Raw genomic sequence first — 56,813 nt, forward strand, 5'->3', positions numbered from 1 at the left:
CGCGGAGAACGACTGCGGCGCCACCACCGCGAGGCCCACCCCGGTCACCCCGAAGGCGACCAGCCCGAGCACCTGGTTCGGGGCCAGCACGATCCACGCGAAGCCCAGCGTGGCGATCACACCGCCGGCCCTGACGATGGCGGCCGGCCCGAACCGCCTGACGGCGAGGTCGCCGCCGAGCCTGACGGCCAGCGTGGTCGCCTGGTAGGCGGCGTAGGCCAGCGGGATCACCCAGGCCTCGGCCGTCAGCACGTCCTGCATGTAGACGGTGTTGAAGTTGGAGACGGCCGCGTCGCCGACGTACAGGAAGGCCATGGCCAGGCAGAGCGGGATGATCGGCCGCCATGGGAAGCCGTCGAGGTGCACGGAGCCGGTCTCGGGCTTCTCCTCGGCCGGCGTGTAGAGAGAGCGGCCGAAGACCAGGGAGCCGGCCACGGCGAGCAGCATCGGCAGCGTCATGATGAGTTCGAGCGGGAGATGGGCCGCCGCCGCGGCCGACGCCCACAGCGCGCCGGCCATGCTGAGCGCGCTCCACACGCAGTGGAACCCGTTGAGCACGTGGAGGCCGTACCTGCGCTCGACCGCCACACCCTGCATGTTCATGCCCGCGTCCACCGCGCCCAGCGCCAGCGCGTACACCAGCAGCGCGGGCACGAGCAGCACCACCTGCGGCGCGAACCCGGTCAGCACCACGGCGGCGGCCACCGCCGGCTGCGCGATCCGCAGCAGCAGCCTGCTGCCGAACCGGGCGGCGAACGCCCCGGCTCCCACGCTGCCCACCCCGGCGAACACCGGCACGATGAGCAGCAGCAGCGTGAGCGAGCCCTCGTCGAGGTGGTGCTTGGTCTGCAGGTTCGCGATCTGGACGAGCAGCGTGGCGAGGGACAGCCCTTGTACGGCGAAGACGGCGTACGTGGCGATCCGGGCCTGGCGATCACGCAAGGACGGCACGGCGGCCTCCTGATCGGGGGGAATCAAACGTGAGGCGCGGTCAGGTTAGCCGCTGCCACAGGCCCTCCGCCAGCACCGGAAGGCAACGAGTGATCTCCGGCGGCGGCCCAGACGCCGAGCGCCAGCAGCGCCGCCACCTCACTGATCGCCAGCCCCCGCTCGACCAGCCCCAAGGGCATGACGCGATACCACGGCAGCCCCTCGGCGGCCCCGACGATCATCATCGTGCCGATGCCCGCCACCCACAGCACCGAGCAGACCCCGAACGCGAACGCCACGAGCGTCGCCCGCGACCGCTCCCGCCGCCAGGGCCTGGCGATGATCACCACCGCCAGCGGCAGGCAGAGGAAGGCGACGAAGCTGCCCACCCGGTGGATGCTGCCGCTCAGGCTGGGCCCGACCGACCAGTCGTGCTTCTCGAACCAGGCCGTCATCAGCAGCCCCACGCTCCAGCCCATGAGCGCGATCATGCCGAACACCCCGGCCAGCCTCTTGCGGGCCAGCGACACCCCGATGGCCGCGGAACCCACCGCGAGCAGGCCCACGCCGAGGCCGAAGATCCAGCCGCCGGGGCCCAGGCCGTGCTGGCTGATCGTCCGCCTGAACGGGTCCATCTCGTCGAAGCTCGCCAGCTCCAGGCCCAGGATCACCGCTATGCCCGCGCCTGCCACGCCGAGACCCCACCGCGCCGGTTGATGCACGCGCACACCCCACTTCGACCGGTCCCTTTGATCGGAACAACGGCCGTACCTGTAAGGGGATTCCTAAGAAAATCGTGAGAAACCACCCGCCGCACCTGGTGACCCGGCCATCCCCATCGCCACGCCGAAGTGAGCGAGAAGCTCACGAGAGAGGATTGCCGGACTACTCGCCGGAATCCATCGACACCTGTCCAATCGGGACGAGCAAACGGCGCGACCGCCAGATATCGTCAGAAGTGTGAACGAACGCGCGGGATCGTGGTTGCCGAAACTTCAGGAAGTCGGCGAGCGGCTGGCCGAGGAGTGGGTCTCCGCCCGCCGGCCGCAGGGGGCGGACGACGTACCCCAGCCGCACGAGCTGCGCGCGTCCGACGCCGACAGGGAACGCATCGCCCAGGTGCTCCAGGACGCGCACGCCGACGGGCGCCTCACGCTGGACGAGCTGGAGGAACGGCTCGGCGTGCTCTACGCCGCCCGTACGCTCGGCGAACTGGCCGCGCTCACCCGCGACCTGCTGCCCGCCGACCAGCAGCCGCTCAACCTGGACGGCCGGCCGGTCTCGGCGATCTTCAAGAAGGAGCAGCGCGGCGGGCGCTGGGTGGTGCCGGCCGAGCTCGGGGTGACGGCCATGTTCGGCACCACCAAGCTCGACTTCCGCGACGCGATCCTGCAGAACCGGCGGATCATCATCAACGCCACCCTCGTCTTCGGCGGGCTGGAGATCCACGTGCCCGAGGGGCTGGAAGTGATCAGGGTGGCCAAGGACAAGACGGTCCGCCTGACCAAGCAGCCCACCGGGCCGGAGGCACCGGTGGTGGAGGTGCGCACCACGAACTTCGCGGGCGAGGTCAAGGTCAAGGAGCCACCCCGCCGCAAGCGCCGCCGCTGAGAGCTCGGCGCCTGCCGTCGGCCGGCGTCGGCGACCCGAGCCGACCCGTCCGGACCTGCCGGTCCGGGTCAGCCGGCCGCGGTCAGCCGGCCGTGTCGAAGTTGATCGCGCTGTACGCCCGCAGCTTCCACAGCTGGTGCTCGCTCTCGATCTTGCGGATCGTGCCCGACCTGCCGCGCATCACCAGCGACTCGGTCACCGCCGAGCCGGCCCGGAACCGTACGCCCTGCATGAGCTCGCCGTGCGTGATGCCGGTGGCCGCGAAGAACACGTCGTCGGACTTGACCAGGTCGTTCGTGGTGAGCACCTGACCGAGATCGTGCCCGGCGTCGACCGCCCGGCCCCGCTCGGCGTCGTCGCGCGGCCACAGCTTGCCCTGGATGACGCCGCCCAGGCACTTGAGCGCGCACGCCGCCACGATGCCCTCGGGCGTGCCGCCGATGCCGAGCATCAGGTCGATGCCGGTGCCCGCGCGGGCCGCCATGATCGCGCCGGCCACGTCGCCGTCGGTGATGAACTTGATCCGCGCGCCCGTCTCCCTGATCTCCTTGACCAGCCGCTCGTGCCGGGGCCGGTCGAGCACGACCACGGTGACGTCGGAGGGCGAGCAGTGCTTGGCCCTGGCCACCGCGTTGACGTTGACCGACACGGGGGCCTCGATGTCGACCACGTCGGCCGCCTCGGGGCCGGTGACCAGCTTCTCCATGTAGAAGACCGCGGACGGGTCGTACATGGAGCCGCGCTCGCTCACCGCGATGACCGACACCGCGTCCGGCATGCCGAGCGCGGTCAGCCTGGTGCCGTCGATCGGGTCGACCGCCACGTCGCAGTCGGGGCCGCTGCCGTCGCCCACCTGCTCGCCGTTGAACAACATCGGCGCGTGATCCTTCTCGCCCTCGCCGATGACGACCACGCCGTTCATGGAGACCGTGCTGATCAGCTGCCGCATGGCGTTGACCGCGGCGCCGTCCGCGCCGTTCTTGTCGCCCCGGCCGACCCACCGGGCCGCCGCCATCGCCGCCGCCTCCGTGACGCGGACGAGCTCCAGCGCCAGGTTGCGGTCGGGGGCGCGCTCGCTCGTGGCGAGCGCCGCGGGCACGGAAGTCTGATCGGACATGTCGGTGGCCTCCTCGTCGGACGTCTACCTCGATCGTAGTTGCCGGTCTCTTCCCGGTCAGAGGGGGATAATCTGGCTCCGGAGAACGGATTTTGCGCCATACGCTGTGCGCGGCATGGATCTTGCCTCCAACATGGAGCCTGGCATCCCGCCGTGGAGGAGATCCCGAATGAGCGATGTGGAGAACGCGGTCGCCGCACCGCGCACGTCCGAGCGCGGCGCGGCCACGCGGAGCTCGCTGCTCGCCGCCGCCAGGGCGGTCTTCGTCTCCAAAGGGTTCGCCGAGGCCGGCGTGACGGACGTGGTGGCCAGGGCCGAGGCCAGCGTGGGCAGCCTCTACCACCACTTCTCCGGCAAGGCCGATCTCTACCTCACGCTGTGGGAGGAGTTCCAGGCCAGGCAGACGCAGCGGACCAAGCAGGCCGCCCGCGCGGCCAGGGCGGCCGGCGAGAGCGACCCGATGCGGGTGTTCGTCGGCGCCGCCCGCGCCTACCTCGACGGCTGCCTGGAGGAGAGGGAGCTGGCCGAGCTGTTCCTGCGCGGTGACGGGCCGCCCGGCTTCGAGGTGGTCATGCGCGACCGGATGCGCAAGTGGGCCCAGCTCAACGCGGCGCTGTTCGAGGACGACACCGCGCTCGTCCTGGTGCTCACCGGCGCGCTGGCCGCGGCCGTGCCCGAGGTGCTGCGCACGGGAGATCGCGACCTGGCCGAAGAGGTCCTCACCATCATCGGGCAGATCCGGCCGGCCGCTTCGGCGACCGCCGCCTCCAGCGGGTAGCCTCGGCGACTGTGCGACGGTTCACCCAAGGTTTCTACGGCTACGCGGTAGCCCTGTTCGTCTGTCTCGCGGGCGCGGGGTTGTTCCTGCTGGTCACCCCGCAGAGCCGGGAGGAGCACATCCCGCGGCTCGACTACTCCATCACCGTCGCCAACTTCGGCCACGCGGTCCCGTACGGCGTCTGGGCGCCCCAGGCGGATCCGGCGAACTGGGTGCCCAACAGCAACAGGATCGCCGACGGCGAGAACGGCGCGAAGGTCCTCTACCTGGGCTACGCCACGGCCGCGCGGCAGCACGCGATGTTCGCGCAGAGCGACGAGCGGCCCGCGGCCGGGTTCGCCAGCCGCATGGCCAACACCGACAAGGCCGCCGGCACCCAGCAGGTCGGGGGCGTCGCGTGGGAACGGCGCTTCAGGGAGGACAAGAACCAGCGCTCGCTGGTGCGCGTGCTGCCCGACGTGACGCTCGTCATCACCGGGACGGCCGACTGGACGGAGCTGGGCGAGCTGGCGGCCCGCCTCCAGCAACGGCCCCAGGGCTGAGCCTCTCCAGCGACGACCCCAGGATCGAGCCTCTCCAGCGACGGCCCGAGGGCTGAGTCTCTCCGGCAACGGCCCCGGAACTGAGCCGCGGGCTCGTCGCGGCCGTGGTTGTCGGCCGGTCCCTCTAGGGTGGTGACGTGGCAGACGAGAAGGCACCCTCATACGAGCAGGCCCGCGAGGAGCTGACCGAGGTGGTGCGCCGCCTCGAGACCGGCGGGCTCACCCTGGAGCAGTCGATCGAGCTCTGGGAGCGCGGCGAGAAGCTGGCGGCCGTCTGCGAGGAGTGGCTGCAGGGCGCCAGGGTCAAGCTGGCCGCCGCCATGGCCCGCCGCTCCGAGCCCACCCCCGCGGGCTCCGACGACGCCCCCTTCTAGGGGTTTCCAAGGCGCCCTGGCACAAGCGCCGGGCGGCTTCGCGTCAGATCGGCCGCGCGGACGACCTGACGTCTGACGAGGCCGTGCTCGTCGCACAGCTCGCGGGCCCGCTGTCTTGCGAGCCCGCCCCCTCCCACGGGCCCGCAAGGGGCGTCAGGCGTCCGTTCTGACCAGGGTCACCACAGGGATGCGGCGGGTGGTCTTCTTCTCGTAGTCGGCGAACTGGGGCGCCTGCTCAACCATTTTGGCGTAGAGGCGGTCGCGCTCCTCGCCCTCGGCGACCACGGCCTTCACCTCGAACGTCTCCGTCCCGATCTCCGCCGTCGCGGCGGGCGTGGCGCGAAGGTTGTGGTACCACGCGGGGTTGGTGTCGTCGCCCCCCTTGGAGGCGATGACGACGTAGCGGTCGCCGTCCTTCACGTACATCACCGGCGTGGTGACACGCCTGCCGCTCTTGGCCCCCGTGGTGGTGAGCAGCACCAGCGGCTTGCCCTCGAACATGCCGCCGACCCGGCCCTCGTTCTCGCGGAACTCCTTGATGATCTGCTGGTTGAACTCGTTGTAGTCGATGGTCACGCTTCGCTCCTCAACAATCGGAGAACTCTCCGGTTACAGCCTAATCGGAGAACTCTCCGTTTGTCACCGGTATGCTCGACCGCGTGTGCGGACGCCGACTCCTGCCCGTGGTCGGGCAACCCCAGCCCGAGCGGGCCGATGCCGCGCGCAACCGGCAGAAGATCATCGACGTGGCGACGCGGATGATCGCCGAGCGCGGGGCGGCGGGTCTCTCGCTCGACGAGGTCGCCCGCGTCGCGGGAGTCGGCGTGGGCACGGTCTACCGGCGCTTCGGCGACCGCGCGGGCCTGGTGCTGGCGCTGCTCGACGAGGGGGAGCGGCGCTTTCAGGAGTCCTTCTTCGCCGGGCCGCCGCCGCTCGGCCCCGGCGCGCCGGAGGGCGAGCGGATCGTCGCGTTTCTGCGGGCGCTGGTCGACCGGGTGGTGGCGCAGGAGGAGCTGTTTCTGCTGCTGGAGACGGGCAAGGCGAAGGGCTTCAGCACCCCGTACCAGATCTACCACGTCCACCTCACGGCGCTGCTGACGCGGGCGCGCCCGGAGGCCGACGCCGCGTACGTCGCCGACGCCCTGCTCGCGCCCGTCAACGCCTATCTGATCGCCTTCCAGCGGGAGGAACGCGGCATGACGGTCGAGCAGATCAAGTCAGGCGTGACTGCCGTGGCGCGGGCCGTGCTCCGTTAGGTCATCAGGCAGAGCAGGTTGCCCTCCGAGTCCCGGAACGCGGCCATCCTGATCTCCTTGTCGCGGGTGCCGAACGTCCCGTCGTCGGTGAAGACCAGGTGCGGCTCCTCGACGATCGCGACGTCGTGCGCGCGTAACCGGGCCACGTCGGCTTCGAGGTCGTCCGTGGCGAGGTAGAGCACGGCCGAGGGGGCGCTCTTCTCGATCAGCAGGCGTACGCCGTCGAGGTCGAAGAAGGCCAGCCCGGGCGGCCGGTAGGTGGCGATGTGCCGCAGGCCGAGCACGTCGCGGTAGAAGGCGGTGGCTCTGTCGAGGTCGTCGGCGTGCTGGGCGACCTGGGTGAGTCCTCTCATGCGCCGAACGTAGACCTCGCAGCCGTGACGCGCGCCCGCTTTGACCCGTCACGCGCGTCCACCTTCACCCGTCATGGGCGCCCGCTTTTACCCGTCACGCGCTCACGCGCCGACTCGTCAGGCACTCTCCGGCTGGTCGGGTGCTTCGCGGCCGGCCCGGCTCTTCGGGCTCTTGGCCCCGGACGGCGCTCTCCTGCTCGTCCCGCCCGCCCGGCTCTTCGGCGCGTCCTGCCCATCCGGTGCGTCCGGGTCTTCTGTCCGTACGGTCAGGCGGTCGTCGCTCAGCCGGATCGTCAGCAGCGTGCCAGGGGAGACGTCCTTGGCCAGGCGGACCACGTCGCCGGACGGGTGCTGCACGATGGCGTAACCGCGCTCCAGCGTGGCGGCGGGGGACAGGGCGACGAGGCGGGCGCGCAGATGGGTGAGGTCGTCGGCGGCGCGGTCGAGCGAGGACGACAACGAGCGCCTGGCCCGGTCGCGCAGCGCCTCGGCCTGCTCGGCCCGGCGTTCGAGCTCGCGTACGGGATCGGCCAGCGAGGGCCGCGAGCGCACGGACGTCAGCCAGGACATCTCCCGGTCGAGCCAGCCGCTCACCACCCTGCGGCCACGGTCGCGGAGCTGGCGCACCAGCGAAAGCTGCTCGCCCACGTCGGGCACGACCTTCTTGGCCGCGTCGGTGGGCGTGGAGGCCCGCACGTCGGCCACCAGGTCGAGCAGCGGGCTGTCCTGCTCGTGGCCGATCGCGCTCACCACGGGGGTGCGGCAGGCGGCCACGGCGCGCACCAGCGTCTCGTCGGAGAACGGGAGCAGGTCTTCGAGCGAGCCACCGCCCCTGGCGATGACGATCACCTCGATCGAGGAGTCGGCGTCGAGCTTGCGCAGCGCCTCCGTCACCTCGGCCACCGCGTACGGCCCCTGGACGGCCACTTCCTCGACCTTGAACCGCACCGCGGGCCAGCGCCTGCGCGAGTTTTCCAGCACGTCGCGCTCGGCCGCCGACTCACGCCCGCAGACGAGCCCGATCGTGCCCGGCAGGAACGGCAGCCGCCGCTTCCTGTCGGCGTTGAAGAGCCCCTCGGCGGCCAGCAGCTGCCTGAGCCGCTCCAGCCTGACCATCATCTCGCCCACGCCGACCGGGCGCATCTCCAGCGCGGTGAAGGCGAACGAGCCCCTGTTGACCCAGAAGTCGGGCTTGACGTGCAGCACCACCCTGGAGCCGTTGGCCGGTCGCGGCACGGTCGCCTCGTAGACGCCGCGCGGGGCGGTGACCCTGGCGGACACGTTGGCGACCGGGTCGCGCAGGGTCAGGAACACCGTGCCGCCACGGGTGCTCAGGTCGGTGATCTCACCTTCGACCCAGACCGTGCCGAGTCTGCCGATCCATCCGCCCACCATCTGCAGGACCGTGCGGATCGGCAGGGGAGACTCAGGCGTGGTCTTCGAGCTCATGGCGGAAGACTACGGGTTCGGTGCGACGTTATTCCCCGGCGCGCAGCTTGGCCAGGCGGTTCTCGAACATCTTGATCACCTCGGGCCGCGCGGCGTTGGACCGCTCGAACTCCAGGTAGGAGCTGATCTGCTCGGCGCTCTTGCCGCGCATCCTGGCCCGCAGGGAGGCCACGGTGAGGCCGGAGTAGCCGGGCAGCGGCTCGGTCAGGTCCACGGCCGCGGCGGCGACGGGCTCGGGGGCCCTGGCGGGCTCGGCGGTGGCCGCGGCGGGCTCCGGCGCGGCGGCCGGCTCGGGCGCCACCTCGGGAGCCTTGCTCGCGGCCTTCGGCTTGGCGGCCCTGGCCCTGGGCTTGGCGGCCTTCGGCTTGGCGGCGGGCTCCGGCTCGGCCACGGCGGGCTCGGCCACGGCGGCGGGCTCAGCCACGGCAGACTCGGCCACGGCGGGGTCGGCCACGGCCTTGGGCGCGGCGGGCGCGACCTCCGGCTCGGGCGCGGCGGTGGCGGCCGGCTCCTGGACGGGCTCGGGGGCCACGTCCGTCTTGGTGCCGGACTCCTTGGCGGCGGTCTCGGGCTCGGGGTCCGCGGGCGCGGGCTTGGCGACGGCTTCCGGCTTGGAGGTCGCCTCCGGCTTGGCGACGGGCTCCGGCTTGGCAGCGGTCTCGGGCTCGGAGACGGCTTCCGGCTTGGCGGCGGGCTCGGCGGCGGGCGCCGCCTCGGTCTTGGCCGCGGGGGAGAAGATGACCGGGTCCGGCTTCGTCTTGGCGACCCCGTTGGGCTCGGCCGCGGGGCGCGGGGCGAAGATGACCGGCTCCTTGCGCTCGGCCTTGCCCTCCTCGGCCTCGGCCGGCGCGGGGGCGACCTGCTGAGCGGCGGAGGGACGGGAGTCCTGCTCCTCCTCGCGCTCCTCCTTGGCGCCGATGCCCTTGATGGAGTTCTTCATCCGGTCCACGAGCAGCAGCGCCTGCCCGGCGGCGCTCAACGTGGTCTGGACGACGAGAAGCGGCAGGTCCTTGGCCTTCTCCTTGAGTTCGTCCTTGTTGGTAACGGTTTTAGCGATGTTGCGTATCACGTCGCTGAAGGACATGTACGTCTCCCTGGGAGGTCAGTGATGGACGGACAGTCTGGCAAATCGCGGGCAACCACGCACGCGCGGGCCAGAACGCCGCTCCACGTAGCATAGAAAGTATGGAGCCCCAGACCCCCACTTCCCGCCGAGTCCTCGTTGCCAAGCCACGGGGCTACTGCGCCGGAGTCGATCGAGCCGTGGTAGCGGTCGAGAAGGCTCTGGAGCAGTATGGTGCCCCGGTCTACGTACGCAAGCAGATCGTCCACAACACCCACGTCGTCAAGACGCTCGAGGCCAGGGGCGCCGTCTTCGTCGACGAGACCGAAGAGGTGCCCGAGGGCGAGATCGTCGTCTTCTCGGCCCACGGCGTCTCCCCGGTCGTCCACGAGGAGGCCAGGCAGCGCGGCCTGCGCACGATCGACGCCACGTGCCCGCTGGTCACGAAGGTGCACAACGAGGCCAAGCGGTTCGCCGCCCAGGACTACGACATCCTGCTGATCGGGCACGAGGGCCACGAGGAGGTCGAGGGCACCTCCGGCGAGGCGCCCGAGCACATCCAGCTCGTCGACGGGCTCGACGCGGTCGGCAAGGTGGAGGTGAAGGACCCGAGCAAGCTGGTGTGGCTGTCGCAGACCACGCTCTCGGTCGACGAGACCACCGAGACCGTCGCCCGGCTCAAGGAGCGCTTCCCCACGCTCATCGACCCGCCCAGCGATGACATCTGCTACGCCACCCAGAACCGCCAGGTGGCGGTCAAGGAGATCGCGGCCGAGTCCGAGCTGGTCATCGTGGTCGGCTCCGACAACTCCTCCAACTCCAAGCGGCTGGTCGAGGTGGCCAAGGACTACGGCGCCCAGGCGTCGTACCTGGTCGACAACGCCGACTTCATCCGCGACGAGTGGCTCGACGGCGTCACCACGGTCGGCGTGACCAGCGGCGCCTCGGTGCCGGAAGAGCTGGTGGCGGAGGTGCTGGCGCGGCTGGCCCGGCACGGGTTCGGCGACGTGACGGAGGTCGAGCCGGTGGAGGAGCGCATGCGCTTCGCCCTGCCCCACGAACTGCGCAAGGACCTGCGGGCCTCCTGAGCCCCGCAGCCGGTCGCGGGCCGGTCCCGGGCTCTCCTGAGAGGTCGCGGGCCGGTCCCCGGCGATCCTGAGAGGTCGCGGGCCGGCGTCCGTGAATGGGGGGCCGGGTCTAGTCTTCGCCGCGCGGCGTTCCGTACACCTTGGGCTCGAAATACCCCTCGGGCTCGGGCACGAACGGCTGGCGCGGGCGCGGCACCTCAGCCGCGTCCGCCTTCAGCTCCTCGCGCAGCTCGCGTACGTTGTCGCGCAGCCCGCGCCGCCACGCGACGCCCAGCACGATCGCCGAGCCGGCGAACAGCCACGGCGCGCCCCGCGTCATCGACGTGTAGAGCCCCAGCGCCAGCGACTGCACGACCGACACCGAGCCGAACGCCCGCCCGAGCTCGACGAACAGGGTGGCGCAGAAGAACACCAGCGGCGGCGTCACCACCAGCGACAGCAGCTCGCGCCGGTTGACCAGGAGCGCGCCGAGCGCGCTGGCCAGCACGAACGCCGCTCCGACGAGGTGGCCGACGCCGAACACGGCCGCCAGCACGTAGCCCGCCAGGGTGGCCAGCAGGGCGAGCGCGATGGCGCCGCGAGCCGTCAGCCTGACCGCAGGACGCCTGCCCTTCTCACCCACTTGCCCTCCCCCGATTACTGCGACCCGTTGGCCAACTTACCGTTCGCGTGGGAAATCAGTGAGGAGGTTTCGAGCAGTTCGGGGGAGCTCAGGGGTCTGGGCAGCCCTTCGAGCATCTCGGGGGAGTCGAGATCGCCGTCCACGACGCCGAGATCGTGAAGTTTGCGTGCGGTGACCAGGACACGGCTTTCGAGCGATCCGACCGACTTGTTGTACGCCTCCACGGTCCGCGTGAGCGCCTTGCCGAGCGACTCGACGTTCCTGCCGAGGGACGACAGCCGTTCGTACAGCTCCTTGCCCAGCTCGAACACCGCCCGCGCGTTCTCGCTCAGCGCCGCCTGCTGCCAGGCGTAGTGGGCGGTGCGCAGCATCGTGATCAGCGTCGTGGGCGTCGCGATGTGCACCCGCCGCGTCATGGCGTACTCCAGCAGGGAGGGGTCGCGTTCGAGCGCCGGCGCCAGGAACGCCTCCCCGGGGATGAACAGCACCACGAACTCCGGCGACGGGTTGAACCCCTGCCAGTACGCCTTGGCCGCCAGCCGGTCGATGTGCTCGCGCACGTGCCGGGCGTGGGCGTCGAGGCGTACGGTCGCCAGCGACTCGTCGGACGCCTCCGCGGCCTCCAGATAGGCCGCCAGCGAGACCTTGGAGTCGACCACGATGTTCTTGCCCCCGGCGAGCCTGACGACCATGTCGGGCCGCATGGAGCCCTCGGTGACCTGCTCGTCGAAGTCGCAGTAACGCTGCATGCCGGCGATCTCGGCGACCCTGCGCAGCTGCAGCTCGCCCCATCGGCCCCGCGCCTCGGGCCGCTGCAGGGCCCGGACCAGGGCGGTGGTCTGGGAGCGGAGCTGCTCGTTGCTCCGCTGCACGAACTCCATCTGCTTGGCCAGCTCGGCCCGCGCCGCCCGCTGCCCCGACTCGGAGTCGCGCAGCTGGGACTCGACCCGCGTGAGCGCGTCCTTGAGCGGCTCGACCAGGTGCTCGACGGCCAGCCTGCGTTGTTCGAGATCGCCCGCCGCCTCGGCCCTGGTGGCCGCGAGCCGGCTCTCCGCCAGCTCGAGGAAGCGCACGTTGTTGACGTCGAGCGCGCGCGTGGACAGGGCCTGGAAGCGCTCGGCCAGCTGCTCCTCGACGTAGACCAGTTTCTCGGAGGCCGCTCTGGCCCGCGCGTCCGACTCGGCGATCCGCACCGCGGCCCGCGTCCTGGCCACCAGGAACCCCACGAGCAACCCGACGGCGAGACCCAGGAGAAGCGAGACGACGTCCACTCCATCGATGATGGCAGGCCCGCCGGGCGCTGATCTCGCCGACACGCTTGGGCGTTCCGCTTGTGCGGCACATCTCTCGTCACGCAGAGTACGGGGATGAACACGGTACCGAAGGTGGCCGCGGCGGGCGCCGCCCTGGCGATCACCCTGATCGCCCTGGCCGGGGCCGTCATCGCCGGGTCGGGGAGCGGCACTCAGCCGCGTCCCGTCCTGCGCTGGTCCCTGGGCGCGTGCGTCACGGGCGAGTACGCGCTGACCGCGTGCAACGGCGGCGAGTCCGAGGTGGTGGCACTCGCTCCCGACCCGCCGGGCCCCGGCGACTGTCCCGTGGACACCGACAACGTCCTGCGGGTCGGAGTCGGCCGTACGGCGTGCGTACGCAACTTCCTCGAACCGCACCCCGGCGCGCCCGGCGGTGGCGGCGGCCTGCTCAGGCCGGGCGACTGCGTCACGCTGGACGGCCGCGAGCGGCCGTGCGAGCGGCCCGGCTGGTACGGCAGGTCCCTCGCGATCGTCGCCGACCCCGCCGCCTGCCCCTCCGGCACCCTGGACGCCCTCGACGGCGACTCCCACGTGATCTGCCTGGGCCCCGGCGGCCAGGTGCTCGACCGGGGCGCCTGCGTGGCCGAGCCGGCCACGGACGTGATCGCCAGGTCCGCCGTCACCAGGGTCCCGTGCGACTCGCCGCACGCCTGGGCGAGGGTGCTGTCGTTCGAGAGCGCGCCGTCGGCCTGCCCGCCGGGCGCGCGCCGCTATCTGCGCGCCGAGCAGGCCTATCGTCCGGTTACCTGTCTGTACGTGCTGAGCCAGTAAACTCGGCGCCGTGAGCGAGCGAAGCGAGTCAACCACCAGGCGCGGCCATCTAGGGCTCTTCCCGGCGACCCTCCCGGCGACGGGGTCGGTCGGATGAGTCTCTCCATCGGAATCGTCGGCCTGCCCAACGTGGGCAAGTCCACGCTCTTCAACGCGCTGACCAAGACCGGCAACGCGCTCGCGGCGAACTACCCGTTCGCCACCATCGAGCCCAACGTGGGCATCGTCGGCGTGCCCGACGACCGGCTCCCGAAGCTGGCCGAGATCTTCTCCTCGGCCCGCATCCTGCCCGCCAAGGTCGAGTTCGTCGACATCGCGGGCCTGGTCAAGGGGGCCTCCGAGGGGCAGGGCAGAGGCAACCAGTTCCTCGCCAACATCCGCGACACCGACGCGATCTGCCAGGTCATCCGGGTCTTCAACGACCCCGACGTCACCCACGTCGACGGCGAGATCTCCCCCAAGCGCGACATCGAGACCATCAACACCGAGTTGATCATGGCCGACCTGCAGACGGTCGAGAAGGCCGTACCGCGCCTGCAGAAGGAGGCGCGCAACAACAAGGACAAGAAGGTCGCGCTGGAGGCGGCGGAGGCCGGGCTGGCCGTGCTGGAGACCGGCAAGACGATCTTCGAGAGCGGTCTCGACCGCGACGGGCTGCGCGAGCTCCACCTGCTGACGGCCAAGCCGTTCCTCTACGTGTTCAACCTCGACGCCGACGAGCTCACCGACAGCGCGCTCAGGGAGCAGCTGTCCGCGCTGGTCGCCCCGGCCGAGGCGGTCTTCCTCGACGCCAAGATCGAGTCCGAGCTGGTCGAGCTCGACGAGGAGGAGGCGCTGGAGCTGCTGCAGTCGGTCGGCCAGGAGGAGTCGGGCCTGCGCCAGCTCGCCCGGGTCGGCTTCGAGACGCTGGGGCTGCAGACCTACCTCACGGCCGGGCCGAAGGAGACCAGGGCCTGGACGATCCCCAAGGGCGCCACAGCGCCTGAGGCGGCCGGCGTGATCCACACCGACTTCCAGCGCGGCTTCATCAAGGCCGAGGTGATCTCCTTCGACGAGCTGGTCGAGGCCGGCTCGATCGCCAGCGCCCGGTCGGCGGGCAAGGCCCGGATCGAGGGCAAGGACTACGTCATGCGCGACGGCGACGTGGTGGAGTTCCGCTTCAACGTGTGACGGGCGGCCGCCCCGATGGTGCGTGGGGCGGCCCGGTTCGCGGCGTGCCGGTCACGGTCGGCGAAGGTCGGCTACGGTACGTTACCGGCGGCGGATGGCGGCGAGGCCCCTCCGGCGTCCGGTTCTCCGGCGCAGACTGAAGGTTTGCTCTGAGGACAAGTGAGGCGTCAACCACTCTGGGCCCCCGCGCGTCGAATCGTCACGGCGTTCACGCTGACTCGGGAGGCCCTCATGATCCGTCGCATCATCCGGAAACGACGCCCCGCGCCCACGCTCGCGGGCATCAGCCTGGAGGAGGAGCTCGCCCTCATCAGGGTCGAGCTCATGTACGGCCTGCGCGTCAACCGCGAGGCGTACCTCCGCAGGAAGGTCGACGAGCGCAACGAGATGACGACCCGCATGAGAGAGCGTGAGCCCGCCGAGATGCTGGCCGATCTCCGTGGCTCCCTGGAGCGGACGGTGCAGCCGACGGGGCAGCCGACGGTGGTCGATCTGCGCAGCAGGCGCCAGTCGCGCACCCACCAGGATCCCGAGCCCGCCTGACCGGAGCCGCCTCCGCTCAGGACTCCGTCCGGGGGCCTCGGTGCTCGAAGCCCGGCCTGGATCTGGTTCAGACTCATGCCGAATCCGCAGGTCGCGAGAGGTCCATGCCTGTTTTGGACAGGAAAGCGTGGCTGCCGCGGTATGCGATTTTAGGCATCTGGCCTGGTCAAATGGCCACCGTCCCGGGAACGCACAGGAATCGGCGCCGAGGCCGGTCAAACGGGCCCGGTTTGCCGTGTGGACTGTCATGCCGCAGCATGGGCGTGGCTTTCCTGGAACAATGGCGGAGACCGGATAGGGTGACTACTTCACCGCGGATGATGGGGATCGGCAACGGACGACACCGCGCCAGCCGGGGGGATCGGCGCGAGCGGAGGCGTGATGGCTCGTAGGTCTACCGTCCAGCACGATCCTCGGATCGCTGACGGGCCCGGGCTTTCCGCAACCCTCGATCCGGCCGACTTCGACACGCCGCCGCCGCGCAGGCCGCGGCGTGGCGGCTGGTCGGGCGGGGGCGGACGGTGGCTGGTGTGGACCGGCCGCATCATTCTTTGGGCACTTATTGTGGTGGTTGTCGTGAATGGGGTTCGTGCCCCATTTGAGAGGTTCACCCAGCAAGAACCGGCGACGACAAGTGGCGCCGCGCCCGTTGACAAGGGATTTCCCGCCGAACAGGGCATGGCTTTCGCGGCGCAGTTCGCCGGCGTCTATCTCAATTTCAGTCCCGAAGACGCCGCCAGCAGGTCCAGCAAGCTCAAGGCGTTCCTGGCCGAGGGCATGGACCCGCAACTCGGCTGGGACGGTTACGGCAAGCTGGCGGCCGTCGCCATCCAGCCGTACGACATCGAGGCGAGCGACGACAAAAACGCCGTGGTCAACGTGGCCTACCAGTCGGGCCCCCGCCGGATGATGCTGTCGGTCCCGGTCTACTACTCCGGCGACGACGCCGGACGGCGCTTCGTGATCTCGGGACGCCCGGCGATCCTGCCCGCCCCGGCTCCGGCCGACCTGCCCCAGGTCGCCGCGCCGGAGACCGACGACGCGGCGGCCGCCGAGCTCAAGCCCCAGCTGGAGGGCTTCTTCAAGGACTACGCGTCAGGCGACACCGGCGGGCTGCAGCGCTACGTCGCCGCGGGCAAGAGCCTGCCCAGCTTCGCGGGCGCGTTCACCTTCTCGCAGCTCAAGGAAGTCGTGGTGCCTGTGGGGGGTGCCACCCGAGAGATCCAGGCGGTCGTGGTGTGGGCCGTGCCGAGCGATCCCCCGCCCACTCCCAACAGCACCGACCCCGCGGTGGTCGGCGGCACGCTGGAGCAGGCCTACCGCCTGACCGTCGAAAAGCAGGGCGACAAGTGGTTCGTCGCCGACATCCGCGGTGGCGGCCGGGTCGCTGGATAGAGGCACGGCCGTGCTGCTGATCGGTACCCCCCGGGAGGACAAGAAGTGACCTTGAAGACCGTAATGCTCACCTTGATGGAGATGACGCCGACACCGACGCCCACCGGCATCGACACCGGCGGGCTGGCCAACTTCCTGCGCGCGTTCTTCGCGCCGCTGTTCCTCGTCGTGGTCTCCGTGGTCGCGCTGTTCTTCCTCTTCACCCGCGAGATCACGCGCTTCGTGCAGTTCCTCATCCTGGCGGTGGCCATCGGGGTGATCTTCTACGTTCCCAACATCATCGAGGTGACGGCGAAGGCGATCGCGGGCGCACTGGGCATCAGGTAAGGGTTGAGACCGCTCCGCGGCGGTCATGTACGAGCGGGTGGAGAGGAGGACCGCGTGGACCTGCCCACGTACACGAACATCTGGCGGATCGAGAAGCGGCTCTACAAGCTGTACGACCTACGGCTGCCGATGCCGCTGCCGATCGTCTGGATCGGCGTGTTCGTCGGGGTGTTCGTTCCGTGGTCGCTCCTGCTGGTCCTGGTGGGCGTGCCGGTGGAGATGCCCTGGCATGTGCTGTTCCTGGTGCCGCCCGGGATCGTGACGTGGTTGTCCACCCGTCCCGTCATCGAGGGCAAGCGGCTCACCGAGCTGCTCGAATCCCAGCTCCGTTACCTGGGGCAGCCGAAGGCCTGGTACCGCCTGGCGCCCAGCTCCGAGCCCGAGGCCGTGACGTTCTCCGGGCGCGTGTGGCGTACGACGCCCGTACGGGCCAAGTCGAAGGGGCCGCGCAAGGCCCGCCATCCCCAGCGCAGGCGCGAGGGCGCCGCCGGGCCGCGCCAGGTGCGCCCCGCCGTCGCCGCCGCGGCGGCCGCGGCCGCGCAGGCGCCCGTCGCCGAGCCGACGACCGCGCGCACCGGCTGGGGCACCCGCCGCGGCACCGCCCCCGCCCTGAAGGCCCAGGTACGCCAGGCCGCTGCGGGCGCCCCCGGTTCCGGGCGGCCTCAGGAACGCTCGCTGCTGGGCGAGGCGGTGGGGGCTACGGCGCCGGTGCTGGGCGAACGCGAGCTCGTGATCGATCACCAGCCTGACTCCGCCTCCGAGCCCGCCTCCCGGGCTTCTGAAGCCGCGCCCCAGAACGGCACCGCCGGCGGAGGACGGGAGCACACGGCCGACCGGCGCACCGCCGCGCGGGCCGGGCGACGGTCCGATGACCGCCTCGACGAACGGCCCGGCGAACACCCTGACGACCAGCTCGGCGAACGACCTGAGGCCTGGGACCGGCCTGAGCCGCGGAACCGCTTCGAGGTGGCGGGCCGGCCCGAGGCGGGGGACACGCGGGACCGGTTCGAGACGGGGGACCGGTTCGAGACGGGGGACCGGTTCGAGACGCGTGACCAGCCTGAGGCCCGGGACCGCCCCGCGGGACAGGACCGGTTCGCGGCCCGGGATCGTGCTGCGGGGCAGGACCGGTTCGAGGTGCGGGATCAGGCCGGGGCGCGGGGCGCGATGAGCGCCGAGGCGCTGGCGGCTCAGGAGGCCGCGGATCCGATCAGGACGGCGGAGAGCCGCAAGCCGGCCGCGGGCAAGCCCATCGACACCGAGGCGCTGCGCAGGCTGCGGCGGCTCGCGGCGAGCGCCGACGGCCCGATCGACGCGAGGGAACGGGCCGAGGCCGGTCCGCGTCCCGCGGGTGAGCGTCCCGAGGACGAGGTCGCCCGTGACAAGCACAGGAAGGGTCAGCCGCCGCGGCTCGTCCCCGGGCTGGCGCTCTCGGGCGGCCAGGGTGTCTGGCCACCGCTCGACCCCGACGCCAAGCCGGTACCCCGCCCCAGCGCCCGCAAGGACGAGACGCACGAGGACCTCCGCGCGGACCTCCCGCGTGGCACCACCCCCCGAACACCCACCGACCTTCGACAGGACGCCGAGGCAACCGGCGCACCGGCCGAAACGCCGGAGAGCCGCCACGTGCGCCCCGTGCGAGACCTGTCCGAGGCCCGCGACGCGCGCCTCGACCGGCAGGCGTCCGAGACCCGTGAGGCTCGGCCTGTGCGGGAGGCGTCCGACGTCGGTGACGCGCGGCCCGTGCGGGAGCGTGGTGAGGCAGAGGTCGCGGGAGAGACGGCCGGCGTGCCGGATCAGGCTGCCGGCCAGGAGCCGGGCACGGCCGGAGCGCATGGGCCCGACGCCGCCGACGTGAGCGACGCCACCGAAGCGGCGGCACCCGGGTCCGAAGTGCCCGTGTCCAAGGCGGCAAGGCCCAAGGCGACCCGATCCAGGACGCCCGGGCCCAAGGCGACCCGATCCAAGGCGGCTGAATCTGAGGCGGTCGAGTTCGAGGCGGCCAAGCTTGAGGCACCTGCGTCCGAAGGGACCGGGTCTGAGGCGGTCGGGTCTGAGGCGGCCAAGTTTGAGGCACCCGCGCCCGAGGCACCCGCGTCCGAGGCGACCGGATCCGAGGCGAACGGATCCGAGGCGAACGGATCCGAGGCGAACGGATCCGAGGCGAACGGATCCGAGGTGGCCGAACTTGAGGCACGCGGGTCCGAGGCAGCCGGGCTTGAGGGGCGCGGGTCCGAGGGGGTCGGGGCCGACGGGGCCGGGCCGGGTGACGCGCATACGGCCGCAGACGGCTCTGAGAGGCACGCAGACGACCGCACGGCCCCGGTGGCCGGTCAACGTACCGCACCGGTATCGGGCGATCGTGAGGCCGGTCGTGAGCGCGTGCCGGCTCAGGAGCGTGAAGACGTCCGCGAACGGGAGGCGTCCCGGGAGCGGGTGACGGCGAGAGAGCGGGAGGCCGCGAGGGAGCGGCAGGCGGTCAGGGAACGGGAGGCGGTGGCCGCGGCGGGCCGGGAGGCGGCCGCGGCGGCGCGTGGTGGGGGTGCGGCGCGACCTAGCGGTGAGGGCAGTGGAGAGATCGGGGCCGTGCCTGTTCCGCGCCCGGGTGAGGGCCGGGTGCGACGGGTCGAGTCCGTCGTGGGGCGCGACTCGGGCGGCTGGCGGCGCATCGCTCAGGTCGTCGTCGGCGGCGGCGGGGTGCGGACCGACGGGTCCGAGATCGACGAGGCCAGGGCCAGGGGCGTGTTCGCGGGCAGCCGCAGGGTCGTCGTGCTGGGCTGCACCGGCGGCGCGGGCCAGAGCACGACGGCGCTCATGCTGGGTCACGCCTTCGCCCAATACCGCGACGACCGGGTCGTGGCCGTGGACGCCAGCACCGGCGGCGGCACGCTGACCAGCAAGATCCAGCCGGAGACCCCCGAGACCCTGACGTCGTTGCTGTCGGGGCTCGACCGGGTCAGCGGCTATCTCACGATGCGGGGTTACACCACGCGGACCGCCTCGGGCCTCGAGGTGATCAGCGCGGATTCCGACGCGGGCGCCGAGCAGCGGCTCGCGGACAGGTCCTTCTTCTCCGACCACCGGCTCGGCGAATCCATGCGCCTGCTCGACCGCCACTACAAGCTGGCCGTCATCGACCCGGCCGCCGCCCTGGCGGCCCGGTTGCTGCCGTACGCGGACCAGCTCGTGCTGGTGGTCCCGGCGAGCGAGGAGGCGCCGGAGGCGGTGGCGATGACGTACGAGTGGCTCGACGGGCACGGCTGCGCGGAGCTGCGCAGGCGGGCGGTGATGGTGGTCAACGGCGTGAGCAGGCGTTCGATGACCGACGTCGAGCAGGCGGAGGCGGTGGCCAGAGGCAGGTGCCGGGCCATCGTCAGGGTCCCCTGGGAGGACGGCCTGGCGCCAGGCGGCGCGGAGGTCGTCGATCCCGGGCAGTTGCGCGCGGCCGGGCGGCGGGCGTACCTCGCTCTCGCCGGTGTCGTGGTCGCAGGTTTCGCGGCACAGTCCGTACGACCGAGCGAAGAGGAGTTGGCGAGTGACCCCCCGGGCACGAGAATCGGTGAGCGATAAGTGAACAAGCGAGCAGGTCTGGCCCGTTCATGCGCCGAGGGGGCGGCATGAGCAGGGCATCCCGAGCGCACCAGCGCCTCGCGGTCCGCTACTTCGACGACCGCATCCTGCTCACGGACACCAGCGCATGGGCGTATTTCCGGCTCCCGACGGTCAGCTACGAGTTCGTCACCCCCGAGGAACGCGAGGCGCTGGCCACCAACATCACGATCGCGCTGGCCGCGATCAGGATGCCCGACGCCGAGGTCCACCTGAGGGTCGCGCACCGCACGTACCCGGCGGCGGAGTGGGCCATGGCGCTCAATGCCACGTCCGACGAGGGGCCTGGCTGGCGCGACTATTTGGAGGAGATGTACCGGCACGTCTGGGCCAAGGACTTCTGGTCGAAGGAGGTCTACCTGGGCGTGCGGCTCGGCCCGCGCGGCAAGCAGCTCGGCAGCGGCGTGCTGGCCCAGCTCCTCGGCTTCTACCAGAAGACCGAGAAGGTGCTGGGGATGGACGACGACCACGTACCCGACAGCGAGATCGGGCGCTGGACGGAGCAGGCGGAACGGCTCGGGCGAGCACTCGCGTCGAGTGCCCTCTACGCCCGTCACGCCACCTCCGTCGAGGTGGCGTGGCTGTTCCAGCACTCGGCCGCGGGCGCGCTCGGCGACCCGCCGCCGTCGGCCAGCCCGCGCAGGCGCTGGGGCAAGGGCGAGATCGAGTCGCTGGTCGAGGGCGAGATCCACAACGGCAGGTCGTTGCTGCGGATCGTGCAGCCGCAGGGCGACTCCTACGTGGCGCATCTGTCGTTCGCGCGCTTCCCCGACCTGATGCCCTTCCCCGACGGGGAGCCGTGGCTGCACTTCGCCGACCAGCTGCCGTTCCCGGTGGAGATCTCCTCGCGGATGCGGCTGATCCCGCCGGTGAAGGCGTCGAAGGACGTGGCGCGCAAGCTGGCGCACGCCCGCGACATGGACCACCACATCCGCGAGGCGGGCGCGGAGGCGCCGCTGGCGCTGGCCGAGCAGATCGACGCGGCCCGCATGCTGGAGCACGGCATCACCAAGGAACGGCTGCCCTTCGTGTACGGCTGGCACCGCCTGATCGTCTCGGCCCCGACCGAGGACATCTGCGTGCAGCGAGTGGAGGCGGTGGTCGAGCACTACCGCGACATGGGCATCGACGTGGTCAACTCGACCGGCGACCAGTTCTCGCTGTTCCGCGAGACGCTGCCGGGCGAGAAGGTGGGCGTCAACGCCTACGCCCAGCGCCAGCCGCTGCGCACGATCGCCGGCGGCATGGCCACGGCGACCGTCGATCTCGGCGACCGGCTGGGGGAGGGCACCGAGGGCTGGCTGGGCCCGTACATCGGCGAGACCGTGGGCAGGGCGCGCAGCATCGTGCACTTCGACCCGCTGGTGGCGGCCATGCGCAACCGGCCGACCGCCATCGCGATCACCGGCGAGCCCGGCGGCGGCAAGACCACGCTGGCGCTGCTGATGATCTACCAGATGGCGCTGCGCGGCGTGACGGTCGCGGTGATCGACCCGAAGGGGGACGCGGAGTCGCTGGTACGGCTGCTGGAGAAGCGGGGCCGCAAGGCCCGCGTCATCCCGCTCGGCTCGGCGGCCCCCGGGCTGCTCGACCCGTTCTCGTTCGGCGACGACATCGCGGCGAAGAAGACCATGGCCACCGAGACGCTGCGGCTGCTGCTGCCGCGCATGTCGGAGGAGCGCGAGTCGGCGATGATCCAGGCGGTGGCGGCCGTGTCGAACGGCGCGGACCCCTCGCTCGGCAAGGTCGTGGACTTCCTGGAGCAGGCCGAGGACGCGGCGTCGAAGAACCTCGGCGCGGTGCTGCGCTCGATGTCGGAGATGCACCTGGCCCGGCTGTGCTTCGACCCGTCCGGCGGCGACCAGATCGACAGCGAGGGCTGGACGACCGTGTTCACGCTCGGCGGGCTGACGCTGCCCGACGTGGCCACGGGCCGGGAGGACTACTCCTACGAGCAGCGGCTGTCGGTCGCGCTGCTCTACCTGGTGTCGCAGTTCGCGCGCAGGCTGATGAACGGCCTCGACCGGCGCGCCCCCAAGGCGATCTTCCTGGACGAGGCGTGGGCGATCACCTCCACGCCCGAGGGCGCCAAGCTGGTGCCCGAGGTCAGCAGGATGGGCCGTTCCCGCAACACCGCTCTGGTGCTGGTCTCGCAGAACGCGGGAGACCTGCTGAACGAGCAGGTGACCAACTGCCTGTCGTCCGTCTTCGCGTTCAGGTCCACCGAGAGGGTGGAGGTGGACCACGTCATGTCCCTGCTCGGGGTGGAGCCGTCGGAGGAGCACAAGGCCGTGCTCCGTTCCCTGGGCAACGGCGAATGCGTATTCCGTGATCTGGATGGCAGGGCGGGGCGTATGGGCGTAGACCTGATCTCCGAGGAACTTCTCCGCTGGCTCGACACGAACCCGACACACGACAAACCCGGCGGCACGGGGCATGATGATCTTCAGGGGGGCGTGGGCAGGGCGCAGGAGGTACGGTCATGAAGATCCGGCTATCCCGACGACTCGCGCTGGCTCTCGCGCTCGTCACCGGCATCCTCGTGGTGCCGCTCGTCCTGGGCGCGACGTCCACGCCGGTCGCCGCCGCCCCCTGTGACCTGTCGGGACCGCTGTCGCCCGAGATGGTGGGCAGCGGCACCGACGGGCTGATCCAGCCGCCCGCGCCGCAGGCCGGCACCCCGGCGGCGACCACCAACTACGCCCAGTTCGGGATGAGCGGGCAGTTCTGGCACACGCACGAGCTGACCTGCTCCGACTACGTGGCCGTGCTCGGCAACATGTGGGCCAACGGCATCTTCACCGCGGCCAAGGCCGTCGACCGGCTGACGATCACCACGTACCAGGCGGCGGCGACGGAAGGACCGCTCCAGGCGATCAAGGACGTGGTCGACGACATCGTCACGCGCCTGGCCGACGCCGTCTACTGGGACTTCCTCCAGCCGATCGTCATCCTCGGCGCCATCTGGCTGGCCTGGTACGGCCTGATCCGCAAGCGGGCCACCACGACCGCGGAAGGCGTCATCTGGATGGTGCTGGCGGTCACGGTGGCGGTGTGGTTCTTCAGCCGGCCCGGCGACTTCACCGGCCTGGGCAAGGTCGTCACCGACAAGACCGGCGAAGTGGTCAACTCCGCCTTCTCCGGCCTGCCGGGCGCGGGCGGCGCGTCCTGCCTGCCGCCGCCCGGCGGCGGCGAGAGCCCGAAGGTGCAGGCGGGCGGCTACGCCCAGACCGGCACGCCCGGGGTCGACCAGAACGCCGACGCGCTGTGGTCCACGCTGGTCTGCAAGCCGTGGCTGGTGGGCCTGTTCGGCACCGCCGACCCGCAGCAGCCGATCGTGCGCGACTGGGGCCGCAAGGTGCTGGAGATGCAGTCCGTCCCGCAGGCGGTGGCTGGGCAACCGGCGCCCGACGTGGGAGCCCGCCAGTCGGAGTACGCGGCGCTCGGCGACAAGCTCAGGAACGACCCCCGCTACGCCACCTTCTCCGGCCGCGACTGGTCCAACCGGCTCGGCGTGGCCGTCGGCGCGTTCATCGCCGCCCTGGTGGCGGGCCTGCTCATCTTCCTGGTGGCGGTGTCGCTGCTGGTGCTGAAGGTGGGCTTCCTGCTCCTGCTCATCCTGGGGCCGATCTTCCTGCTGATCGGCGTCCATCCGGGCAGCGGGCGGATCGTCGCCCTGCGCTGGGTGGAGATGCTCATCGGCACGCTGCTGAGACAGGCCGTGCTGACGATCGTGCTCAGCGTCCTGGTGTACGGGTACGCGCTCATCATCTCCACGGCCATGCCCTGGGGCATGCAGGTGCTGTTCATGGCCCTGCTGACGATCGCGGTGTTCTTCTACCGCCGCCCGTTCCAGCACCTGTTCGCCTCCATGAGCGGGCACACGGTCACCACCCGCATGCTCGGCGAGGCGGCGAGTTCGTCGGTGCTTGAGCGGTCGGCGGGCGTGCTGCCGCCGGTGGCGTCGGCCAGGATCGGCCGCTGGGGTCTGCGCAAGGCCGAGCCGCTGATCAGGGCGGCCGGTGCGGCCAACCCGGCGGGCGCGGCGGCCACGGCCGCGGCCGGCGGCCAGGTCAGGATGCGCGGCGAGGAGGGCGAAGGCGCCGCGTCCGGCACCAGGATCCCGGCCACGGCGGCTCCGCTCGACACCGACCCGCAGGGCGGCAGGGCGGCCGGGCGGGGCACGCCCGAGCCGCGCAGGGGCACCGCGCCCCCGCTCAACCTGGGCACCTCCGCGCCTCAGCGCGGGCCCGCGGCCGGCGGTCCCCGGGTCGGCGGCGGGGCCGCGGCCTCCACCGGCGCGGCCTCGGCGGCCTCGTCGGGCTCCTCCGGCGGCTGGTTCGGCGGGGCGTCCGGCGGTGGCTGGGCGCGGCGCGGCGGTTCGGCGGGCGGTTCATCTGGTGGGTCACGATCCGGCGGCTCGCGCTTCGGCGGGTCCGGCGGGTCACGGTCCGGCGGGTCGCGGTTCGGCGGCTCGGGCGGGTCCCGTACGGGCGGCTCCCGCTCGCGCGGCTCCGGCGGCCTCTTCGGCGGTTCAGGCGGTTCAGGCGGGTCCGGCGGGTCGGGCGGCTCAGGTGGCGGGCTGTTCGGCGGCGGGTCCCGCAACGGCTCGCGTTCGGGCAACGGCTCGCGCTCCGGCGGCGGGACGTCGCCGGGACCGCGGATCTTCGGCTCGGGCGAGTCGTCGTCCCGCGCCTCCGAGGCGCCCCCGCTGTGGCTGCGCAGCAGCGGCAACGGCGGCGGCTCCGGGGGCGACAGCCCCGACGTGCCCTTCTGGCTCAAGCCGAACAACTCCGACAAGGACTAGAACATGGCGCAGGCAGGTGACAGGCGGGGGGTGGCCTTCGCCGCCATCGTCGTGGTCATCGCGGCGGTCGGCATCTACCTGACGATGTGGCCCGACTCCTCGGAGGAGACCCCTGAACGGCCGGAGGCGGCCAGGGCCACCAGTTCCGCCGTGGTGACGAGCACGCCGCTGGCCACCGCGAGCGCCGCGCCGTTCGACGTGTACGCGTACCTGCCGATGAAGAAGGAGCAACTGGCGGCGGCGGCCGACGTGGCCACCCGGTTCACCGCCGCCTACGGCACCTTCCGCTTCGACGAGGACCCCGCGGCCTACGCGGGCCGGCTCAAGGCGTACACCACGGCCGAGCTCGGCGACACCCTGACCAGGACGATGACCTCGGCGGGCACCGTCGAGACGAACAAGAACGACCAGATCGTCTCCACGGCCACGGCCGCGCTCAAGGAGATCAGGCAGGTCGACAAGAGCTCCATCGTCTTCGTGGTCACCGCGAACCGGCAGGTCACGGCCACCAGTGGGAACAAGCTGGTCAGCGAGGAGTTCGCGGTGACGGTGGCCCAGTCGGGGGCCGACTGGCGGGTCTACGACATCCTGCCCGCCGCGGACGGCCAGGACGGAGATCCCCCCTGGTGAAACTCTCCAAGACGCGGCTGGCCCTGATCATCGGCCTGGCCGGCATGCTGCTCCTGGTGGCGGTCATCGTCTCGCCGCTGCTGCTGATGTCGATGCCGTCGTTCCTGAGCGACAGCGCCTCCGTCGACTGCGACGACTCGGCGCAGGTGGAGGAGGCCTCCGACTCCGCCTCGTCCGACATCCCCGCCGCGTACCTGGAGCTGTACAAGGACTACGGCAAGAGGATCGGCGTCCAGTGGAACATCCTGGCCGCCGTGGGCAAGCGTGAGACCGACCACGGCCGCTCCGATCTGCCCGGCGTCAAGAACGGCACCAACTCCGCGGGCGCGGCCGGGCCGATGCAGTTCCTCATCTCCACGTGGGGCGGCAAGGCCAGGGTGCCGATGTCGTCGAAGTTCACCGGCTACGCCTCCGACGGCGACGGTGACGGCGTGGGCGACGTCTACAACCCCGCCGACGCGATCCTCGGCGCGGCCAGGATGCTCAAGCGCAACGGCGCCCCCGAGAACGTGCGGCAGGCGCTGTTCGTCTACAACCGGGCCTGGTGGTACGTCGACCAGGTCGAGGAGATCGCCAGGAAGTACGCCAAGTCCGGCGCGGTCGAGGTGCCGCCGCAGGCGTCGGAGGAGTGCGACGAGCCGCTGGTCGAGGCCGCGCCCAGCGACGTCGTGGCCAAGATCCTGCAGTTCGCGCTGGCGCAGCGCGGCAAGCCGTACCTGTGGGGCGGCACGGGGCCCGACTCCTTCGACTGCTCGGGCGTCATCTACGCGGCCTACAAGGCGGCCGGGCTGACGATCCCGCGCACGACGTTCGGGCAGTGGCCGTTCGGCGTGAAGGTGTTAGAAGGCGAGGAAGAACCCGGCGACCTGGTGTTCTTCAACGCCGGACCCGGCACGTCCGCGAACAACCCCGGCCACGTGGGGCTGGTCGTGTCGAAGGGGAAGATGCTGGAGGCGCGGTGCCGGCTGTGCGGGCCGATCAAGGTCACGAGCTACCAGGCGCGCGACACCCGCGTGGGCTTCACCCGCCCGCTGCAGAACCCCGCGGTGCAGGAGCAGCTGAAGAAGCTGCAGAATCGCACTCTATGAGGGTCATGAGGCTGAGGACGCCGTCCGCATGAGCATGATCGTGGTCGTGGCCGCGGTGATCGTCGAGCCCGGCGGCCGGGTGCTGGCCGCGCAGCGCGCCGAGCCCGCCGCGCTGGCCGGCGGCTGGGAGTTCCCCGGCGGGAAGGTGGACCCCGGCGAGAGCGAGGAGGCCGCGCTCGTCAGGGAGTGCAGGGAGGAGCTCGGCGTCGAGGTCGCCGTGGGCGAGCGGGTGGGCGGTGACTGGCCGCTTGCCGAGGGGTACGTCATGCGCGTCTGGCTCTGCACGCTGACCTCGGGCACGCCGGAGGCCAAGGAGCATCTGGCGCTGCGCTGGCTGGGGCCTGGGGAGTACTACGAGGTCGAATGGCTGGGCGCGGACCTGCCGATCATGAAGATGGTGGAGAGTCTCCTCCCGCGTGATTAGGACATCCCTCTCTGTGACAGAATGATTACTAGGAGTTATTTTTGTCGCGGTGGGGGAGATGGGCGCGATGCGGCGTGGATGGGGCGTCGCCGGGGTGCTGACGCTGGTGGCGGTGCCTTCTGTGCCCGTGGCGGCGACCGGGGTGTCGCTCGTGCTGGAGCGGGTGCACGAGGGCGGCGAGGTCGGCAAGTGGGTCAGGACCGGGGACGTGCAGCGCTTCCGGGTCCGGCTCAACGGCATGGCCAAAGGCGCCAGGGTGGCGGTCGCGGCCAGCCCGGCGACGGCCCTGACCGAGGTCACCTGCCCGCCCGCACCTGTGCTGAGCCCGCGTCCTGCGGCGGGTGCCGCCGGCCTCGGGGCCGCGACGCCGGCCGGCTTCGTCGACGCTCCGGCCGGGCAGGCGGGCTCGGCTTCGGCCGGGCCTGCGGTGCGGAGTCCGGCCGCGGCGGTGGGTGCCGGTGAGGGGGCCAGTGAGGGGGCCGGTGAAAGGGGAGGTGAGAGGGCAGGTGCGGCCGGGCGGCTGGCCAGGCGGGCGTTGCGGGCCGTGGGCGATCCGGCGGTGGTGGGTGATCCGGCGGTGACGGGTGCCGTTCCGCCGGGGGCGCGGGTGTGCCGGTTGGGGAAGGTCGCCGGTGAGCGGGCGGTGGACGTCACGGTCACGGCGCCCGCCGGCGCGCGGAAGGTGGTGCTCGCCGCGGTGGCCAAAGTGCGCGGGACCGGAGGCGGGCCGACCACCCTGAGCAGGAGCACCGCCGTGCGGGTCGGGGCGAGCCGCATCACGGGGGAGCGGGCGACGTTCAGCGGCCAGGCCCACCGCCTCCCGCCGCCCAAGCGCGACGCCGTCGACCAACTGGCCGGCACGAGCACCCTCGTGACCCCGACCCCGGTCGTCGCCGCCGCTCCGGCCGTCAGCTCGTCCCCGAGCGCGGCAAGCCCAGGGATCACGCCGGGCGCACGAGCGACGCCAGGCGTACCGGCTACGGCAAGGGCGGCGGGCGGAAAACGGAAGGTGAGCGCGACTCCGGCGGCGAGTGCGGCGGTGGCCGCCGGAGAGATGCCGGTCATTCCGCCGATCGTGCCCGTCACTCCCATCGCGCCTCTCACGCCCGGTCCCGGCGTGCCTTCAGGGGGCGTGCCGCAGGCGTTGCCGACGGCCGTGGTGAGCCTGTCCGCCGGTACGCGGCTCTTTGCCTCGTTCCAAGCCGAGGGCCCCGGCGGAGAAGCGCCGTTGCCGTGGGAAATGGTGTCGTCCGCGAAACCCGTTCATCCGGTGCGCTGGATCAGTCCGATTGACGGCCCGCAGGCGTTGCCCATGGTCGCGGGGGCCATCGGAGTGCTGCTCGGAGGGCTCTGGATCGTTGTCACGGTACAACGAGGACGTAATCGGAGAAACGAGTTGTAAATCCGTCTTTACTGTTACTTTTACCCGGCTAGTATTCCCTTGACCATGGTTTCGGGACTGCGCGGAGGGCACCGGTGGCACGCACGCGAGCGACAGCCCTGTCCGCTGTCGTCCTGGCGCTCGCACTGACGGGCGCCGGAGCGACGCCGTTCATCGTGCAGAGCGCGAGTGCCTCCGTGACGGCCTTGGACCCCGTCGAGCCGTGCGACGTCGGCGAGGTCTGCGACATCACCCCCGAGACCACCGTCACGGTCACCACCACCTTGGGCGAGCCCACTCCCGAGGAGACGGACTCGGCGCCGGAGACGACGGTCACCAAGACGGTGACCGCGAGCCCGACGAAGAAGACCAAGGCGCCGACCCCCACGAAGACCACCCCCGCCTCGACGCCTCCGCCGACCACCCCCGAGCAGAACCCGCAGCCGCTGCCCACGCAGTCCGTCGAGGTGCCGCCCACGACGGAGCCGACGCCCACCCAGGAGGAGAGCGTCTCGATGCCGGCCATCGCGCCGGACGAGACCACCCCCGCGGTGCCGACGCCCAGCGAGACGCAGGTCGCCTCCGACGAGGAGGTGCCGCTGGAGCTGCGTAACGCGGCGCCGGAGTTCGACCAGCGCACGCTGACGCAGAAGCTCAGCATCCCCGCGCTGGTGCTGGTCCTGCTCGCGCTCTTCGCCGTGCTCATCTTCGAGGGCCGGCTGCGCCGGATGGCCCACGCGGCGGCGGTGCGGAAGGCGGGGCCGCCGATGGCCGGGCCCGAGATGCCTCCGCCCGGCGCCGGCTACCCGGCGGGGCCCGGCTACGCCACGGCGGGCTTCCAGGCTCCCGGCTATCCCGGCGGCACCGCGTACGCGCCGATCATCAGCTTCGTGCCGGTGCAGACCTACCCCAGCGTCCCGCCCGGCTACCAGGACCCGAACCACCCGTATCCGCCCCAGGGTTACGTCCAGGAGCCGTACCAGGAGCCCGTACAGGAGCCCATGGTCCTGCATCCGGACGAGTTCGACTCCTACAGCGAGCCGCCCGTCCGCGAGCGCGACCCGTTCGAGCCGGCCACCGAGGTACGTGAGCCGTTCGAGCCAGCGTCCGGTGCGCGGGAGCGTGACCCGTTCGAGCCGCTGGTCCCGCCGGTGCCGTCGGACATCCCGCCGGGCGGGGCCGGCCCGTACGACGGCGACCAGGAGCAGCCGCTCGGCCCGGCCTCGGCCGCCGAATCGGGTGACCCGGACCCCTGGAAGCCGGCCGCGGGCTCGCTGTTCGAACCCGCCTCCTCCAGGGAGAGCGAGCCGGGCCAGGGGGACTCCGTGGCCACGGACTACGAGCCGCCGCCCTACCTGGCGCCCGACGCGGACGTGACGGCCGTGCAGCCGCTGCCGCCCCAGCTCCAGGAGCAGCAGCGGGAGCCGACCAAGGAGATGCCCGACACCAAGCGCGGGCTCTTCGGCAGGAAGAAGAAGTAGCACAGACGAGAAGGAGCGGGGGCCGGACGTCCGGCCCCCGCTCCTTTGTCGTACGCCTACTTGCTGTTGCTGCTGCTGCGCTTGAAGATCTTGTTGCCCAGCCACACCAGCGGGTCGTACTTGCGGTCCACCACGCGCTCCTTCATCGGGATCAGCGCGTTGTCAGTGATCTTGATGTGCTCGGGGCAGACCTCGGTGCAGCACTTGGTGATGTTGCAGTAGCCGAGGCCGTGCTCCTCCTGCGCGGCGTCCTGCCGGTCGGCCACGTCGTACGGGTGCATGTCCAGCTCGGCGATCCGCATGAGGAAGCGCGGACCGGAGAAGTTGGTCTTGTTCTCCTCGTGGTCGCGGATCACGTGGCAGACGTTGTTGCACATGAAGCACTCGATGCACTTGCGGAACTCCTGCGAGCGCTCGACGTCGACCTGCTTCATCCGGTACTCGCCCGGCTTCACCCCGCTCGGCGGCGTGAAGGAGGGCACCTCCCGGGCCTTCTGGTAGTTGTAGGACACGTCGGTGACGAGGTCCTTGATGACGGGGAAGGTCCGCATCGGCGTGACCGTGATGGTCTCGTCCTCCTCGAAGGTGGACATGCGGGTCATGCAGCCCAGCCGGGGCTTGCCGTTGATCTCCATGCTGCACGAGCCGCACTTGCCGGCCTTGCAGTTCCACCGCACCGCCAGGTCGGGCGCCTGCGTCGCCTGGAGGCGGTGGATGATGTCGAGGACGACCTCGCCCTCGTTGACCTCGACGGTGAAGTCCTCGAGCTTGCCCTCGCCGCCCTCACCGCGCCAGACCTTGAACTTTGCCTTGTAGCTCATGACTTCGCTATCCCGTCGAACTCGGCCATCTCTTCGTCGGTGAGGTATTTGCTCAGCTCGTCCCGGTCGAAGAGGGTGATCAGGTCGTCCCGCATGGACGGCTGGAGCTTCTCCTCGACCTGCACGGACGCGCCGTCCGCGGTGGAGCAGACGAGCAGCTTGCGGCGCCAGCCCGGGTTCATCCCGGGGAAGTCGTCGCGGGTATGCCCGCCGCGGCTCTCCTCGCGCAGCAGCGCGGCGCGGGCCACGCACTCCGACACCAGCACCATGTTGCGCAGGTCGATCGCGAGGTGCCAGCCCGGGTTGTAGATGCGCGAGCCGGCCGCGCCGACCATGCGCACGCGCTCCTTGAGCTTCTCCACGGCCTCCAGGGCCTCGGAGACCTCCTCGGCCTTGCGGATGATGCCGACGAGCTCGTTCATCGTGCGCTGGAGCTCGTGGTGGACCTCGTAGGGGTTCTCGCCGCTGCGGTTGAGCGGGGCCAGCGCCTCCTCCAGGGCCGCGTCCACCAGCTCGGACTCGACCTTGGGCCGCGCGGCCAGGCCGTCCACGTACGCCGCCGCGCCCGCGCCCGCCCGGCGCCCGAACACCAGCAGGTCGGACAGCGAGTTGCCGCCCAGCCGGTTGGAGCCGTGCATGCCGCCCGAGACCTCGCCGGCCGCGAACAGCCCCGGAACGGCCGCCGCGCCGCTGTCGGCGTCGACCTCGACGCCGCCCATGATGTAGTGGCAGGTCGGCCCCACCTGCATGGGCTCGGCGGTGATGTCGACGTCGGCCAGCTCCTTGAACTGGTGGTGCATCGACGGCAGCCGCCGCTTGATCTCCTCGGCGGGCAGGCGGGTCGAGACGTCGAGGAAGACGCCGCCCTGGGGTGAGCCGCGGCCGGCCTTCACCTCGGCGTTGATCGCGCGGGCCACCTCGTCACGCGGCAGCAGCTCCGGCGGGCGCCGGTTGTTGGCCTGGTCGGTGTACCAGCGGTCGCCCTCCTCCTCCGTGGTGGCGTACTTGTCCTTGAACACCTCGGGGATGTAGTCGAACATGAAGCGCTTGCCCTCGGAGTTGCGCAGCACGCCGCCGTCACCGCGGACGGACTCGGTGACCAGGATGCCGCGCACCGACGGAGGCCAGACCATCCCCGTGGGGTGGAACTGGATGAACTCCATGTTGATCAGGTTGGCGCCGGCCAGCAGGGCCAGGGCGTGGCCGTCGCCGGTGTACTCCCAGGAGTTGGACGTGACGACGTACGACTTGCCGATGCCGCCGGTGGCCAGGACCACGGCGGGGGCGTCGAAGAGGACGAAGTTGCCCGTCTCGCGCCAGTAGCCGAACGCGCCGGAGATCGCGTCGCCGTCCTTGAGCAGCCGCGTGACCGTGCACTCGGCGAAGACCTTGATGTAGGCTTCGTAGTCGCCGTGGGTCTCGTAGTCCTCCTGCTGGAGGGCCACGACGCGCTGCTGCAGGGTGCGGATGAGCTCCAGGCCGGTACGGTCGCCCACGTGTGCGAGCCGTGGGTACTCGTGCCCGCCGAAGTTCCGCTGGCTGATCTTGCCGTCCTTGGTGCGGTCGAACAGCGCGCCCCAGGCCTCCAGCTCCCACACGCGGTCGGGCGCCTCCTTGGCGTGCAGCTCGGCCATCCGCCAGTTGTTGAGGAACTTGCCGCCCCGCATGGTGTCACGGAAGTGCACCATCCAGTTGTCGTCGGAGTTGACGTTCCCCATCGCGGCGGCCGCGCCGCCCTCCGCCATGACCGTGTGGGCCTTGCCGAACAGCGACTTGCAGATGATCGCGGTCCGCTTGCCCTGCTGACGGGCCTCGATCGCGGCCCGCAGGCCGGCCCCGCCCGCGCCGATGACGATGACGTCGTACTCGTGGCGCTCTATGTTGTGCGTGTTTTCCACTGAAAGCTGTCCTTACGCGTACGGGAAGGCGATGATGCCCTTGGCCACCAGGCGCACGTACAGGTCGGCGCCCATGACCGAGAACATCGAGGCCCACGCGAGGGGTTGGTGCTTGGCGTTGAGCTTGGACACGAACGTCCAGGCCCGGTACCGCAGCGGGTGACGGGAGAAGTGGTTGAGCCTGCCCGCGGTGATGTGCCGGCAGGAGTGGCACGACAGCGTGTAGGCGTTGATGAGGACGGCGTTGGCGATCAGGATCCAGCTGCCCAGGCCGAGCGGCTTGTGCACCACCGCCAGCACGGCGTCGTAGGCCAGGATGAGGCCGATCACGATGGCCGCGTAGAAGAAGTACCTGTGGATGTTCTGCATGATCAGCGGGAAGCGCCGCTCACCGGTGTACTTCCCGTGCGGCTCCTGCACGGCGCAGGCCGGCGGCGAGAGCCAGAAGGAGCGGTAGTAGGACTTGCGGTAGTAATAGCAGGTCAGCCGGAACCCACCGGGCAGGGCCAGGATGAGCAGCCCCGGCGACAGCGTGTACCAGTCGCCGATCGGCGCCCAGCCGAACAGCTGCGCCCCTTCGGGACACGTGACCGCGGCCAGGCAGGGCGAGGCGAACGGGGCGATGTAGGGATCGACGAAGATGCTGTTGTCGATGATCGCCCATACACCGTAGACAAGGAATGAGCTGAGCCCGAAGAACGTCACGAGCGGGACCAGCCACCATCTGTCCGTACGCAGGGTGCGCACCTTGACTTGCGCACGCTGCCGGCGGACCGGGGCTTCGGGCGTCGTCTGGGTCATCGCGGACCTCTCCACCTCCCGCGGACCCTTAGCGCAGGGGGTCCGTGGTTTCGTTTCACTGGGCGCGCTCTTAGGGCGGGATCCGCTCGGGCGCGCGTTGGTGGGGGATACGTTACGACGACGGGATCGACATTTGTGAGCGGGGTCACTCACTTTTTCGATGACTAGCTGTGATTCCTGTCACGTAGCCCGTCAGAGGGGCTGTTCCAGGGGCGGTAACTTCACCACTGTCACGAAAAAGTTATCGATCTGCCGGACAACGCGAATAAATTGCTCGAAGTCCACTGGCTTCGATACATATGCGTTCGCGTGCAGCCGGTAGCTGAGGAGGATGTCCTCCTCCGCCTCGGACGTCGTCAGGATCACCACCGGGATCGTGCGTAACTCGGCGTCGGCCTTCACCTCCTCCAGCACCTCCATGCCGCTCATCCTGGGCAGGTTGAGGTCGAGCAGGACCAGGTCGGGGCGCGGCGCGCCGGCGTAGTCGCCCTCCCGGCGCAGGTAGGCCATCGCCTGCTCGCCGTCGTTGACCACGTTGAGCCGGTTGCGCACCTTGTTGAGGTCGAACGCCTCCCTGGTGAGCAGGATGTCGCCCTGGTCGTCCTCCACCAGGAGCACCTCGATCGGCCGCCAGTCGTTCATCGCTCGTCTCCCGCGGCGGGCAGCGTCCATCGGAACGTCGCGCCGTGCCCGTCCCCGGCTCCGTCCCCGTCTGCGTCTCCGTCTACGTCTACGTCTCGGTCTCCGTCGAGCCAGAGCGTCCCGCCGTGATACTCGACGATCTTGCGGCAGAGCGCCAGTCCGATGCCGGTGCCCGGGTAGACGTCGCGCGGGTGCAGCCGCTGGAAGATGAGGAAGATGCGGTCGGCGTACTTGGGCTCGACCCCGATGCCGTTGTCGGAGCAGCTGAACTCCCACCGGTCTCCGTCGCGCCTGACCCCGATGTGCACGCGCGGCGGATCCTCGGCGCGGAACTTGACCGCGTTCTCGATGAGGTTCTGGAAGAGCTGGGTGAGCTGCACCTGGTTGCCGACGACGCGGGGCAGCTCGTCCCGGGTGACGGTGGCGCCGGTGTCCTCGATCGTGGCCGAGAGGTTCTCCAGCGCCCGGTCCAGCGCCGTGCCCGACTCGGTCTCGGCCTTCTCGCCGGTGACCCGGCCGACGCGGGAGAAGTCGAGCAGGTCGTTGATCAGCAGCTGCATGCGTTTGGCGCCGTCCACCGCGTAGTTGATGTACTGCCTGGCCCGCTCGTCGAGCTGGTCGCCGTAGCGCTGCTCCAGCATCTGCGTGAAGCTGGCCACCTTGCGCAGCGGCTCCTGGAGGTCGTGGCTGGCGACGTACGCGAACTGTTCCAGCTCGCTGTTGGACCGGCTCAGCTCCTCGGTCTGGTCGGCGGCCGTGCGCCAGGCCGAGACGATGCGGGCGCGCATGGAGTCGATGTGGCTGGACAGCTCGGCCAGCTCAAGGGGCCTGTCGACGTGCAGGTCGCGGTCGAAGTCGCCGCCGGCGACGGTACGGACCTGCTCGGTGAGCTGGCCGATGGGCTTGAGCACGGCGTAGCGCACGATCACGGCCAGCCCGACGCCGCAGGCGAGCAGGAGGGCGAAGACCACGATCAGGGCCACGGTCAGTCGCTCGATCTGCGCGGCCACCTCGGGCCGCGGGTTGAGTTCGGCGGTCCTCGCGGTCATCGTCATGACGATGACGACCCCGGCGACGAAGGTGAGGCCGGCCACCGTCGCGGTGGCCAGGAACCAGTGGGCGACGGGCACCCGGCCCAGGCCGATCGGCTGCTTGGGAGGGGGAAGGGGATGGATCGTCATGTGATGCACCTCCGCACCATGACCACGGCCAGGTCGTCGCTGAGCGTGCCCACGTGGCTGATGAGCCGGTCGAGGTCGATGGCGCCGTGCTCGCGTACCAGGTCGAGCAGGCCCTCCACGCCGAGCAGCCGGCTCGGCTCGCCGACGGCGGCCTCGATCAGGCCGTCGGTGTAGAGCATCATCGACCACTCCGTGCCCAGTGGGACGTCGATGACCGCCCACTCCGCGTCGGCGAAGATGCCGAGCGGCGGGCCGGAGGGTGTCTCGGTCACCACCCGCACCTCCCCGTCGCGCACCAGCAGCGGCGGCGGATGGCCGACCACGCGCATCGTGGCGTGGCTCAGGTCGGGGCTGATCGTGGCCGTGCACAGCGTGGTGAAGATCTCGGGGGCCTTGCGCTCGGCCCGCAGCAGGGTGTCGAGCGTCCGCAGCAGCGTGTCGTCCGGCTGCCCGGCCAGGACCAGCGTGCGCCAGGCGATGCGCAGCGCCACGCCGAGCGCGGCCTCGTCGGGGCCGTGGCCGCACACGTCGCCGATCACCATGTGCACGGAGCCGTCCGGCGTCTGCACGGTGTCGAAGAAGTCGCCGGCCAGGGTGCCGCCGCTGCCCGGCAGGTAGCGGGTGACGTGTTCGATGGCGGACGAGCGCAGCAGCGGGCCGGGCAGCAGGGCGCTCTCCAGCCGCGCGTTCTCCTGGGCCGTCAGCTCGGCCTGGACGAGTTTGAGCTGGGCCAGGTCGGCGCGCTTGCGCTCCATCGCGTACCGGATGGACCTGGCCAGCAGCCGGGCGTCCACGTCGCCCTTGACCAGGTAGTCCTGGGCTCCCGACTGCACGGCGGCGACGCCGACGTGGACGTCCCTCAGTCCGGTGAGCACCAGCACCGCCGTGTGCGGCGCCAGCGCCAGCACCTCCTCCAGCGCCTCCAGCCGGCTGGCGTCGGGCAGGGAGAGGTCGACGAGCACACACTGGATCTGGGGGGTCAGCTGCTCCTTGGCCTCGCGCAGGTTGCGCGCCCTGAAGATGCGCGGCGGTGCCTGGGCCTGGTTGAGCAACTCCTCGACGAGGAACGCGTCGCCGTCGTCGTCCTCGATGAGCAGCAGCGTGAGCGTCTGCGAAAGGTTCGCCGTCAAAAGGCCTCTCCGATTAGGACCGCTAGATGCTCATTCTGCGATGACTTCAACCCCTTGCGGAAGCGGGCCCTCGTGACCGGCTTCCGCGATGAGTTCGACCCCTTGCGGAAGCGTCCCTTCGTGATCTGCTTCCAGGACGAAGGAGAGCAGGGTCTGTCTGAACGCCTGCGCGGCCCTGGTCGGCTCGACGTCCTTGCGGTGGGCCAGCGCGATCGTCCGGCTGAGCCCGGGTGGCGCGAGCGGCGTGCCCAGCAGGCCGGGCCGCCCGTCGAGGACCATCGACGGCACCACGGCCACGCCCAGTCCGGCTTCCACGAACCGTAGCACGGCGTCCATCTCCCCACCTTGGACCGCGAACCGGGGCTCGAAGCCCGCCTGCCGGCACGCCGCCAGCGTCGCCTCGCGCACGTCGTAGCCGCGCCTGAACATCACCATCGCCCGGCCGCGCAGGTCCTCGATCCGCAGGTAGGGGCCCTTGATCTGCTCGTGGGACGGGGCGACGACGACGAGGTTCTCGCGCAGGATCTCCTCGGTCACCAGCGAGGGGTCGTCGCTCTGCAGCGGCATGATGATCAGCGACAGGTCGAGCTGCCCCCTGGCCAGCGCCCTGATCAGGTCACGCGAGCCGCCCTCCTCCACCAGCAGCTCGATCCCCGGGTACGCGCGATGGAAGCGGGCCAGTGCGTCGGCCAGCAGCCCCGCGCACAGGGAGGGCGTCGCCCCCAGCCGCACCCGGCCGCGGCGCAGCCCGGCCAGCTCGGCCACCTCCTGCCTGGCGGTGTCGGCGTCGGCCAGGATCCGGCGGGCCAGCGGCAGCAGCGCCTCGCCGGCCGCGGTCAGCGTCACGTTGCCGCGCGCCCGCGAGAACAGGGGCGCGCCGAGATCGGTCTCCAGGGCCTTGATCTGCTTGCTCAGCGACGGCTGCGCGACCCGCATGCGCTCGGCCGCCTGGGTGAAGTGCCTGGCCTCCGCCACCGCGACGAAGTACGCGAGCTGCTGGAACTGCATGTGATTTTCCTCGCACCGGCCCGGCGTAAGGCGACGATAAAAGCCGCGCCTTGCCTCATCATAGCCCGTGGCTATCGAAACCAGATCTGTGATGACTTGGACGGATCAATGCTGGATACCTAGCGTCGATGACGTGACTGCCACGATAGAGCGCGGTGCCGCCACCGCGTCTGTTACCCCTCCCCGTAAGGCCCCGACGAGGAAGAAGCCGGGCGGGTTCCTGGGCTCCTCGAACGGCAAGAAAGCCGTCATGGCCGTCACGGGCGCCGTGATGGTGCTCTTCCTGCTCGGCCACATGCTCGGCAACCTCAAGATCTTCTTCGGCCGCGAGTCCTTCAACGACTACGCCCACGCGCTGCGCACGCTGCTGGAGCCGCTCGTTCCCTACCGCACGCTGCTGACGCTCGTGGAGATCGCCCTCGTGGCCTCGGTCGGCCTGCACATGTGGGCCGCGATCTCGCTGTCCCGCCGCGCCGGCAAGGCCAGGCCGGTCAAGTACGTGGCCAAGAAGTCGCAGGCCGGCGGCTACACCACGCACATCATGCGCTGGGGCGGCGTGACGATCGTGCTGTTCGTGATCTGGCATCTGCTCGACCTGACGTTCGGCGTGGTGAACCCGAAGGGCTTCGACGCGGCCCCCGCCGACCGGATGATCGCCGGCTTCGAGGTCTCCCGCTGGTGGGTGACGCTGATCTACGTGGTCGCCGTCGTCATGGTCGGCCTGCACCTGCGGCACGGCCTCTGGAGCGCCTTCCAGACCCTCGGCTGGGCCGGCCACGGCCGCTACCGGCTGCTGCGCGCGTCGGCCGCCCTGGTCTCCGCGGTCCTGGTCATCGGCTTCCTGGCCCCGCCCCTCGCGATCACGTTCGGAGTTGTCAAGTGAAGTACACCGAAGGTTCCGCGATCAGGGACACCAAGGCTCCCGCCGGGCCTATCGAAGAACGCTGGGAGAAGCGCAAGTTCGGCGCCAAGCTGGTCAACCCGGCCAACAAGCGCAAGCTCAACGTGATCGTCGTCGGCACCGGCCTGGCGGGCGGCTCGGCCGCGGCGACCCTGGGCGAGCTGGGCTACAACGTCAAGTCGTTCTGCTACCAGGACACGCCGCGCCGCGCCCACTCCATCGCCGCGCAGGGCGGGATCAACGCCGCCAAGAACTACCGCGGCGACGGCGACAGCATCTACCGCCTGTTCTACGACACCGTGAAGGGCGGCGACTTCCGCGCCCGCGAGTCGAACGTCTACCGCCTGGCCCAGGTCTCGGTGAACATCATCGACCAGGCCGTGGCGCAGGGCGTGCCGTTCGCCCGTGAATACGGCGGCCTGCTCGACACCCGCTCCTTCGGCGGCGCCCAGGTCTCCCGTACGTTCTACGCCCGCGGCCAGACGGGGCAACAGCTGCTGCTGGGCGCGTACCAGGCGCTGGAGCGGCAGATCGCGGCCGGGACCGTCGAGATGCACACGCGGCACGAGATGCTCGACCTGATCGTGGCCGACGGGCGGGCACGCGGCGTCATCGTGCGCGACATGGTCACCGGCGAGATCGAGCGCCACCTGGCCGACGCCGTGGTGCTGGCCACCGGCGGCTACGGCAACGTGTTCTTCCTGTCCACGAACGCCAAGGGCTGCAACACCACCGCCATCTGGCGGGCCCACGAGCGCGGCGCGTACTTCGCCAACCCCTGCTACACGCAGATCCACCCGACCTGCATCCCGGTGTCGGGCGAGTACCAGTCCAAGCTCACGCTCATGTCCGAGTCGCTGCGCAACGACGGCCGCGTGTGGGTGCCGCTGCGCAAGAACGACGAGCGCGCCCCCGGCGACATCCCGGAGGAGGAGCGCGACTACTACCTGGAGCGCATCTACCCGGCCTTCGGCAACCTGGTGCCGCGCGACATCGCCTCCCGCGCCGCCAAGAACGTCTGCGACGAGGGCCGCGGCGTCGGCCCCGGCGGGCTCGGCGTCTACCTCGACTTCAGGGACGCCATCAACCGTCTCGGCCGGGACGCGGTCGAGAAGAAGTACGGCAACCTGTTCGAGATGTACGAGCGCATCACCGGCGAGAACCCGTACGACGTGCCGATGCGCATCTACCCCGCCGTCCACTACACGATGGGCGGGCTGTGGGTGGACTACGACCTGCAGTCCACGATCCCCGGCCTGTTCGTCGTCGGTGAGGCCAACTTCTCCGACCACGGCGCCAACCGCCTCGGCGCGTCGGCGCTGATGCAGGGCCTGGCCGACGGATATTTCGTGCTTCCGACCACCATCGGCGACTACCTGGCCGCGGGCCCGTTCGGCGACGTGGACGACGAGGCCGTCGCGGAGGCCGAGATCAGGGTCCGCGCCAAGATCGACCGGCTCATGTCCGTGAACGGCACCCGCACGCCCGACTCCTTCCACCGCGAGCTCGGCAAGCTCATGTGGGACTACTGCGGCATGGAGCGCACCGAGGAGTCGCTGCGCAAGGCGCTGGAGCGCATCCCCGAGCTGCGCGAGGAGTTCTGGCAGAACGTCAAGGTGAGCGGCACCGCCGAGGAGCTGAACCAGGTGCTGGAGAAGGCCGGCCGCGTCGCCGACTTCTTCGACCTGGCCGAGCTCATGTGCCTGGACGCCCTCATCCGCACCGAGTCCTGCGGCGGCCACTTCCGTGCCGAGTCCCAGGACGCCGACGGTGAGGCCCTGCGCGACGACGAGCACTTCGCGCACGTCTCCGCCTGGGAGTTCGGCGGCGAGGACGGGCCGGTGCTGCACAAGGAAGCGCTCGAGTACGAGTACGTCAAGATGACCCAGCGGAGCTACAAGTGAACCTGACCTTGCGCGTCTGGCGGCAGAGCAGCCCCTCCGACGCCGGACGCATGGTGACGTACAGGGTGGAGGACGTCTCCCCTGACATGTCCTTCCTGGAGATGCTCGACGTGCTCAACGAGCGCCTCATCCTGGAGGGCGACGACCCGATCGCGTTCGACCACGACTGCCGCGAGGGCATCTGCGGCATGTGCGGCATGGTCATCAACGGCGTGGCCCACGGCGAGCAGCGCGCCACCACGACGTGCCAGCTCCACATGCGCCACTTCGAGGACGGCGCCGAGATCACCATCGAGCCGTGGCGCGCGGCCCCGTTCCCGGTCGTCAAGGACCTGGTCGTGGACCGCAGCGCGTTCGACCGGATCATCCAGGCGGGCGGCTTCGTCTCGGTCCCGGCCGGCTCCGCGCCCGACGCCCACAGCATCCCGGTGCGCAAGGAGGACGCGGACTCGGCCTTCGACGCGGCCACCTGCATCGGCTGCGGCGCCTGCGTGGCGGCCTGCCCCAACGGCTCGGCCTCCCTCTTCACCGCCGCCAAGATCACCCACCTGAGTCTGCTCCCGCAGGGCCAGCCCGAGCGCCTCACCCGCGCGAAGGCCATGGTGGACCAGATGGACGCGGAGGGCTTCGGCGGCTGCACCAACACGGGCGAGTGCACGGCGGTGTGCCCGAAGGGCATCCCCCTGGACACGATCGCCCAGATGAACAGCGACTACCTGAAGGCGAACGCCAAGTAGGAGCCGGTTCGGAATGATGGGCGCAACCATGACAGTTGCGCCCATCATTATGAGGACACACGATCGTGGCGTCCTGGCAGACTAGGTGGCCTGTGTTCGTGGCTTGACTAGTATGCTGGCAAACATACTAGTTAGGTGACGCCGATGCAGAAGCCGCAGCGGGTGCTGTCCAGGGACGCCGAGTGGGCGGCGCTGGAGCAGTTCGTCCGGCATCCCGATCCGCATCTTCGCCTGGGCGTGGTGTCCGGGCGGCGCAGGGTGGGCAAGAGTTTCGTCCTGCGCGCCCTGGCCGAGGCGAGCGGTGGTCTCTACGTGACCGCCGTCGCCGAGGAAGGGGTCGTGGCGTCGCGACGGCGGCTCGCGGGGGAGATCGCCCGATACGCGGGCATCGGGCGCGGGATGATCGCCGACGCGAGCTGGGAGGAGCTGCTCACGACGGCGATCGAGCTCACCTCCCGCCGGGCCGGTGCCGTGTTCGTCATCGATGAGTTGCCGTACTGGATGGGCCACTCTCCCGAGCTGCCGGGGCTGCTGCAGCTGCTCTATGACCGGTCCCAGGCGGGGGAGGGCGTGCCGGGCGGGCGCGTGATCGTCTGCGGGTCGGCCATGTCGGTGATGAACGAGCTGCTGTCCGGGACCAAGGCCCTGCGCGGGCGGGCGGCACTTGACCTGCGGCTGGCGCCGTTCGATCTCGGCACGACGGCCCGCCACTGGGGCATCGGCGATCCGGCCGCGGCCGTGCGGGTGCACGCGATCCTCGGCGGATCGCCCGGCTACCGCAACCTGGCCGGCGTTCCCGCTCCCCGCACGGTCGCGGACCTGGACGCGTGGGTGCCGGCCACCGTGCTCGATCCGCGGCAGGCGCTGTTCTCCGGCAGCGAGGCCGAGTATCTGCTGCGCGAGGATCCCAAGTTCAGCGGCAGCGCGCTGCACTACGCGATCATCAACGCGGTCGCCGGCGGGGCGAGCGGCCCGGCGAAGATCGGCGGGCTGCTGGAGCAGCCGCGCACCGCGCTGGCCCGCCCGCTGGAGGCCCTGACGAGCGCCGGATTCCTCCGGTACGACACCGATCCGCTGTGGGAGAGACGCCCGGTGATCACCGTGGTGGACCCCATCGTGCGCTTTCACAACCTGATCACCGTGCCGCAGCGCGATCTCGTCGACACGGGGCAGTCGGCACAAGCCTGGCAGCGGTCGAGGCCGACGTTCGTGGCCGGCGTCCTGGGTCCCCACTTCGAGCAGTGCGCCCGAGACTGGCTACGCGGTCGGGCCGAGTTCCGGGGAGAGGCAGGCCTGGTGACGGCGACCGTCGTCAACGATCGGAAGGGGCGGGCCAAGCACGAGATCGACGTCGTCGCGCTGGACAAGAGGGCGGGCCGGGCGCACATCACCGTCGTCGGCGAGGCCAAGGCGACCGTCACCCGGCGGACCATGGCCGATCTGGACCGCCTGGACGGGCTGAAGGCGGTGCTGGCCGGGCAGGGGCACGACATCGCGTCGGCCGTCCTCGCGCTGTTCTCCCTGGAGGGTTTCCAGCCGGACCTCGCCGACGCGGCGCGGCGGAGGGGAGACGTGCTGCTGGTGGGAGTGCCTACGCTGGTCGAAGGTGCGGACCCCGTGGTGGTGCCGCGCCGAATTCTCTGAGACGGGAGGTAACAACGGGCGGGATGTGGCCACTTCCTGGTGTCAGAAGAACGCATTCCGAACGAAGGGGCTGGGCGGTGGCGGATGATGCGCACCGGTTCACCGGCATGTACGACGAATGCCGGCAACGGGTCTGGGCCTACGTCGTCAGCCGTGCCGGGCGGCAGGTCGCGGACGAGGTGGTCAGTGAGACGTTCGCGATCGCCTGGCGGCGGCTGGACGACGTGCCCGACCCGGCGCTGCCCTGGCTGCTCGGCGTCGCCCGCAACGTCCTGCGCGACAACGTGCGCGCGGAGGTGCGCAGGCAGGCCATGGCCGCCGAGCTGAAGGCGTGGACCGAAGGGGACGTGGCCGACCAGGTGACCGAGCGGATGGCGGTCGTGCGTGCGCTGGCCGCGCTGCGGGAGGACGACCGGGAGATCCTCGTCCTCGTCGCCTGGCACGGGTTGTCGCCCAAGGAGGCCGCGCGGGTGATCGGGTGCTCGTCGGCGGCGTACCGGGTGCGGCTGCATCGAGCTCGCAAACGGCTCAAACAGGCCATCGAGTCGGGGGAGGCGGCGGTGGGTGCGCCGTACTCCGGGGAGCCGTCTTCGAGCGCGCCGTACGCCGGAGAGCCGGTCCGGCGCGAGTCGCCCACGCCCCATGTGCGGAACCTCAGCGAGGAGTGGTCATGAACCCCATCGACGAACTTCGGGCGGCCAAGCCCGCGCACCTGGACGACGGCGGCCGGGTGGACGAGCTGACCAGGGCCACGGAGCTGGCCCGGGCGATGTCCGGACCCCGGCAGGCGCCGGCCCGGCGCAGGGTCGTACGACCGGCCTGGGGGCTGGGGCTGGCGGGGGCCGCGGCGGCCGTGACGGCGGCCGTGGTGGTGGTGTCCGGGAACGGGCCGGTGCCCGCGAACCCGTCCCGGGCGCCCGGCGGCACGGGGGTGGTGGCGAGCGCGGAACCCAGCGCGAGCGGCACACGGACGCGGGCGCCGCGGGTGGCGTTGCCGGCCAGGCAGGTGCTGCTGGCGGCGGCCGAGAACGCGGCGCGGCAGGACGAGGGCAGCGGCGACTACTGGCACAGCGAGTCGGTGAGCCGGAACCTCTACACCGTCAAGGACGGCGGCTACCTGGTCGTGGACCGGAACCGCCTCGAAGGGTGGACGCCCGGCGCCACCGGCGGCGAGCAGTGGTCGCGCAGCAAGTCGCTCGGCGCGCGGCCCGCCACCGAGCAGGACAGGAAGGCGTGGGAGCGGGCGGGGTCGCCGTCCGCGTTCGAGGCCGTCATCCCCGGCAAGGGGGGCGGAAAGGAGAAGTACGGCGCCATCCCGTTGTCCACCTCTCCTCGCCCGGCCAGGACCGAGCGCAGCTCGCTGGTCGACGGTGACAAGGTGTTCTGGCTCGGCCGGAACGTCACCATGAAGGACCTGCGCGAACTGCCGAGCGACCCGGCGAAGCTGAAGAAGTGGCTGATGGCCTCGTACGAGGGCCACGGGACCGAAGGGGACAGCCAGGAGATGTCGGGCGACGTGTGGCTGTTCACGGTCAGCATGGGGCTGATCATGGACATGCCGGTGACGCCCGAGGTCCGGGGGGCCGCCTTCCGGATGCTGGCCGAGCTCGACGAGGCGAAGGTGACCGCCGACGTCACCGACGCCGAGGGGCGGAGCGGGACGGCCGTGTCGGTGCAGGAACCGACGCACGGGGGCGGCATCGACGAGAAGCGGCTGGTCTTCGACGAGTCGACCGGGCGGGCGCTGGCCAGGGAGAACGTGGTCGTGAAGGCGGGCACGTTCCAGGCCGGGCTGGAGCCGGGCACGGTGTGGACGTCGGAGGTGCTGATCGGGTCCGGCTGGACGGACGCGGGACCCAAGGGCTCCTGACCCCGTCGTCCCCGGGCACGCGGCTCGCCGGGCGGGCCGCGTCGTCAGCCGCGCTGGGGGGCCGCTTCGGCGGCTTGTGTGGTCAGCCGCTCTGGCGGGCCGCGTCGTTGGCGTTCGTGCGGATCTGCTGGATGCGCTGCTTGGTCAGGCCGAGCAGCTCGCCGATGTCGCCGTCCGACAGGCCCAGCTCGTGCATGTGCTTGACCCGCTTCTTCAGCGTCCGCGTGTAGTCCTCGGCGATGGCGGCGGCCTGGCGCTGGAGGGCGGCGAAGTCGTCGAGGTCCTGCTCCGACAGGCCGGGCAGGGCGTAGTGGTAGACCGGGGACGGCGGCCTCGGGCGGTCGGCGAACAGGAACGGCAGCCCCTCGGCGACGTCGGCGTGCAGCTCCTTGAGCGTACGGGCGGACATGCCGCCGGCCACGCCGTCCACCTGGGCCAGCCACAGGCTGCCGGCCATGGTGACGTGGACGTCGACGCGGTCTGCGGTCATCGGTGCTCCAGTCAGTCCTTCAGCCAGCCGTCGCCGAAAAGGTGTGCCAGCCCTTCTTCGAGGGAGTCCACGAGCTGTGGCGTCTCCCCTGGGTAGAGCGGGACGATGGCGCGGGCCGCGACCCGGCCCCCGGCGTCCCACAGCAGCAGGAAGCGCTGCCGCCTCGTCGTCTCCACCCAGTCGGGGCGCAGGCCGTGGAGGCGGGAGAGCCCGATGATCCGGTCGCGGATGGCCGCGTAATCATCTCGTTCCACCACACGCGGCAGACTATATCCCTTGACTAACACCGACAAGGGGCCTTGTCGGCGATATTTCCCATACGTGTTGGTTAGGGCGCGACGAGCTCTAGGACACGATCCAGGCCCGCGCGAACGTCTCCACGGCCGCGCGGGCGATGCCCGCCAGCTCGGCCTCCTCCAACTGCCGGGTGCCCATCTGCGAGCGGGCCTCAAGGGGGCCCAGGACCAGGGCCATGAACTGCTCCGCCGCCAGGTCGGGGTCCGTGGTGCGCAGGCGGCCGGCCAGCGCGAGCCGGGCCAGCCGGTCGGCCAGCGCCTGGTTGACGCGGTCGAGGCCGAACTCCTTGACGATGTCGAGGATGTCGGGGAAGTGGGTGATCTCCGAGTAGAGCAGGCTGCGCAGGGCGCAGTAACGGCTGTCGGTGTGCAGGCGGAGCAGGGTGAGGGCGACGGCCTCCAGCGTGGCGGGCAGATCGTCGCCCGGGTCGGCGAGCGGCGCCAGGGCGGCCACGCGCTGGTCGAGCGCGTCCATGGCGGCGGCCCTCATGGCGTGCCGGAACAGGGTCGCCTTGTCGGTCATGTGGTTGTAGACCGTCGGCTTGGCCACGCCCGCCTCGCGCGCGACGTCCTCCACCCCGGCCTGGGCGTAGCCGTGCCGGGCGAACACGGTGAAGGCGCCGTCCAGGATCGCCTGGCGCTTGTCGATCCGTCCGCGGGTGGTGCTCATGCGATCGATTGTACGCGCGGGTTCAGGTTGATGAACGAGCTGGTTGCGATCGTACGGTCGAGGTATTTATGTTGAACTCATGAGTTCAGAAAACGATGATCGGCTGGGTCGCCGGCTGGTGGGGATCATCGCCGTGGTGCTGCTCGGCGGGTTGCTCGGCATCCTCAACAGCACCATGGCCGCCGTCGCCACCGACACCCTGGTGCTGGCGTTCGACACGTCGCTGAGCACGGTCGGCTGGGCCTCCACCGGGTTCCTGCTGGCCGTGACCGCCACCATCCCGTTCACCACTTGGGCCGTCGACCGGTACGGCGGCAAGCGGCTGTGGACGGCGGGGCTGCTAGTGTTCCTGGCCGGTTCGCTGGCCGCGGGGCTGGCCTGGAACGTCGGCAGCCTGATCGCCTTCCGCGCCGTGCAGGGGCTCGGGGCCGGGCTGCTCGACCCGCTCGTGCTGATCCTGCTGGCCAGGGCCGCGGGGCCGCGGCGGGCCGGGCGGGTGATGGGGCTGATGGGCGTGGTGCTGTCGCTGGGGCCGGTGCTCGGGCCGATCGCGGGCGGAGCGATCCTGGGGGCGTCCACGTGGCGGGCGATGTTCCTGATCAGCGTGGTCGTCGGGGTGGTGGCGCTGGTGCTCGCCGTACGGGTGATCCCCGCCGACGAGCCGGGCTCGCCGGGACCGTCCCGGTTGGACGTGCTGGGCCTGGCGTTGCTCGGCCCCGGGTTCGCGGCCGTGGTGCTGGGGCTGTCGCAGACGGCCGAGCAGGGCACGATCGCGGTGTGGCAGGCGCTGACGCCCCTGGGACTGGGCCTGGCCCTGCTCGCCGGATACGCCGCGCACGCCCTGGGCCGGCGCCGGACGCCGCTGATCGACCTGCGGCTGTTCCGCAACCGGGGATTCAGCGCCAGCGTCACGATCATGGGGCTCGGCGGCATGGGCCTGTTCTCCGGCCTGTTCGCGCTGCCGCTCTACTACCAGCAGGCACACGGACACGGCGTGCTGGCGGCCGGGCTGCTCATGGCCCCGCTCGGGCTCGGCGGCTCCATCGCCATGCCGCTGGCCGGCCGGCTCTCCGACCGGGTCGGCGCGCGCGGCCTGGCCGCCGGCGGGGCGGTCGTCGCGGTCCTGAGCATGTTCGCCCTGACCAGGATCGAGGCGGGGACGCCGGAGGTCTGGCCGGCGTTGGCGGCGCTCACGCTCGGCCTGGGCAGCGGCTGCTTCAGCGCGCCCACCATGGGGTCGCTCTACCGGACGCTGCCTGGGCCCATGGTGGCGCAGGGCAGCTCCGTCCTGTACATGCTCAACCAGCTCGGCGCGGCGCTCGGCGTCGCCCTGGTCACCCTCGTCGTGCAGAGCGCGGCCGACACGATGAACGGCCTGCGCGGCGTCTTCTGGGTCGGCGTCGTCTCCACGGTGATCGTCCTGGCCCTCGTGCCGCTGCTCCCGGGCCGGACGGCCGGGGCGCCGGCGGCCGTGCCTGCGGAGTCGGAGAGAGCGGACGTACCGCGCTAATTCGCTTGCGGCGGGTAGAGGAACTCTGGCCTGATAGATCACGTTTCCAGCTGCGACCGGAAGGAGGCGATACGGAGATGACGTACAACGAGGTGACCGGAACCAGGAGGCCGCTGCGCATGTGGGCGGAGCCCGAGACGGTCGATCCGCAGGCGATGCAGCAACTGCGTAACGTGGCGAACCTCGAGTGGGTCCACGGTGTCGCCGTCATGCCGGACGTGCACCACGGCAAGGGCGCGACGGTGGGCTCGGTCATCGCGATGAAGGGCGCGGTCTCGCCGGCGGCGGTCGGCGTGGACATCGGCTGCGGGATGACCGCGGTGAAGACCACGTACAAGGACTCGCAGCTCCCCGACAACCTGGCCTACCTGCGCGGGAAGTTGGAGCAGGCGGTGCCGGTCGGGTTCGGCCACCACAAGCGGCCGGTCGATCCGGGCAACGTGCACGGGATGAAGACGGCCGGGTGGGCGGAGTTCTGGAAGGACTTCGACGACCTCGCGCCGGCCGTGCACGCGCGGCGCGAGCGCGCCGAGGTGCAGATGGGCACGCTCGGCGGCGGCAACCACTTCCTGGAGGTGTGCGCCGACGACGAGGGCTGGGTATGGGTCGTGCTGCACTCGGGCTCGCGCAACATCGGCAAGGAGCTGGCGGAGCACCACATCGGGGTGGCCCGCGGCCTCTCGCACAACCAGGGCCTGGTGGACCGCGACCTGGCGGTCTTCCTCGGCCGCACCCCGGAGATGGACGCCTACCGCCGCGACCTGTTCTGGGCCCAGGACTACGCGCGGCGCAACCGTTCGCTCATGATGGGCCTGGTCTGCGACGTGCTGCGCCGCCACCTGCCGAACATCACGTTCGAGCAGCCCATCTCCTGCCACCACAACTACGTGGCCGAGGAGCGGTACGACGGCGTGGACGTGCTCGTCACCAGAAAGGGCGCGATCCGGGCCGGCTCCGGCGACCTGGGCATCATCCCGGGCTCGATGGCCACCGGCACCTACATCGTCAAGGGCCTGGGCAACAGCGCCGCCTTCAACTCCGCCTCGCACGGGGCGGGGCGGAAGATGAGCAGGAACAAGGCGAAGAAGACGTTCACCGTCAAGGACCTGCAGGAGCAGACGGCGGGCGTGGAGTGCCGCAAGGACGCGGGGGTCATCGACGAGATCCCGGGGGCCTACAAGGACCTGGAGTCGGTGATGGCGGCCCAGACGGACCTGGTCCAGGTCGTCGCCCACCTCCGCCAGCTCATCTGCATCAAGGGCTGAGCGGGATCGCCGCGAGCTTCGCGGCGTGATGATCGAGGCATGCGGGGGCCGGTTCGACTATGTCGGACCGGCCCCTTGTCGTTGTCCTCGGCAAGAGACCTGCCTGGGGCGAGAGAGCGCTCCCTGAAAAGGGCGGCGCGCTCGGGTGGGGAGTCAAGGCGGGGGCTTGGGGCGGTGTTTCTGGCGGTGGCCGGGTGTGGCGGGTGGCTGCCGATCGGAAGGTGTCATCGCTGGTAGAGCGGTTGTCTGGTGGTCGGGGAAGGTGCTCTGCCGCTTCTGAGAGGTTTCGGTTGGGTTAACCGATGACTTGACAGCGGGTCGGGAGGCGAGCACCCTCCTTTCAGGGAGCGCTCCCTCGAACCAACCCCCCAGTTTGACGGAGACCTCGTGAGCTCACCCCTGCGCCGCCTGGCGGCCTTCGTTGCTGGAGCGGGCGCCAGATCGCCGGCGCGTCCGCGGTACCCGCCCGTGCCGGTGGCGTCCCGCTGTTCGCGGGCGAGTCCGCCTCCATCGAGAACGCCGCCGCCGATGCTCGTCGATCGCGCACAGGTCTATCCATGATCAAGGGAGCCGCCATGTCATCCCTCTCACGACTGATCGCCCTGCTGTCCGTGCTGTTCGCCACGTTCGCCGTGGCCCCCGGGCCCGCCTCGGCCGAGCCCGTACGGGTGGCGGAGTTCCTCGCCGACTGCCCGTTCAGCCATCGGCTGCCCGACGACCCGATCGTCTTCCCCGGGCTGCCCGGGGCCTCGCACATGCACAGCTTCTTCGGCAGCCGCGTCACCAACGCCCACACCCAGCTCGCCGACCTGCAGCAGGGCGCCACCAACTGCAACCCGGCGGTGGACAAGTCGTCGTACTGGGTGCCGACCCTCTACCGTGACAACGCTCCCGTGGAGCCGGCCATCATCACGTTCTACTACCTCGGCGAGGGCGTACGTGACGACATCGTCGCCAGGACCCAGCCGCTGCCGCTCGGGCTGCGGATCGTGGCCGGCAACGCCAGGGCGACCGGGCCCGACGACACGACGATCTCCCGGTGGTCCTGCCTGCACGCCGGGCATGTTCCTCCCTCCAAGGACTTCGTGAACTGCCCGTCCGGGACGATGCTGGAGTCGTACCTGGACTTCCCGCAGTGCTGGAACGGGCGGGACCTGGACTCCGCCGACCACAAGAGCCACATGGCCTACCCGGTGGGCCAGCAGTGCCCGAGCAGCCACCCGGTGCCGGTGCCGAAGCTGCGGCAGGTGATCCGGTATCCCGTGACCGGCGATCCTTCGCGGCTGCGGCTGGCCTCCGGCGGCGGGTTCACGATGCACGGCGACTTCTTCAACGCCTGGCCGGCCGCGGAGATGGAGCGCCGGGTGCGTGACTGCATCAGGCCGGTCATCAAGTGCGGCGCCGACGGGCGGCCGTCGTAGGGCCGGTCGTCACGTGTTCGACGCCGGCGAGCGGTCTGTCGTTGGGCCGGTCATCCGGCGCCGGCAGGCGGTCGTCGTAGATCTTGCCCGGGCGGGCGTCCCTTCCCGCCCGCCCGGGCCCTTCGCCTGAGGGTGGTTTCGGTGCTGAGATGTGGGTTGATGTCGGTCGTGGTGGTTGCGTGCTTTGCCCTCGTGGGCTGCTCCGCTTCCGCTCGGGGCCCGGCCGTGGTGTCTGCTCCTGCTGCGTCTCATTCTCAGGCGTCCGGTTCTCACGCGTCCGGCTCTCACGGGGTCGACTCAGGGGGGTCGGCCGGTGCGAGTGCTGCCGCTGGGTTCAGCCCGACCGATCTGGCCTGGTTGCAGCTCGCCGAGGCGTTGCACGGGCGGGTCGTGCCGCTGCTTGAGCTGGCCCCTGGCCGTGCCGGTGAGCCGCTCACCCGGGTGGCCCGGCGGCTCGGAACCGCGCACGAGAAGGGGCGCGGGCGGTTGCGTGCGCTGCTCGCCGAGGCCGGGGTCACCGGGGACAATCCGCACGCCCTGCACGACATGCCCGGCATGCCCACCGCCGACGAACTGCGTGCCCTGGACGGGCTGCATGGCGACGCCTTCGAACGGCGCTTCACCGCGTTGCTGCGGGCGTACCTGAACCAGCTCGTGCTGGTGGCGAACGGCGAGCGCGACGCCGGCGGTGCGGCGCGCGTGCGGGAGCTGGCGAAGGCGATGGCCGGTGAGCACACGAAAGAACTGGCCGAGCTGGACCGGATCGCCCGATGAATCGGCTTGTGGTGCGGCTGTCTCGTCTGGAGGCGTGCGGCTGGGGTCAGCGCGTAGGTTGACCCTATGCGGATCGGGGAGTTGCTCGGGGTCGGGCGCAGTGCCGACGTGTACGCGATCGGCGGCGGGCGGGTGTTGCGCCGCTACCGGTACGACCGCGACGCCGGGCAGGAGTCGGCGGTCATGGCGTACGTGGCCGAGCACGGCTACCCCGTCCCCGAGGTCTTTCCCGGTGAGGGGCGCTCCACCGACCTGGTGATGAGTCTGGTGCGAGGGCCGACCCTGCTGCAGGCGTTCGCCGCGGGGAAGGCGGACGCCGGGCAGGTGGGCCGGATACTGGCGGGGTTACTGCGGCGGTTGCACGAGATCCCGCCCATGGAGCCGGGCGAGCCGGGTGATCGCGTCCTGCATCTGGACCTGCATCCGGACAACGTGATGCTCGCCCCGCAGGGACCGGTGGTGATCGACTGGGCCAACTCCCGGCCTGGGCCGCCCGCGCTCGACTGCGCCCTGTCGGCGCTGATCATCGCGCAGGTGGCCGTGGACGAGGAGATCGGCCCGCCGGAGGAGGCCCGCAGGGCGCTGGCCGCGCTGGTGACCGAGCTGGGTGACGCCCTGGACGTGGGCGATCCTCTGGACGAGGCGGCGGCGATCCGGAACGCCAACCCGACGCTCAGCGACCGGGAGATCGACCTCCTGGGCGAAGCGGTGACGCTGGTGCGTGAGCTGGCCTCCTGACCCGATCCGCCTGGGGGCCGTGAGCGCCAGGCGTCCGCAACCGCGCGGGGTTCCGCCGCGTGCCGTGGCCAGAGAGCGGGTCGTGGTCAGCGCCAGGCGCCGTTGGCGGCGGCCTGTTTGGCGTACGTCTCGAAGGACTTCGGTGGATGGCCGGTCACCTGGGCCACCGTCTCGGTCACCGGCTGGTCGCCGAGGGCGCGCAGGGCGGCGAACGCCTTGGTCGCCTGGATCGACTCGCCCGTGAACCCGTTGGCCGCGATGTAGTCTTCGTCGCCGCCCAGATAGCGCACCTCGCGGCCGCTCGCCCGGCCGATGATCTCCACGGCCTCCGCGAACGGCAGCGAGCGCGGCCCGGTGAGCTCGTAGGTCTGCCCGGCGTGGCCGTCCTCGGTGAGGGCCGTGGCGGCGACGGCGGCGATGTCGCCCGCGTCGACGAAGCCCTGCCCGACGTCGCCGATCGGCAGCACCAGCTCGCCCGCCATGATCGCAGGCCGCAGGAAGCCCTCGTCGAAGTTCTGGTCGAACCAGCTCGGCCGCAGGATCGTCCACCCGGCCGGGCTGTCGCGGACGGTGCGCTCGGCGGCCAGCAGCCGCTCGTCGCCCATGGTCTCGATGGCGCCGCTGGACAGCAGCACGATGCGCTCGACGCCCTGCTCGACGGCCAGCGACACGAACGCGGGATCGATCGGGGTGCCGTCGGGGGCCATCAGGTAGAGCGCCGACACGCCGGACACGGCGGCCTCCCACGTGGTGGGATCGGACCAGTCGAACCGGGTCTCAGCGGTCCTTGAGGCGGCGCGGACGCGATGACCGGCGGCCTGTAGTTGTTCCGCCACGCGGCGGCCGGTGGAGCCGGTGGCGCCTAGCACGAGAATCACTTGGCTGGTCATGCCCGTAGTCAAGCAAAGGCCACCGACAGAACCCGTCAAGGGCGCGGGCCGCTCGGCCAGGAGTCCCGCCGGAGAGGACGCCGCCGGGCGGAACGCGTCAGGAGCGCCGACCGGCTACTCCGTCCAGGCCGCCGTGGTGTCGAGGCGTTCGCGCCACAGCTTCTCGCCGTCGCCGCCCGGCTCCCAGCGGGCGCAGAAGTCGAGCAGGTCGCGGCAGCGCGCCACCATGGCCGCCTGGCGGTCGGGCCAGCCGGGGACGTCGTCGCCGTACGCGGCGAAGAAGTGCGGGAGCAGAGGCGCCTGCTCGGGATGGTGGCTGCGGACGATCCACTCCAGCCAGGCGAGGTCCTCGACCGGCCGGCCGGGATGGGCCCACTCCCAGTCGAGGATCGCGGCCGTCTCGATCGTGGCCGGGTGGAACAGCATGTTCTGCGGGCCGTAGTCGCCGTGGACGATGCCGAGCCGGTGGATACGGGCCAGCATCCGTCCGCACTCGGCGAACACCTCGGCCGCCCGCCCGTCGTCGATGAGATCCTGGCCGTGGGAGCCGTCTACGAACCGGGTGGTCAGGCTGGTCGAGGTGACCTGATGGACGCGGGGGACCGGCAGGCGGCCACGCAGGCGGCGCAGGTAACGACTCTCCGTGCTCAGCCGAAACGCCGCTTCGGGACCCTGGTAGCACTTCACGACCAGGGCGCCGTCGCCGAATGTGCTGTTGGTGTACCCGTGCTTCACAAGGGTCGATTCTGGCGTACCCGCACGCCTCCCGGGCCCCTCGGCGCGCCATCCGAGCGGCTCCGATACACGATGTAAGGACGGAACAAATACCCCAGCGGGGCGGAAAGCGCGTGCACCAGGCGGCTGAACGGGAAAAGGAGAAACAGCACCATCCCCACCACGGTGTGCACCTTGTAAAGATCGCTCGCGTGGCTCATCGCGACCACGTCCGGACGCAGCGTGAAGATGCCGCGGAACCAGGGCGCGACCGTGGTCCGATAGCTCACCTCACTGGGCACGAACCCCGCGATCGTGGTCACCGTCCCCGTGACGATGGCGGCCGCCAGGACCACGTACATGACCTTGTCGTTGACCGTGGTCGCCAGGAAGACGGGTCCCTTGGTGCGGCGGCGGTAGATCAGCAGGACCAGCCCGGCCAGGGTGGCCAGACCCGCCAGGCCGCCCCAGATGAGCGCGTTGGCGTGGTACGCCTCGTTGGACACGCCGACGGCGCCGGTCCAGGCGAGCGGGACGACCAGGCCGGTCACGTGGCCGACGATCACGAACAGCAGCCCGTAGTGGAACAGTGGGGCGGCCACCCGCAGCAGCGGGCTCTCGTAGAGCTGGGAGGAGCGGGTGGTCCAGCCGAACTTGTCGTACTTGTGCCGCCAGATCAGCCCGCCGACGAAGACCACCAGGGTGACGTACGGCGCGACCGTCCACAACATGCTCTCGCCCCAGCTCACCGGTAACCTCCCACGCTCTCGGCCGGCGGCCCTGACGCGGCCAGCCGGGCGGCCCGCGCCCGGTCGGCGGCCCCGATCGGCGGCAGCGCCGCGCACACCGCGCCGAGCACGTGCCGGTACGGCGAGTCGCGTTCGCGCAGGGCGGTGAGCAGGAGCTCCAGCCCAGCCCGGTGCTCGTTGAGCAGCGCGGCCCCCAACTCGTCCAGCGCGGCGAACTCCAGCAGCACCGGCAGGAAGTCGGGCAGTTCGTCCTCCATCAGCTCCCAGCCCGCCAGCCGGTAGCGGCGCTTCAGCGCGGCCAGCGACTCGCCGCGGCGGCGGGTGTCGCCGTCGGTGTAGTAGGTCAGGTAGAGGCAGCAGCGCCGCTGCAGGTCGAACGTGTCCACGTAGTGGGCGGCCAGCTCGCCGGGACCCAGTTCCGCGGCCAGCGCCAGGAACGGGGCGAACTGCGGCTCCGCGGCCTCCCTGATGAGCGGCAGGCGGCGCCAGAAGCGCTCGTCCGGATAGGCGAGCAGATGGGCGGCGGCCTGCCAGACGACGGCGGGGTTCATGACTTGCCCTTCCTTCGCGGGAAAAGTCCGGCCGGGGCGCCGCGGCCGTCCCAGTTGAGCAGGTTGATCCGGTCCTGGGTGATCTCGTCGCCGGTCTGGCGTTCCTTCAGGCCGTGGAAGCTCTCGATCGAGACCGGCACGGGACGCCCCGACGCCTCCCCGAACGGCCCCTGCATGCCGGGCCCGCCGTCGTAGTCGAGGCTGCAGCCGCCCTCCTCCACGACGCCGGGCACGTTGCCGTAGGCGGTCGGGATCACGTAGCGGTCGTCGTACTTGGCCAGGGCGAGCAGGCGGTACATCGCGTTCAGCTCCTCCTCGGACAGGCCGACGTCGGGCAGGACCGGGTCCTGCCCGAGGTTGACCGCCCGCATGTACGACCGCATCGCGGCCAGCCGGCGCAGCGCGGCCGTCACCGGCGCCGGATCGCCCGCGGTGAACAGCCCGGCCAGATACTCGACGGGGATGCGCAGCGAGTCGATGGCGGCGAACAGGTTGCCGGCGTCCTCGCCGTCGTGCCCGGTGGTGGACAGGGCGTCCACGACGGGGGAGAGCGGCGGGACGTACCAGACCATCGGCAGCGTCCGGTACTCCGGATGCAGCGGCAGCGCGATCCGATACCGCTTGATCAGGTCGTAGATGGGCGATCTGCGCGCGGCCTCCAGCCAGTCGGCGGGCAGGCCGGCGCGTTCGGCGGCCGGATCGTACGGGTCCACGAACAGATCGAGCTGGGCCTGGTAGAGATCACGCTCGTCCGCCACCGAGGCCGCCTCCGTGACGCGGTCGGCGTCGTACAGCAGGACGCCCAGATACCGCAGCCGCCCCACGCACGTCTCGGAGCAGACCGTGGGCAGGCCCACCTCCACACGCGGGTAGCAGAACGTGCACTTCTCGGCCTTGCCGGTCTTGTGGTTGAAGTACACCTTCTTGTACGGGCACCCTGTCACGCACATCCGCCAGCCCCGGCACCGATCCTGGTCCACCAGCACGATGCCGTCCTCGGCCCGCTTGTACAGGGCGCCGGACGGGCAGGAGGCCACGCACGACGGGTTCAGGCAGTGCTCGCAGATGCGCGGCAGGTAGAACATGTACGCCTGCTCGAACGACAGCTTGACCTGCTCCGACACCGTCGCCAGCACCGGGTCGGGGCTCGGGTCGCCGCCGAGGTCGTCGTCCCAGTTGGCGCTCCACTCGATCTTCATCGGGTCGCCGGTGATCAGCGACCTGGGCGGCGCCACGGGCACGTCGTCCGAGAGCGGGGCATCGGTGAGGTTCTGGTAGTCGTACGTCCATGGCTGGTAGTAGTCGTCGATGGAGGGCATGAGCGGATTGGCGAAGATGGTCAGCAGTTTGCGCAGCCGGCCGCCGGCCTTCGGCTTGAGCCTGCCCCCGCGGGTCAGCTCCCAGCCGCCGCGCCAGCGCTCCTGGTCCTCATAGCGGCGGGGATAACCCTGGCCGGGGCGGGTCTCGACGTTGTTGAACCAGACGTACTCGACGCCAGGCCGGTTGGTCCAGGTCTGCTTGCAGGTGACCGAACAGGTGTGGCAGCCGATGCATTTGTCGAGGTTCATCACCATGGCGATCTGCGCCATCACCTTCACCGGTAACGCACCTCCTGTGATCTGCGCCGGATCGTGGTGATCTCGTCGCGCTGGTTGCCCGTTGGGCCGAGGTAGTTGAAGCCGTACGAGAGCTGGGCGTGCCCGCCGATCAGATGCGTCGGCTTGATCAGCACCCGCGTCAGCGCGTTGTGCACGCCGCCGCGCAGGCCCGTGGCCTCCGACTTCGGCACGTCGATCAGCCGGTCCTGGGCGTGGTACATGAAGACGGTGCCCTTCGGCATCCGGTGGGAGACGATCGCCCTGGCCACGACCACGCCGTTGCGGTTGACCGCCTCCACCCAGTCGTTGTCGGCGATCCCCAGGTCGGCGGCGTCCTCGGTGGACATCCAGATCGTCGGGCCGCCTCTGGACAGCGACAGCATGAGCAGGTTGTCCTGGTATTCGGAGTGGATCGACCACTTGCTGTGCGGGGTCAGGTAGCGCAAGGTGCCGCTCTCGCCGTACAACGCGGCCAGGTCCAGCGGCGG

Annotated in this window: 55 protein-coding genes (2 of these 55 running past the window's edge); 30 read left to right on the top strand and 25 right to left on the bottom strand. The window is 70.9% G+C overall.

Annotation, left to right across the window (positions count from 1 at the left end; genetic code table 11):
- Positions 1–951: the 5' portion of an MFS transporter gene (locus B0I32_RS18365; RefSeq protein ID WP_106240664.1), read on the bottom strand. It extends 213 nt beyond the left edge of the window; 951 of the gene's 1,164 nt are visible here — the first part of the coding sequence; it begins with the start codon at positions 949–951; its stop codon lies beyond the left edge, outside the window.
- Between the two features lie 23 nt (positions 952–974).
- Entirely contained in the window at positions 975–1,652 is a 678-nt protein-coding gene (locus B0I32_RS18370; protein WP_181307515.1) for a DUF998 domain-containing protein, read from the bottom strand.
- Positions 1,653–1,890: 238 nt separating this feature from the next.
- Between B0I32_RS18370 and B0I32_RS18375 the strand changes: the two genes are divergently transcribed.
- Complete coding sequence (locus B0I32_RS18375) at positions 1,891–2,541, top strand: DUF1707 SHOCT-like domain-containing protein (RefSeq protein WP_181307517.1); 651 nt, start codon at positions 1,891–1,893, stop codon at positions 2,539–2,541.
- A gap of 82 nt (positions 2,542–2,623) precedes the next feature.
- On the opposite strand, the gene glpX is transcribed toward B0I32_RS18375, so the two are convergent.
- Positions 2,624–3,658 (bottom strand): class II fructose-bisphosphatase, encoded by a 1,035-nt coding sequence (glpX, locus tag B0I32_RS18380; protein ID WP_106240672.1) that lies wholly within the window; start codon positions 3,656–3,658, stop codon positions 2,624–2,626.
- Positions 3,659–3,827: 169 nt separating this feature from the next.
- Between glpX and B0I32_RS18385 the strand changes: the two genes are divergently transcribed.
- From B0I32_RS18385 to B0I32_RS18395, 3 genes are all read left to right on the top strand, one after another.
- Complete coding sequence (locus tag B0I32_RS18385; protein WP_106240674.1) at positions 3,828–4,436, top strand: TetR/AcrR family transcriptional regulator; 609 nt, start codon at positions 3,828–3,830, stop codon at positions 4,434–4,436.
- 11 nt (positions 4,437–4,447) lie between these two features.
- Positions 4,448–4,978, top strand: a complete 531-nt coding sequence (locus tag B0I32_RS18390; RefSeq protein WP_106240676.1) for a DUF4245 domain-containing protein — start codon at positions 4,448–4,450, stop codon at positions 4,976–4,978.
- Positions 4,979–5,115: 137 nt separating this feature from the next.
- Complete coding sequence (locus B0I32_RS18395; protein ID WP_106240678.1) at positions 5,116–5,352, top strand: exodeoxyribonuclease VII small subunit; 237 nt, start codon at positions 5,116–5,118, stop codon at positions 5,350–5,352.
- 153 nt (positions 5,353–5,505) lie between these two features.
- On the opposite strand, the gene B0I32_RS18400 is transcribed toward B0I32_RS18395, so the two are convergent.
- Positions 5,506–5,928: a nitroreductase family deazaflavin-dependent oxidoreductase gene (locus B0I32_RS18400; protein ID WP_245955889.1), complete on the bottom strand. Its 423-nt coding sequence runs from the start codon at positions 5,926–5,928 to the stop codon at positions 5,506–5,508.
- Between the two features lie 83 nt (positions 5,929–6,011).
- Here B0I32_RS18400 and B0I32_RS18405 point away from each other — a divergent pair, with 83 nt between their 5' ends.
- Positions 6,012–6,608 carry a TetR/AcrR family transcriptional regulator gene (locus B0I32_RS18405; protein WP_219911878.1) on the top strand — a complete coding sequence of 199 codons (597 nt, stop codon included), beginning with the start codon at positions 6,012–6,014 and terminating at the stop codon, positions 6,606–6,608.
- Here B0I32_RS18405 and B0I32_RS18410 read toward each other — a convergent pair.
- From B0I32_RS18410 to B0I32_RS18420, 3 genes are all read right to left on the bottom strand, one after another.
- Positions 6,605–6,961 (bottom strand): VOC family protein, encoded by a 357-nt coding sequence (locus tag B0I32_RS18410; protein WP_106240682.1) that lies wholly within the window; start codon positions 6,959–6,961, stop codon positions 6,605–6,607. The two genes, B0I32_RS18405 and B0I32_RS18410, sit on opposite strands and share 4 nt — an antisense overlap.
- A gap of 117 nt (positions 6,962–7,078) precedes the next feature.
- Entirely contained in the window at positions 7,079–8,410 is a 1,332-nt protein-coding gene (gene xseA, locus B0I32_RS18415) for an exodeoxyribonuclease VII large subunit (protein WP_106240684.1), read from the bottom strand.
- A 28-nt stretch (positions 8,411–8,438) separates the two neighbouring features.
- Positions 8,439–9,494, bottom strand: a complete 1,056-nt coding sequence (locus tag B0I32_RS18420) for a hypothetical protein (RefSeq protein ID WP_106240686.1) — start codon at positions 9,492–9,494, stop codon at positions 8,439–8,441.
- Positions 9,495–9,595: 101 nt separating this feature from the next.
- On the opposite strand from B0I32_RS18420, the gene B0I32_RS18425 reads away from it, so the two are divergent.
- A complete protein-coding gene (locus B0I32_RS18425) occupies positions 9,596–10,561 on the top strand; it encodes a 4-hydroxy-3-methylbut-2-enyl diphosphate reductase (RefSeq protein WP_106240689.1) in 966 nt (321 codons plus the stop codon).
- 109 nt (positions 10,562–10,670) lie between these two features.
- Here B0I32_RS18425 and B0I32_RS18430 read toward each other — a convergent pair whose 3' ends face one another.
- A complete protein-coding gene (locus tag B0I32_RS18430; protein ID WP_106240691.1) occupies positions 10,671–11,183 on the bottom strand; it encodes a DUF6542 domain-containing protein in 513 nt (170 codons plus the stop codon).
- A gap of 14 nt (positions 11,184–11,197) precedes the next feature.
- Entirely contained in the window at positions 11,198–12,463 is a 1,266-nt protein-coding gene (locus tag B0I32_RS18435; protein ID WP_245955912.1) for a DNA recombination protein RmuC, read from the bottom strand.
- Between the two features lie 87 nt (positions 12,464–12,550).
- Between B0I32_RS18435 and B0I32_RS18440 the strand changes: the two genes are divergently transcribed.
- The 13 genes from B0I32_RS18440 to B0I32_RS18505 all read left to right on the top strand — a co-directional run bounded on the left by B0I32_RS18440 (position 12,551) and on the right by B0I32_RS18505 (position 30,122).
- On the top strand, positions 12,551–13,267 hold the full coding sequence (locus B0I32_RS18440; RefSeq protein WP_106240696.1) for a hypothetical protein: 717 nt from the start codon (positions 12,551–12,553) through the stop codon (positions 13,265–13,267).
- 93 nt (positions 13,268–13,360) lie between these two features.
- Positions 13,361–14,437, top strand: a complete 1,077-nt coding sequence (gene ychF, locus B0I32_RS18445) for a redox-regulated ATPase YchF (protein WP_106240698.1) — start codon at positions 13,361–13,363, stop codon at positions 14,435–14,437.
- Between the two features lie 231 nt (positions 14,438–14,668).
- Positions 14,669–14,980: a hypothetical protein gene (locus tag B0I32_RS18450; RefSeq protein WP_106240701.1), complete on the top strand. Its 312-nt coding sequence runs from the start codon at positions 14,669–14,671 to the stop codon at positions 14,978–14,980.
- 678 nt (positions 14,981–15,658) lie between these two features.
- Complete coding sequence (locus B0I32_RS18455) at positions 15,659–16,375, top strand: conjugal transfer protein (protein ID WP_245955890.1); 717 nt, start codon at positions 15,659–15,661, stop codon at positions 16,373–16,375.
- A gap of 63 nt (positions 16,376–16,438) precedes the next feature.
- A complete protein-coding gene (locus B0I32_RS18460) occupies positions 16,439–16,702 on the top strand; it encodes a hypothetical protein (protein ID WP_106240705.1) in 264 nt (87 codons plus the stop codon).
- 54 nt (positions 16,703–16,756) lie between these two features.
- Complete coding sequence (locus B0I32_RS60970) at positions 16,757–20,272, top strand: TcpE family conjugal transfer membrane protein (RefSeq protein ID WP_181307519.1); 3,516 nt, start codon at positions 16,757–16,759, stop codon at positions 20,270–20,272.
- Between the two features lie 47 nt (positions 20,273–20,319).
- On the top strand, positions 20,320–22,797 hold the full coding sequence (locus B0I32_RS18475) for an ATP-binding protein (RefSeq protein WP_106240710.1): 2,478 nt from the start codon (positions 20,320–20,322) through the stop codon (positions 22,795–22,797).
- Complete coding sequence (locus B0I32_RS18480; RefSeq protein ID WP_106240712.1) at positions 22,794–25,118, top strand: type IV secretion system protein; 2,325 nt, start codon at positions 22,794–22,796, stop codon at positions 25,116–25,118. Before B0I32_RS18475 ends, B0I32_RS18480 begins: the two co-directional genes overlap by 4 nt.
- Before the next feature lie 3 nt (positions 25,119–25,121).
- A complete protein-coding gene (locus tag B0I32_RS18485) occupies positions 25,122–25,748 on the top strand; it encodes a hypothetical protein (protein WP_106240714.1) in 627 nt (208 codons plus the stop codon).
- Positions 25,745–26,836 (top strand): C40 family peptidase, encoded by a 1,092-nt coding sequence (locus tag B0I32_RS18490; RefSeq protein WP_106240717.1) that lies wholly within the window; start codon positions 25,745–25,747, stop codon positions 26,834–26,836. The genes B0I32_RS18485 and B0I32_RS18490 overlap by 4 nt, the downstream gene beginning before the upstream one ends.
- Positions 26,837–26,864: 28 nt before the next feature.
- Complete coding sequence (locus B0I32_RS18495; protein WP_106240720.1) at positions 26,865–27,260, top strand: (deoxy)nucleoside triphosphate pyrophosphohydrolase; 396 nt, start codon at positions 26,865–26,867, stop codon at positions 27,258–27,260.
- A 67-nt stretch (positions 27,261–27,327) separates the two neighbouring features.
- Positions 27,328–28,662, top strand: coding sequence for a hypothetical protein (locus B0I32_RS18500; RefSeq protein ID WP_146178215.1), 1,335 nt, complete (start codon positions 27,328–27,330; stop codon positions 28,660–28,662).
- Positions 28,663–28,736: 74 nt separating this feature from the next.
- Positions 28,737–30,122, top strand: coding sequence for a hypothetical protein (locus B0I32_RS18505; protein WP_106240724.1), 1,386 nt, complete (start codon positions 28,737–28,739; stop codon positions 30,120–30,122).
- Positions 30,123–30,178: 56 nt separating this feature from the next.
- Here B0I32_RS18505 and B0I32_RS18510 read toward each other — a convergent pair whose 3' ends face one another.
- The 7 genes from B0I32_RS18510 to B0I32_RS18540 all read right to left on the bottom strand — a co-directional run bounded on the left by B0I32_RS18510 (position 30,179) and on the right by B0I32_RS18540 (position 37,603).
- The gene (locus tag B0I32_RS18510) at positions 30,179–30,943 is read right to left on the bottom strand and encodes a succinate dehydrogenase/fumarate reductase iron-sulfur subunit (protein WP_106240726.1); all 765 of its coding nucleotides are present in this window, start codon (positions 30,941–30,943) and stop codon (positions 30,179–30,181) included.
- Positions 30,940–32,841 carry a fumarate reductase/succinate dehydrogenase flavoprotein subunit gene (locus B0I32_RS18515; protein WP_245955891.1) on the bottom strand — a complete coding sequence of 634 codons (1,902 nt, stop codon included), beginning with the start codon at positions 32,839–32,841 and terminating at the stop codon, positions 30,940–30,942. Before B0I32_RS18515 ends, B0I32_RS18510 begins: the two co-directional genes overlap by 4 nt.
- Before the next feature lie 12 nt (positions 32,842–32,853).
- Positions 32,854–33,642 carry a hypothetical protein gene (locus B0I32_RS18520; RefSeq protein ID WP_106240728.1) on the bottom strand — a complete coding sequence of 263 codons (789 nt, stop codon included), beginning with the start codon at positions 33,640–33,642 and terminating at the stop codon, positions 32,854–32,856.
- Between the two features lie 192 nt (positions 33,643–33,834).
- Positions 33,835–34,284: a response regulator gene (locus B0I32_RS18525; RefSeq protein ID WP_106240731.1), complete on the bottom strand. Its 450-nt coding sequence runs from the start codon at positions 34,282–34,284 to the stop codon at positions 33,835–33,837.
- Complete coding sequence (locus B0I32_RS18530; protein ID WP_106240733.1) at positions 34,281–35,465, bottom strand: sensor histidine kinase; 1,185 nt, start codon at positions 35,463–35,465, stop codon at positions 34,281–34,283. The genes B0I32_RS18525 and B0I32_RS18530 overlap by 4 nt, the downstream gene beginning before the upstream one ends.
- Positions 35,462–36,595: a PP2C family protein-serine/threonine phosphatase gene (locus tag B0I32_RS18535; protein WP_106240735.1), complete on the bottom strand. Its 1,134-nt coding sequence runs from the start codon at positions 36,593–36,595 to the stop codon at positions 35,462–35,464. The genes B0I32_RS18530 and B0I32_RS18535 overlap by 4 nt, the downstream gene beginning before the upstream one ends.
- 30 nt (positions 36,596–36,625) lie before the next feature.
- Positions 36,626–37,603: a LysR family transcriptional regulator gene (locus B0I32_RS18540; RefSeq protein WP_106240738.1), complete on the bottom strand. Its 978-nt coding sequence runs from the start codon at positions 37,601–37,603 to the stop codon at positions 36,626–36,628.
- A 133-nt stretch (positions 37,604–37,736) separates the two neighbouring features.
- Here B0I32_RS18540 and B0I32_RS18545 point away from each other — a divergent pair, with 133 nt between their 5' ends.
- From B0I32_RS18545 to B0I32_RS56525, 6 genes are all read left to right on the top strand, one after another.
- Positions 37,737–38,486, top strand: coding sequence for a succinate dehydrogenase cytochrome b subunit (locus B0I32_RS18545; protein WP_245955892.1), 750 nt, complete (start codon positions 37,737–37,739; stop codon positions 38,484–38,486).
- A complete protein-coding gene (locus B0I32_RS18550; protein ID WP_106240744.1) occupies positions 38,483–40,408 on the top strand; it encodes a fumarate reductase/succinate dehydrogenase flavoprotein subunit in 1,926 nt (641 codons plus the stop codon). The genes B0I32_RS18545 and B0I32_RS18550 overlap by 4 nt, the downstream gene beginning before the upstream one ends.
- A complete protein-coding gene (locus tag B0I32_RS18555) occupies positions 40,405–41,145 on the top strand; it encodes a succinate dehydrogenase/fumarate reductase iron-sulfur subunit (RefSeq protein WP_106240746.1) in 741 nt (246 codons plus the stop codon). Before B0I32_RS18550 ends, B0I32_RS18555 begins: the two co-directional genes overlap by 4 nt.
- A 144-nt stretch (positions 41,146–41,289) precedes the next feature.
- Complete coding sequence (locus tag B0I32_RS18560) at positions 41,290–42,789, top strand: ATP-binding protein (protein WP_106240748.1); 1,500 nt, start codon at positions 41,290–41,292, stop codon at positions 42,787–42,789.
- Between the two features lie 77 nt (positions 42,790–42,866).
- Entirely contained in the window at positions 42,867–43,463 is a 597-nt protein-coding gene (locus tag B0I32_RS18565; RefSeq protein WP_245955893.1) for an RNA polymerase sigma factor, read from the top strand.
- The gene (locus B0I32_RS56525) at positions 43,460–44,659 is read left to right on the top strand and encodes a CU044_5270 family protein (RefSeq protein ID WP_146178216.1); all 1,200 of its coding nucleotides are present in this window, start codon (positions 43,460–43,462) and stop codon (positions 44,657–44,659) included. Before B0I32_RS18565 ends, B0I32_RS56525 begins: the two co-directional genes overlap by 4 nt.
- A gap of 82 nt (positions 44,660–44,741) precedes the next feature.
- On the opposite strand, the gene B0I32_RS18575 is transcribed toward B0I32_RS56525, so the two are convergent.
- The 3 genes from B0I32_RS18575 to B0I32_RS18585 all read right to left on the bottom strand — a co-directional run bounded on the left by B0I32_RS18575 (position 44,742) and on the right by B0I32_RS18585 (position 46,115).
- A complete protein-coding gene (locus B0I32_RS18575) occupies positions 44,742–45,149 on the bottom strand; it encodes a hypothetical protein (protein WP_106240754.1) in 408 nt (135 codons plus the stop codon).
- 11 nt (positions 45,150–45,160) lie between these two features.
- Positions 45,161–45,403 carry a hypothetical protein gene (locus B0I32_RS18580; protein ID WP_146178217.1) on the bottom strand — a complete coding sequence of 81 codons (243 nt, stop codon included), beginning with the start codon at positions 45,401–45,403 and terminating at the stop codon, positions 45,161–45,163.
- Positions 45,404–45,494: 91 nt separating this feature from the next.
- Positions 45,495–46,115 carry a TetR/AcrR family transcriptional regulator gene (locus B0I32_RS18585; protein ID WP_106240759.1) on the bottom strand — a complete coding sequence of 207 codons (621 nt, stop codon included), beginning with the start codon at positions 46,113–46,115 and terminating at the stop codon, positions 45,495–45,497.
- 79 nt (positions 46,116–46,194) lie between these two features.
- On the opposite strand from B0I32_RS18585, the gene B0I32_RS18590 reads away from it, so the two are divergent.
- From B0I32_RS18590 to B0I32_RS18610, 5 genes are all read left to right on the top strand, one after another.
- Positions 46,195–47,625, top strand: coding sequence for a DHA2 family efflux MFS transporter permease subunit (locus B0I32_RS18590; RefSeq protein ID WP_106240762.1), 1,431 nt, complete (start codon positions 46,195–46,197; stop codon positions 47,623–47,625).
- Positions 47,626–47,702: 77 nt separating this feature from the next.
- A complete protein-coding gene (locus B0I32_RS18595; protein WP_106240765.1) occupies positions 47,703–48,890 on the top strand; it encodes an RtcB family protein in 1,188 nt (395 codons plus the stop codon).
- A 575-nt stretch (positions 48,891–49,465) separates the two neighbouring features.
- Complete coding sequence (locus B0I32_RS18600; RefSeq protein ID WP_106240767.1) at positions 49,466–50,311, top strand: DUF1996 domain-containing protein; 846 nt, start codon at positions 49,466–49,468, stop codon at positions 50,309–50,311.
- Positions 50,312–50,668: 357 nt separating this feature from the next.
- Positions 50,669–51,085, top strand: coding sequence for a DUF305 domain-containing protein (locus B0I32_RS18605; RefSeq protein WP_181307524.1), 417 nt, complete (start codon positions 50,669–50,671; stop codon positions 51,083–51,085).
- A gap of 66 nt (positions 51,086–51,151) precedes the next feature.
- Positions 51,152–51,823 (top strand): phosphotransferase, encoded by a 672-nt coding sequence (locus B0I32_RS18610; protein WP_106240771.1) that lies wholly within the window; start codon positions 51,152–51,154, stop codon positions 51,821–51,823.
- A gap of 86 nt (positions 51,824–51,909) precedes the next feature.
- Here B0I32_RS18610 and B0I32_RS18615 read toward each other — a convergent pair whose 3' ends face one another.
- From B0I32_RS18615 to B0I32_RS18640, 6 genes are all read right to left on the bottom strand, one after another.
- On the bottom strand, positions 51,910–52,713 hold the full coding sequence (locus tag B0I32_RS18615) for an SDR family oxidoreductase (protein ID WP_106240774.1): 804 nt from the start codon (positions 52,711–52,713) through the stop codon (positions 51,910–51,912).
- 114 nt (positions 52,714–52,827) lie between these two features.
- The gene (locus tag B0I32_RS18620) at positions 52,828–53,448 is read right to left on the bottom strand and encodes a phosphotransferase (protein WP_106240775.1); all 621 of its coding nucleotides are present in this window, start codon (positions 53,446–53,448) and stop codon (positions 52,828–52,830) included.
- The gene (gene narI / locus B0I32_RS18625; RefSeq protein WP_106240778.1) at positions 53,445–54,176 is read right to left on the bottom strand and encodes a respiratory nitrate reductase subunit gamma; all 732 of its coding nucleotides are present in this window, start codon (positions 54,174–54,176) and stop codon (positions 53,445–53,447) included. The genes B0I32_RS18620 and narI overlap by 4 nt, the downstream gene beginning before the upstream one ends.
- The gene (gene narJ / locus B0I32_RS18630) at positions 54,173–54,727 is read right to left on the bottom strand and encodes a nitrate reductase molybdenum cofactor assembly chaperone (protein WP_106240780.1); all 555 of its coding nucleotides are present in this window, start codon (positions 54,725–54,727) and stop codon (positions 54,173–54,175) included. The genes narI and narJ overlap by 4 nt, the downstream gene beginning before the upstream one ends.
- A complete protein-coding gene (gene narH / locus B0I32_RS18635; protein WP_181307548.1) occupies positions 54,724–56,316 on the bottom strand; it encodes a nitrate reductase subunit beta in 1,593 nt (530 codons plus the stop codon). The genes narJ and narH overlap by 4 nt, the downstream gene beginning before the upstream one ends.
- Positions 56,317–56,321: 5 nt before the next feature.
- A protein-coding gene (locus tag B0I32_RS18640; protein WP_106240786.1) for a nitrate reductase subunit alpha crosses the window boundary here: on the bottom strand, positions 56,322–56,813 show its 3' end. Its footprint extends 3,015 nt past the window's final position; only the last 492 of its 3,507 coding nucleotides appear in the window; the start codon falls outside the window, past its right edge; it ends in the stop codon at positions 56,322–56,324.

Origin of the sequence: Nonomuraea fuscirosea, from assembly GCF_003001935.1 — a bacterium.
In the GTDB taxonomy this organism is placed as follows: domain Bacteria; phylum Actinomycetota; class Actinomycetes; order Streptosporangiales; family Streptosporangiaceae; genus Nonomuraea; species Nonomuraea fuscirosea.

Coding starts and splice junctions, on each gene's coding strand:
- glpX (WP_106240672.1), bottom strand. CDS start 3,658: ATGTCCGATCAGACTTCCGTGCCCGCGGCGCTCGCCACGAGCGAGCGC.
- B0I32_RS18385 (WP_106240674.1), top strand. CDS start 3,828: ATGAGCGATGTGGAGAACGCGGTCGCCGCACCGCGCACGTCCGAGCGC.
- B0I32_RS18410 (WP_106240682.1), bottom strand. CDS start 6,961: ATGAGAGGACTCACCCAGGTCGCCCAGCACGCCGACGACCTCGACAGA.
- xseA (WP_106240684.1), bottom strand. CDS start 8,410: ATGAGCTCGAAGACCACGCCTGAGTCTCCCCTGCCGATCCGCACGGTC.
- B0I32_RS18420 (WP_106240686.1), bottom strand. CDS start 9,494: ATGTCCTTCAGCGACGTGATACGCAACATCGCTAAAACCGTTACCAAC.
- B0I32_RS18425 (WP_106240689.1), top strand. CDS start 9,596: ATGGAGCCCCAGACCCCCACTTCCCGCCGAGTCCTCGTTGCCAAGCCA.
- B0I32_RS18440 (WP_106240696.1), top strand. CDS start 12,551: ATGAACACGGTACCGAAGGTGGCCGCGGCGGGCGCCGCCCTGGCGATC.
- ychF (WP_106240698.1), top strand. CDS start 13,361: ATGAGTCTCTCCATCGGAATCGTCGGCCTGCCCAACGTGGGCAAGTCC.
- B0I32_RS18450 (WP_106240701.1), top strand. CDS start 14,669: ATGATCCGTCGCATCATCCGGAAACGACGCCCCGCGCCCACGCTCGCG.
- B0I32_RS18455 (WP_245955890.1), top strand. CDS start 15,659: ATGGCTTTCGCGGCGCAGTTCGCCGGCGTCTATCTCAATTTCAGTCCC.
- B0I32_RS18460 (WP_106240705.1), top strand. CDS start 16,439: ATGCTCACCTTGATGGAGATGACGCCGACACCGACGCCCACCGGCATC.
- B0I32_RS18475 (WP_106240710.1), top strand. CDS start 20,320: ATGAGCAGGGCATCCCGAGCGCACCAGCGCCTCGCGGTCCGCTACTTC.
- B0I32_RS18480 (WP_106240712.1), top strand. CDS start 22,794: ATGAAGATCCGGCTATCCCGACGACTCGCGCTGGCTCTCGCGCTCGTC.
- B0I32_RS18485 (WP_106240714.1), top strand. CDS start 25,122: ATGGCGCAGGCAGGTGACAGGCGGGGGGTGGCCTTCGCCGCCATCGTC.
- B0I32_RS18495 (WP_106240720.1), top strand. CDS start 26,865: ATGAGCATGATCGTGGTCGTGGCCGCGGTGATCGTCGAGCCCGGCGGC.
- B0I32_RS18500 (WP_146178215.1), top strand. CDS start 27,328: ATGCGGCGTGGATGGGGCGTCGCCGGGGTGCTGACGCTGGTGGCGGTG.
- B0I32_RS18510 (WP_106240726.1), bottom strand. CDS start 30,943: ATGAGCTACAAGGCAAAGTTCAAGGTCTGGCGCGGTGAGGGCGGCGAG.
- B0I32_RS18520 (WP_106240728.1), bottom strand. CDS start 33,642: ATGACCCAGACGACGCCCGAAGCCCCGGTCCGCCGGCAGCGTGCGCAA.
- B0I32_RS18525 (WP_106240731.1), bottom strand. CDS start 34,284: ATGAACGACTGGCGGCCGATCGAGGTGCTCCTGGTGGAGGACGACCAG.
- B0I32_RS18530 (WP_106240733.1), bottom strand. CDS start 35,465: ATGACGATCCATCCCCTTCCCCCTCCCAAGCAGCCGATCGGCCTGGGC.
- B0I32_RS18540 (WP_106240738.1), bottom strand. CDS start 37,603: ATGCAGTTCCAGCAGCTCGCGTACTTCGTCGCGGTGGCGGAGGCCAGG.
- B0I32_RS18560 (WP_106240748.1), top strand. CDS start 41,290: ATGCAGAAGCCGCAGCGGGTGCTGTCCAGGGACGCCGAGTGGGCGGCG.
- B0I32_RS56525 (WP_146178216.1), top strand. CDS start 43,460: ATGAACCCCATCGACGAACTTCGGGCGGCCAAGCCCGCGCACCTGGAC.
- B0I32_RS18575 (WP_106240754.1), bottom strand. CDS start 45,149: ATGACCGCAGACCGCGTCGACGTCCACGTCACCATGGCCGGCAGCCTG.
- B0I32_RS18585 (WP_106240759.1), bottom strand. CDS start 46,115: ATGAGCACCACCCGCGGACGGATCGACAAGCGCCAGGCGATCCTGGAC.
- B0I32_RS18590 (WP_106240762.1), top strand. CDS start 46,195: ATGAGTTCAGAAAACGATGATCGGCTGGGTCGCCGGCTGGTGGGGATC.
- B0I32_RS18595 (WP_106240765.1), top strand. CDS start 47,703: ATGACGTACAACGAGGTGACCGGAACCAGGAGGCCGCTGCGCATGTGG.
- B0I32_RS18600 (WP_106240767.1), top strand. CDS start 49,466: ATGTCATCCCTCTCACGACTGATCGCCCTGCTGTCCGTGCTGTTCGCC.
- B0I32_RS18610 (WP_106240771.1), top strand. CDS start 51,152: ATGCGGATCGGGGAGTTGCTCGGGGTCGGGCGCAGTGCCGACGTGTAC.
- B0I32_RS18615 (WP_106240774.1), bottom strand. CDS start 52,713: ATGACCAGCCAAGTGATTCTCGTGCTAGGCGCCACCGGCTCCACCGGC.
- narJ (WP_106240780.1), bottom strand. CDS start 54,727: ATGAACCCCGCCGTCGTCTGGCAGGCCGCCGCCCATCTGCTCGCCTAT.
- narH (WP_181307548.1), bottom strand. CDS start 56,316: ATGGCGCAGATCGCCATGGTGATGAACCTCGACAAATGCATCGGCTGC.